Origin of the sequence: Hornefia butyriciproducens (genome assembly GCF_009695915.1) — a bacterium.
In the GTDB taxonomy this organism is placed as follows: Bacteria; Bacillota; Clostridia; order Peptostreptococcales; family Anaerovoracaceae; genus Aminicella; species Aminicella butyriciproducens.
The window spans coordinates 57,672-102,527 of sequence record NZ_VUMZ01000009.1 but is presented as its reverse complement, the minus strand read 5'-3'; the positions used below and the strand labels follow the sequence as shown (position 1 = coordinate 102,527).

General features: G+C 52.6%; 37 protein-coding genes (1 of these 37 cut by a window edge). 12 read left to right on the top strand and 25 right to left on the bottom strand.

The annotated features are described in order from the left end of the window. Positions 1-490: 490 nt before the first annotated feature. The 5 genes from FYJ64_RS09575 (at position 491) to FYJ64_RS09555 (ending at position 4,003) form a co-directional block, all read left to right on the top strand. On the top strand, positions 491-1,018 hold the full coding sequence (locus FYJ64_RS09575) for a replication initiator protein A (RefSeq protein ID WP_154574925.1): 528 nt from the start codon (positions 491-493) through the stop codon (positions 1,016-1,018). Continuing rightward, on the top strand, positions 1,018-1,833 hold the full coding sequence (locus tag FYJ64_RS09570) for an ATP-binding protein (RefSeq protein WP_154574924.1): 816 nt from the start codon (positions 1,018-1,020) through the stop codon (positions 1,831-1,833). The genes FYJ64_RS09575 and FYJ64_RS09570 overlap by 1 nt, the downstream gene beginning before the upstream one ends. Further along, positions 1,830-2,039, top strand: a complete 210-nt coding sequence (locus tag FYJ64_RS09565) for a MerR family transcriptional regulator (RefSeq protein WP_154574923.1) — start codon at positions 1,830-1,832, stop codon at positions 2,037-2,039. The genes FYJ64_RS09570 and FYJ64_RS09565 overlap by 4 nt, the downstream gene beginning before the upstream one ends. A gap of 135 nt (positions 2,040-2,174) precedes the next feature. Beyond that, positions 2,175-3,374 (top strand): site-specific integrase, encoded by a 1,200-nt coding sequence (locus FYJ64_RS09560; protein WP_154574922.1) that lies wholly within the window; start codon positions 2,175-2,177, stop codon positions 3,372-3,374. Positions 3,375-3,535: 161 nt separating this feature from the next. Further along, a complete protein-coding gene (locus tag FYJ64_RS09555; RefSeq protein ID WP_465250644.1) occupies positions 3,536-4,003 on the top strand; it encodes a low molecular weight protein-tyrosine-phosphatase in 468 nt (155 codons plus the stop codon). 200 nt (positions 4,004-4,203) lie between these two features. On the opposite strand, the gene FYJ64_RS09550 is transcribed toward FYJ64_RS09555, so the two are convergent. Further along, on the bottom strand, positions 4,204-4,758 hold the full coding sequence (locus FYJ64_RS09550) for an ECF transporter S component (protein ID WP_154574920.1): 555 nt from the start codon (positions 4,756-4,758) through the stop codon (positions 4,204-4,206). 268 nt (positions 4,759-5,026) lie between these two features. Between FYJ64_RS09550 and pdxR the strand changes: the two genes are divergently transcribed. Then, positions 5,027-6,412 (top strand): MocR-like pyridoxine biosynthesis transcription factor PdxR, encoded by a 1,386-nt coding sequence (gene pdxR / locus FYJ64_RS09545; RefSeq protein WP_154574919.1) that lies wholly within the window; start codon positions 5,027-5,029, stop codon positions 6,410-6,412. A gap of 189 nt (positions 6,413-6,601) precedes the next feature. Here pdxR and FYJ64_RS09540 read toward each other — a convergent pair whose 3' ends face one another. The 3 genes from FYJ64_RS09540 to FYJ64_RS09530 are packed head-to-tail and all read right to left on the bottom strand — an operon-like array spanning position 6,602 to position 12,392. After that, positions 6,602-9,073, bottom strand: coding sequence for an ABC transporter ATP-binding protein/permease (locus tag FYJ64_RS09540; protein WP_154574918.1), 2,472 nt, complete (start codon positions 9,071-9,073; stop codon positions 6,602-6,604). Positions 9,074-9,075: 2 nt separating this feature from the next. After that, a complete protein-coding gene (locus tag FYJ64_RS09535) occupies positions 9,076-11,370 on the bottom strand; it encodes an ABC transporter ATP-binding protein/permease (protein WP_154574917.1) in 2,295 nt (764 codons plus the stop codon). Positions 11,371-11,375: 5 nt separating this feature from the next. Then, positions 11,376-12,392 (bottom strand): FAD:protein FMN transferase, encoded by a 1,017-nt coding sequence (locus tag FYJ64_RS09530; protein ID WP_206045628.1) that lies wholly within the window; start codon positions 12,390-12,392, stop codon positions 11,376-11,378. A 32-nt stretch (positions 12,393-12,424) separates the two neighbouring features. On the opposite strand from FYJ64_RS09530, the gene FYJ64_RS09525 reads away from it, so the two are divergent. Genes FYJ64_RS09525 through FYJ64_RS09515 form a run of 3 tightly spaced genes read left to right on the top strand, consistent with a single transcriptional unit; the run spans position 12,425 to position 15,193 of the window. Further along, a complete protein-coding gene (locus FYJ64_RS09525; RefSeq protein ID WP_154574915.1) occupies positions 12,425-12,793 on the top strand; it encodes a NusG domain II-containing protein in 369 nt (122 codons plus the stop codon). After that, positions 12,777-13,301: a Gx transporter family protein gene (locus FYJ64_RS09520; RefSeq protein WP_154574914.1), complete on the top strand. Its 525-nt coding sequence runs from the start codon at positions 12,777-12,779 to the stop codon at positions 13,299-13,301. The genes FYJ64_RS09525 and FYJ64_RS09520 overlap by 17 nt, the downstream gene beginning before the upstream one ends. Beyond that, on the top strand, positions 13,298-15,193 hold the full coding sequence (locus tag FYJ64_RS09515; RefSeq protein ID WP_154574913.1) for an aminopeptidase P family protein: 1,896 nt from the start codon (positions 13,298-13,300) through the stop codon (positions 15,191-15,193). Before FYJ64_RS09520 ends, FYJ64_RS09515 begins: the two co-directional genes overlap by 4 nt. Positions 15,194-15,258: 65 nt before the next feature. On the opposite strand, the gene FYJ64_RS09510 is transcribed toward FYJ64_RS09515, so the two are convergent. The 15 genes from FYJ64_RS09510 to FYJ64_RS09440 all read right to left on the bottom strand — a co-directional run bounded on the left by FYJ64_RS09510 (position 15,259) and on the right by FYJ64_RS09440 (position 35,841). Then, positions 15,259-15,804 (bottom strand): DUF308 domain-containing protein, encoded by a 546-nt coding sequence (locus tag FYJ64_RS09510; protein WP_154574912.1) that lies wholly within the window; start codon positions 15,802-15,804, stop codon positions 15,259-15,261. Positions 15,805-16,055: 251 nt separating this feature from the next. Next, a complete protein-coding gene (locus FYJ64_RS09505) occupies positions 16,056-17,183 on the bottom strand; it encodes an RnfABCDGE type electron transport complex subunit B (RefSeq protein ID WP_154574911.1) in 1,128 nt (375 codons plus the stop codon). 18 nt (positions 17,184-17,201) lie between these two features. Next, complete coding sequence (locus FYJ64_RS09500; RefSeq protein ID WP_154574910.1) at positions 17,202-17,783, bottom strand: electron transport complex protein RnfA; 582 nt, start codon at positions 17,781-17,783, stop codon at positions 17,202-17,204. Beyond that, complete coding sequence (gene rsxE, locus FYJ64_RS09495; RefSeq protein WP_154574909.1) at positions 17,777-18,475, bottom strand: electron transport complex subunit RsxE; 699 nt, start codon at positions 18,473-18,475, stop codon at positions 17,777-17,779. Before rsxE ends, FYJ64_RS09500 begins: the two co-directional genes overlap by 7 nt. Beyond that, positions 18,475-19,047, bottom strand: coding sequence for an FMN-binding protein (locus tag FYJ64_RS09490; protein WP_154574908.1), 573 nt, complete (start codon positions 19,045-19,047; stop codon positions 18,475-18,477). Before FYJ64_RS09490 ends, rsxE begins: the two co-directional genes overlap by 1 nt. Beyond that, complete coding sequence (locus FYJ64_RS09485; protein ID WP_154574907.1) at positions 19,037-20,044, bottom strand: RnfABCDGE type electron transport complex subunit D; 1,008 nt, start codon at positions 20,042-20,044, stop codon at positions 19,037-19,039. The genes FYJ64_RS09490 and FYJ64_RS09485 overlap by 11 nt, the downstream gene beginning before the upstream one ends. After that, positions 20,044-21,360 carry an electron transport complex subunit RsxC gene (rsxC, locus tag FYJ64_RS09480; protein ID WP_154574906.1) on the bottom strand — a complete coding sequence of 439 codons (1,317 nt, stop codon included), beginning with the start codon at positions 21,358-21,360 and terminating at the stop codon, positions 20,044-20,046. The genes FYJ64_RS09485 and rsxC overlap by 1 nt, the downstream gene beginning before the upstream one ends. A 240-nt stretch (positions 21,361-21,600) precedes the next feature. After that, entirely contained in the window at positions 21,601-23,100 is a 1,500-nt protein-coding gene (locus FYJ64_RS09475) for an aminotransferase class I/II-fold pyridoxal phosphate-dependent enzyme (RefSeq protein ID WP_154574905.1), read from the bottom strand. A gap of 13 nt (positions 23,101-23,113) precedes the next feature. Continuing rightward, a complete protein-coding gene (gene cls / locus FYJ64_RS09470; protein ID WP_154574904.1) occupies positions 23,114-24,652 on the bottom strand; it encodes a cardiolipin synthase in 1,539 nt (512 codons plus the stop codon). Between the two features lie 35 nt (positions 24,653-24,687). Beyond that, positions 24,688-25,779 carry a putative NPN-dependent ornithine cyclodeaminase gene (locus tag FYJ64_RS09465; RefSeq protein ID WP_154574903.1) on the bottom strand — a complete coding sequence of 364 codons (1,092 nt, stop codon included), beginning with the start codon at positions 25,777-25,779 and terminating at the stop codon, positions 24,688-24,690. Next, on the bottom strand, positions 25,780-27,057 hold the full coding sequence (gene serS, locus FYJ64_RS09460) for a serine--tRNA ligase (protein WP_154574902.1): 1,278 nt from the start codon (positions 27,055-27,057) through the stop codon (positions 25,780-25,782). Positions 27,058-27,072: 15 nt separating this feature from the next. Then, a complete protein-coding gene (locus FYJ64_RS09455) occupies positions 27,073-28,992 on the bottom strand; it encodes a type I glutamate--ammonia ligase (RefSeq protein WP_154574901.1) in 1,920 nt (639 codons plus the stop codon). A 92-nt stretch (positions 28,993-29,084) separates the two neighbouring features. Next, positions 29,085-31,955: a UPF0182 family membrane protein gene (locus FYJ64_RS09450; protein WP_154574900.1), complete on the bottom strand. Its 2,871-nt coding sequence runs from the start codon at positions 31,953-31,955 to the stop codon at positions 29,085-29,087. Positions 31,956-31,998: 43 nt separating this feature from the next. After that, complete coding sequence (locus tag FYJ64_RS09445) at positions 31,999-34,209, bottom strand: zinc ribbon domain-containing protein (protein ID WP_206045627.1); 2,211 nt, start codon at positions 34,207-34,209, stop codon at positions 31,999-32,001. A gap of 33 nt (positions 34,210-34,242) precedes the next feature. After that, positions 34,243-35,841, bottom strand: coding sequence for a hypothetical protein (locus FYJ64_RS09440; RefSeq protein ID WP_154574898.1), 1,599 nt, complete (start codon positions 35,839-35,841; stop codon positions 34,243-34,245). A 386-nt stretch (positions 35,842-36,227) separates the two neighbouring features. On the opposite strand from FYJ64_RS09440, the gene FYJ64_RS09435 reads away from it, so the two are divergent. Next, positions 36,228-36,908: an ATP-binding protein gene (locus FYJ64_RS09435; protein WP_154574897.1), complete on the top strand. Its 681-nt coding sequence runs from the start codon at positions 36,228-36,230 to the stop codon at positions 36,906-36,908. A 104-nt stretch (positions 36,909-37,012) separates the two neighbouring features. Here FYJ64_RS09435 and FYJ64_RS09430 read toward each other — a convergent pair whose 3' ends face one another. From FYJ64_RS09430 to FYJ64_RS09410, 5 genes are all read right to left on the bottom strand, one after another. Further along, positions 37,013-37,519, bottom strand: coding sequence for an albumin-binding GA domain-containing protein (locus tag FYJ64_RS09430; protein WP_154574896.1), 507 nt, complete (start codon positions 37,517-37,519; stop codon positions 37,013-37,015). 96 nt (positions 37,520-37,615) lie between these two features. After that, the gene (locus FYJ64_RS09425) at positions 37,616-38,641 is read right to left on the bottom strand and encodes a polysaccharide deacetylase family protein (RefSeq protein ID WP_206045626.1); all 1,026 of its coding nucleotides are present in this window, start codon (positions 38,639-38,641) and stop codon (positions 37,616-37,618) included. Between the two features lie 202 nt (positions 38,642-38,843). Beyond that, positions 38,844-40,031: an acetyl-CoA C-acetyltransferase gene (locus FYJ64_RS09420; RefSeq protein WP_154574894.1), complete on the bottom strand. Its 1,188-nt coding sequence runs from the start codon at positions 40,029-40,031 to the stop codon at positions 38,844-38,846. Between the two features lie 227 nt (positions 40,032-40,258). Then, the gene (gene surE, locus FYJ64_RS09415) at positions 40,259-41,056 is read right to left on the bottom strand and encodes a 5'/3'-nucleotidase SurE (RefSeq protein ID WP_154574893.1); all 798 of its coding nucleotides are present in this window, start codon (positions 41,054-41,056) and stop codon (positions 40,259-40,261) included. After that, positions 41,053-41,775: an NAD-dependent protein deacylase gene (locus FYJ64_RS09410; protein ID WP_154574892.1), complete on the bottom strand. Its 723-nt coding sequence runs from the start codon at positions 41,773-41,775 to the stop codon at positions 41,053-41,055. Before FYJ64_RS09410 ends, surE begins: the two co-directional genes overlap by 4 nt. Positions 41,776-41,841: 66 nt before the next feature. Between FYJ64_RS09410 and FYJ64_RS09405 the strand changes: the two genes are divergently transcribed. Then, on the top strand, positions 41,842-42,996 hold the full coding sequence (locus FYJ64_RS09405) for a patatin-like phospholipase family protein (protein ID WP_154574891.1): 1,155 nt from the start codon (positions 41,842-41,844) through the stop codon (positions 42,994-42,996). Positions 42,997-43,042: 46 nt separating this feature from the next. Here the strand turns inward: FYJ64_RS09405 and FYJ64_RS09400 are convergent, their stop codons facing one another. Then, positions 43,043-43,933, bottom strand: coding sequence for a LysR family transcriptional regulator (locus FYJ64_RS09400; protein ID WP_154574890.1), 891 nt, complete (start codon positions 43,931-43,933; stop codon positions 43,043-43,045). 210 nt (positions 43,934-44,143) lie between these two features. Here FYJ64_RS09400 and FYJ64_RS09395 point away from each other — a divergent pair, with 210 nt between their 5' ends. Beyond that, positions 44,144-44,856, top strand: the 5' portion of a protein-coding gene (locus FYJ64_RS09395; RefSeq protein ID WP_154574889.1) for an AzlC family ABC transporter permease. The gene runs 31 nt beyond the window's last position; 713 of the gene's 744 nt are visible here — the first part of the coding sequence; the start codon lies at positions 44,144-44,146; its stop codon lies beyond the right edge, outside the window.

Here is a 44,856-nt window from a genome sequence, read left to right as displayed (position 1 = left end):
AAGGTGCATATCACTATTCTAAGAAAGGATATTGGTGATTTCCATCTCTGGAATGCTGATTTCCGTTTGACCGGAATGGTGATTTCCAATGGCCGGACAGGTGATGGATTTCACTCCGGAATACTCACCACGTGAAAATATAATTGCTGGCAATTATATTTTAGCAGATATGCAGGCATATCTGGATAAGCGTCACAGACAACAAAATAAGAAAAATTTGATAAGGCATTCACCAGGAATAGGTGAGTGTTTTTTGTTTTCAAATATTTAATTAATCGAAAAAATAAAAAAGTTTTCCTCAGGGGGCTGTAAAAATGCCTCTCAGCGTTTCGTATTGTGTAAGAGTGTTTTTGACAGAAAAAAATAAAAATTTTTTCATCAAGAGGCTGTATTTATGCCCTTCATCTTTTGTATAAGTGTAAGAACATTTTTTGGCCGGCATAAAAATGATTTTTACAACAGTTAGAAACAGAAATGAGGCGAGAAAAGAATGAAATATGAATACATGAAGGAGTCAGAGCAGATGCTTCAGTACTTCCAGTTTCCGAAGTTTTTGCTGAAGCTGCGCATTTCTCAAAATGCAAAATTTCTTTATATGATTTTGTATGACCGGGCACGGATATCGAGAAAGAATAGCTGGATAGACAAGTATGGAAATGTTTATCTGATATTTCCTATAGAGGAATTGTCTGTTCAAATCGACAAATGCAAATCTTCTGTAAAAACAGCATTGAAGGAATTAGATGATGTGGGGCTATTGGTTCGCAGATCCGGTGGATTTTCAAAACCCAATCATTTATATGTAAAAATTCCATCTGATGAGATAGCTTTACAGACGGTTGATGATAAGGCGGTTGAAAAGATGGCTGTAATAGAGTCGGAAAAGCATCCATCATCTGGTCGTAAAAATGGCTGTGCAGGAGTCGAAAATATGGCACCTAGTAAAGTAACTGAGAAATATAAAAGAAATAAATATCATGAAGTAAATTATTGCTATGGGGAAGGAGAGAGTTTGTGATGAGAGAAGAAGATACCGTATGTGTAGGTAGTGATGGTTTGCAATACTGCAAAGTCTGTGGGGAAGCGAAAGAAGCTTTTTTCCCTGAGGGTGGATTTATGGGGATGAAGAAACATTCCAGGCAATGTGCCTGTGACAGAAAAGCGTATGAAGAAGAACAAAAATATTTTAAAGACAAAGAACACCGGGAATTAGTCAGCAGAAATACGAGCATCTGTTTTGACGAGAGCAGAATGGAAGAGTGGATATTTGAGAATGCAGATATGTCAGATGCGGTAATGCATAAGGCAAAAAATTATGTTGATAACTGGGAGAAAATGCAAAGAAATCATATAGGCTGTTTGTTCTGGGGACCGGTTGGTACCGGGAAAAGTTATGCTGCCGGGTGCATAGCCAACGATCTTCTTAAACGAGAAGTAACGGTAAAGATGACCAACTTCAATACCATTATCGATGATATATTTCCACTGGCAGACAAAACGGAATATATCAATGCATTGGCTTCGTATCAGCTTTTGATTATTGATGATCTTGGAGTGGAACGAAATTCAGAATATGCGTTAGGAATTATTTTTAGCGTCATAGACCGCAGGATCCGTTCAGGACGACCTTTGATCATCACAACTAATCTTCCACTGAAAGAAATAAAAAGCGAGACCATGTTGGATAAAAGGCGTATCTATGACCGTATTTTGGAAATGTGTACACCAATGTATGTTGGAGGCGCAAGCAAACGAGAAGTGATTGCAAGTATGAAAATGGAGAAAGCGAAAACGCTGTTGAATACAAACAGAGGGGAGGAGGAATGCGAATGAATCATACAGAAAAAACAATACCTGTTTGGCAGAAATATTCTTTAAATGTTTCCGAAGCAGCAGAATATTACGGAATTGGAGAAAAGAGATTGAGACAAATCGCAGGTGAAAATGAAGGAGCAGATTTTATTTTGGAAGTTGGTTCGCATATCCGGTTCAAAAGAAAATTATTTGAAGATTATCTGGACACAGCCAATACAGTTTAAGTGACAGAATAGAAGAAATAGTAATTAAAATAATGTTTATTTTATCTTAGCGAAGGGAAGGGCTTGTGGTATAATGAAGAAACCGAGACGGTCTTCCAAGTTAAATGAACATTTGATGAAGGAGACTAAAAGATTATGAGTGAAAAAAGGAGAGATCATAGAGGACGTATATTACACAATGGAGAAATACAGTTATCTGATGGCAGATATCGATTTAAGTATGTCGATGAGATGGGAAAGGAGCGCTACGTATATAGCTGGCGCTTAGACCATAACGATGCAACTCCGAAAGGAAAGCGCCGTACTTTGTCGCTTCGGGAGATGGAGAAGAAAATCCAGGCGGACCATTTCGAGCAGATTGCAACAAATGGCGGAAATATGACGGTACTGGAACTGGTTGAAAAATATACATCAACAAAAACCGGTGTCAGACCTACTACAGTTGCAGGATACGGAACAGTTATCAATTTATTGAAGAAAGATCCATTTGGAAAAAGAAGGATTGATACGGTTCGGATTTCGGATGCAAAATGTTGGCTGATACATCTTCAGCAGGTAGAAAAGAAAAGCTATAGTTCCATCCATTCAATCCGAGGAGTTCTTCGTCCGGCATTTCAGCTGGCAGTGGATGATGACCTGATCAGGAAAAATCCATTTCAGTTTCAGCTAATGGAAGTGGTTGTGAATGACAGTGTGACAAGAGAAGCAATCAGCAGAGCGGAGGAACGTAAGTTTCTACGATTTGTGAAAGAGGATTCTCATTTTTGCAGGTATTATGAGGGGATTTACATATTATTTAAAACCGGCCTTCGCATCTCGGAATTTTGTGGTTTGACCATTTCTGACATTGATTTTAAGGAGCATACGATCAACATCGATCATCAATTGCAGAAAAAATCAAAAATCGGATATTATATTCAAGAGACTAAAACAACCAGCGGAACGAGAAAGATACCTATGACTGCAGATGTAGAGGAATGCTTTCGGAAAATAATAGAAAAACGAAACCCGCCCAAAGCAGAACCTATGGTAGATGGAAAAAGTGGATTCTTATACTTTGATAAAAATGAAAGTATCTGTTATTCCCTGCACTGGGAGCATTATTTCCAACACATCATTCAGAAGTATAATAATACTTACAAAGTACAGATGCCTGCCATTACACCGCATGTATGCCGGCACACCTATTGCTCAAATATGGCAAAATCCGGAATGAATCCAAAAGCATTGCAATATTTGATGGGCCACTCAGAGATCAGCGTAACGCTGAATACATATACGCATGTAAATCTTGAGGATGCCAGGGCAGAAGTTGCCCGGATTCAGGTTGTGTAATTACGATTTTTAATTAAAAATAGCAAGGTGTAAAATAGAAAAACATACACCTTATTTTACACCTTTTGCTGACGATATTATGCGAAAATAAACCAGGTTATGCCAGAAAGCAAAAAATTACAAAGGCTCACAAAGCCCGAAATACCAAGAAAAACTAAGAAATGCGAGGTTATGCAACAATGATAAAAGTGCTCTTTATTTGCCACGGAAATATCTGCAGATCCACCATGGCAGAATTCATGTTCAGAAATATGGTTCGCAAGGCGGGCAGAGAGAAAGACTTTCTCATCGAGTCTGCTGCCACCAGCCGTGAGGAAATCGGCAATGACATTCATCCGGGCACAAAAAAAAAGCTGCAGGAGAACGGCGTCCCCTATGAACGCCACTATGCCCGGCAGATGAGCCGGACCGACTACAACAAGTTCGATTATCTCATCGGTATGGACGATGCCAATGTTCGAAACATCATCCGCATCGCAGGCGGCGACCCGGAGAAAAAAGTCTTCAAGCTCCTGGACTTTGCGGGTGAAGACCGGAGCATTGCGGATCCCTGGTACACCGGAAACTTCGACGAAACCTACGATGATATTCTGACAGGACTGCAGGGACTTTTCCGGGAGTTATTATAATGCGTGCTCTGCCGTCGAATATTCGTAAAATATTGATAATGCAAAGAGCGCATCGACGACCTGCCGAAAAAAAACCGCTGCATCAGACAATTAATTCCGATGCGGCGGTCCCGTTCAAAATTCAGATTCTGTTTTGTCTCAGCCCGTTTGCGGGCATTGCGGCATCGCACGGTTCCGTGCTGCTGTGATGCGCAGATCGGTTATCTCGCTGCGAAGTATTTTTTTGCGGGGGTCTTGTACAAAGCCTGCGTAATCACAACGGCAACGATGATACCCACCACAAACTGTCCGATGTTCCATGGGATGGCGACAGCCGCGGTAACCCAGTTTCCGTAGATGACGCGCTCTGCCAGGAAGTATCCGGCACACATTTCCGCACCGCCAAACGCCATGCCAACGATGTCGACAGCCGTCACTCCTTTATCGGAGACCTTGCGGCCCCGGCGTTCCAGCAGATCAATGACCAATCCCATGATGAACGCCATCAGGAATTTGATCACAAAGGTCCATGGCGCCCAGAAGGCGTACCCGCCCAGGATATCTCCCAGCGCGGATCCCAGTCCGCCGGCCAGCGCTCCGGAATTTCTCCCGAGAAGCAATACCGACAGGAAGATCATGGCGTCGCCCAGGTGGACGTAGCCCTGCGTTCCCGGCACCGGGATTTTGAACAGGCTGGTTGCCACCAGAATGAGGCACATCATCAGCCCGGTCATTACGATTCTGTAGATTGTCTTGTCCGTGTCCAGTCTTTTCATGTCTTATCACCTGATTCTTTCTGTAAAGTTCTGACCTCGCCCTCATCTTCAATTCCCGCGGAGACATCGCTCGGCTGCTCAATTGCTTCATTGCCCGATCACTCGATTGCTTCGCTGCTTTATCGCAGCTCTCTCGCAGCTCTCTCGCTTTATCACTTATAGGGTATTGACCTTTTCTGAGGTCACATTTATAATATCACTAAAGTGTATTCTGTTAAACATTCAGTTTTAATTATTTTCAGATGTACAGTTTACAGAAAGGAACAAAATGAAGCCGTTTACAATCGAATTAGATAACAGTTCTTCTCGACCGCTGTATGTACAGTTATACGACTACCTGAAGCGGGAGATCACTAAAAGAAATATAGCGGCCGGAGAGAAGCTCCCTTCGCTGCGCCGTCTGGCCCGGGAACAGGGCATCAGCATCACTACGGCGGCGGGAGCCTACAACCAGCTCCTGGTGGAGGGATACATCATCAGCCGTCCGCAGTCGGGATACTATGTCGCCGAGGTCGGTTCGGGCTCCGGCGGCGAAGGAGAGTCGCCGGAAAACTTCGACTTCGATACATATCCCTTTGAGGAACCTGAATACAAATACGATCTCAGTTCCTTTGATTTTGTCAAATGGAAAAAATGTATGGCGAAAGTGCTCACCGAGCACCCGGACCTGCTTTTGTCCGAAAGTGATCCTCAGGGGGAACGCGTTCTGCGACATGAAATCTCCCGATATGTCTACACCTCCCGGGGCGTCCGGTGCACTCCGGAGCAGATCGTCATCAGTGCGGGGACTCAGCAGCTGACCAACCATCTGGCCAGGATCATGCGGCGGATGCACATCGACCACGTGGCGACAGAAGACCCGGGATACCTGCCGGTGCAGAGTATTTTTCGGGATCTGGGTTTCGGGATGACAAAGGTTCCTGTGAAGGAGGACGGCATTGTGATTGAAAAGCTTCCGGTAAATATCCCGTCGGCCGTATACGTGAGCCCTTCTAACCAGTTCCCGACAGGCTCTGTAATGCCCGTGGGGCGGCGCTACAGGCTGCTGGAATGGGCGAGAGAAAATAACAGCATCATCCTAGAGGACGATTACGACAGTGAGCTCCGGTACTTCGGAAAGCCGGTGCCGTCCCTGCAGGGGCTGGACAGCGGCGATCATGTTGTGTACTTCGGATCTTTCTCCTCGACCCTGTTCCCGGCGATTAAAATCAGCTACATGATACTGCCCCCGGGGATGGCGAGGATTTTCGGACAAATAAAAAAGGACTATGATCAGACCTGTTCCAAGGAGGAGCAGCTGACCCTGGCTATGTTCATGGAAAAAGGGTACTACTATACGAACATCCGCAAGCTGCGTAATCTCTATGCACAGAAACTGCACGCCGTACTCAGCGCTTTTGAGAAATATGCCGACGGATTCGTCCGGCCGCTGAACACACGGTCTGGAATCAATATCACACTGCAGGTTCATACGGCGCTGCCGCCGGAGGAGCTGAGCCGGCGGGCGGCACAGCTGGCGATCCACGTTTCCCCGGTGGCACGGCTGACACACCGGGAAACCGCGGCGCTGATCTTTTACTACAATCAGATCCCGCTGGAGGAAATCGATTCTCTGATACGGGAAATGGTACGGAGCTGGCGGACTGATGCCTGACGGCGCCGGCATCGGCAAGCTCCGGCAGTTGTCCGGCGCGGCGAGCGCGCGTCAGCAGTATACCATCGGCGATCTCCGGCAGTTGTCCGGCGCGGCGAGCGCGCGTCAGCAGTACGCCATCGTCGTCCCCGGCGCGTCCGGCGTTCGAGGTCGCCGGCGATCGCCAGCCGTCGTGAGCCGCCCGGCGCGCTATATGTCGCTTCTCGCCAGGATCTGCGCAGGCGTTTTGCGCATGACCGTCGCCACCGGCAGCAGACCAGCCAAAAGGTTAAACACCAGAATCAGCAGGAATGTGATTCCGGCAGTCAGGGGACTGACCGTATACAGGCTTTTATAATATGAACTGAAGCTCACGAGGTGGTACATCATATAATACATGATGCCGATGCCCACGGTGGCGGTAATCACTGTAATTGCGATAATCTCCCCGGCGAACTTCCGGTAAATGTCCCTCTTCTTCAGGCCGATGGCGCGCAGTATTCCAACCTCGCGGATCCTGGACAGGAAGGAGGACCGGAGCATCAGATAGATCTCGATCAGCGAAATCAGAAGTATGATTCCGGCCAGAATCAAAGACGTCTTAAGTGCGTCCCGAACCGATTTAACATACGCTTCCTTCTCCCGATTGAAATTCACCGTGCCGGTAAGCCCCTTCGCAGCCAGATTCTCCACCAGAGTCTCCGGATCCTCGGAGTACACCGACAGCTTTTTCTGTTTGTGGATATTATCCAGAGCCACTGTATGCTTTGTCACGTAATAGGTATCCTCGCCCTCTTTCGCAGAGGTGTAATACCCTACGATGGTCAGCTTCCTTCCATTCATCTTCGGCGTGATGGTCTTGCCGATCTTCATTTTGTCTTCCTCGGAATGTGAACTGTTGACGATCACCTCATAATTCTTCTCAGGCTTATGACCGGATTTGATTTTCAGGCTTCCCTTCGCCAGATCGTAATTCCGCACCTGCGTTCCGCCCTCAGCTGTGCCGGTTTCCGACAGATAGCCGGTGCCAAGGTCTCCGTCATAATTTTCCTGCGCCTCCTCCGATGGTGCAGCAGCCAGAATGTCGGTAAACTGGCTCTTCCGGACGAAAATTGAAGGAGATCCGCAGTCTGAAATTCCGACGACGGTGTAGGCCTTCAGACCCGGAAGCGTAACCCTGCGTCCCAGGAACTGCCTGTACTTCGTCAGTCCGATGGCAGATCCCGTCTTCTGGGCGAAGAAGGACTTCAGCACCATTTTATCCACCACAATCTGATGCGACTTCTCCGGCATTTCTCCGGCGTAAAGCCGGTCCTTATCCAGAAATTCCTGAGAGACCATGGACCCCTGAAGCTGTCCGCTGAGCGACGCCGTCTGGTAGTAATCGTTCATCGGCACCGTGAATGTCACCGTCGAATTCCCCGGAATCACGTACGCGGCATCCTTTGTAGCCGCAGCCTTTTTCGCAAGGGCAGCGCTCTTCCCCGGATTAGCCACCGTGACATAATGCTCGTCCGTCTTCATGAAATCACCCCGCTGAACGTCCAGGATTCCCACAATATGACTCACTGCGTAAAATGCGAAAATAGCCGCAATCACAAAACCGATCAGAAGGAGTTTCTTCAGCGTCCGGAATTTCCGGATAGAGGCGAAACCCTTTCCGATGCAGTTCAGCGGCGTGTAGACAGAGCGGTAGCGCGCTCTGAAATTCTCCGGAAGGCAGGCGCTGTAATCAAATGCGCTGCTCTCAAATACGCTCTGATCGATGGCGGAATAATGATCGTCGATAAGTTCCATATCGCTGGTCTCATCGATGACACTGAACTGACCTCCGGTGTCAATGAACAGATTCCCGCCCCGCACCGCCAGTTTGATGGCAGACTGCACAGGCCTGTCCGCATACACATCCACGGAAATCCCCTGAGAATTCATATGATTCTGCACCGGCATGTCCTTCAGATAAATGCGGTTTTCCAGCTGATAATCAAGCGTGGAGTTCCGTTCATTCTCCTCATCGCTGATCACCCGTCCGTCTCGGATGCGGATGATGCGGTCGGAATAGAATTCCGCGATATTCTCTTCGTGAGTGACCAGCAGCACCAGACGATCTCCGGACAGCTTCTTGATCAGATTCATGATTTCAAGCGTATTGCTGCTGTCCAGATTTCCGGTGGGCTCGTCGGCGATGATAATCTTCGGATTCTTGACGATGGCCCGGGCGATGGCTACTCTCTGGCGCTGTCCGCCGGACAGCGCGCCCGCGTTTTTGTTTCTCTGCGCATAGATCCCTACGGCTTCCAGGCAGTAATGCACCCTTTTCCGGATGATCTCCCTGTTCCGGATCCCCACCATCCGCAGAGCCACGGCGACATTGTCGAAAACTGTCTGGTCATCCATCAGATTGAAATTCTGGAAGATATATCCGATGTTCGCATTGCGTATTGTGTCGATCCTGCCGGAACGGCGGCGGGTAATCCTTTGTCCGTCAACAAAGATGCTCCCGCTGTTTACCCGGTCCAGCCCGCCGATGGCATTGAGCAGCGTGGTCTTGCCGCTGCCCGAGGCGCCCAGAAGGGTAACGATGCCACTCTCCGGCAGTTCCAGACTGGTGTTGTCGATCACATGGATCTGATTCGCCTTATGGCGGTTGAAATATTTGTTTACCTTCTCTAACCGGATCATATCTACGCCTCCCCTCTGTATACGTTCATCGCACTCTTCTTAAAGATCTTGCGGGAATACCGCTCCGAAATAAGCAGAGACATGACCAGCATGATGATGAACAAAGCGCTGTAATAGCGCGGTCTCATAAAGGAGACGAAGTTCTTTACCGCGGTCAGCGGCAGGATTCCCTGGTTGACCAGAGTCACAAAGCCCATAACCAGCGCCACGGCGATCAGCATCACCATCAGAAGCTCGATGCGCAGCAGATTCGCTGTGTTCCCGCGGCTCGCTCCCAGGATCCGGAGAGTTGAATAATACGTGTTTCTCGACCGCATGATCAGCCGTATCACCGCGTAAGCGATGAAGAACAGCGCAATGAACAGGATCCCGAGCAGCACTCTGCTGAAGATCTTGTTGATGAATGCGGTGCCCTGTGTGGTGTCCGAGAGGACGCTCTTCATGGACAAAGGCTGGTACCCGGCGCTTTTCAGCGCTTTCATGGTTGCGTCGGACTTCACTTCATTCTTCATATAGGCGGAAATCTGGTAGTTTCCCCGGTCGAACAGACGGTTGAAATCCCTGCTGTTCACAAAAATGCACTGCGCATATGTATCATAGTCGCTTTTCTGGTAGCCCAACAGCGACTGCATGTTATCTGCTTTGAACACGGCGCTAACCTTCAGCGTCCTGCGGGAGGTGAAGTAGCGGTTCGTAATCTTCACTTTCAAAGGATATCCCACAGCCTTGCCGTCTTTGTAATAGCTCTCTGCGTCATCTTCACAGATCCAGACATTTCCCGGGCTGACCCGGTCCGAGATGAACACTGCCTGTGCGTTGTTCCGCGAAACTATTTTCCCGTTCATTGTCAACGTAGTGCCGGAGGATGTGGCGACCGTGGACACGAGAATTCTGTTCGCCAGCTCATCCGTGACGTATATTCGGGAATAAGCGTACATCGCGGCTCGTGAATCCTCTTCATCGTTGAGAATGACGCCCACGACGCGGACCTTTTTGTCAGAGATTCTTCCTCCTGTACCCTCGTCCACGTTATAGGTGTCCAGATAGTAGCGCTTGCCGAGGATCTTCTCTCCCATCTCCTTCAGCGATTCGTAGGCTTCCGACATATCGTTCACGCCCACGACGATCTCGTTGGCTTTCTTCGGAAGGCGTCCGAAGGACAGTTTTCCGCTGCTGATGGTGGACACGCTGTACGCCGGTCCCTCCACATAAATTTTCTGGGATTCCAGAGAAACAACACGGTCCAGCGCCAGATCATTCTTGACGATATGATCGATGTTCGCCATTCCTTCGATTTTTTTATAATCGGCCGCAGTAAAGGCCTTCTGGTCCTGACGGTGCAGCACGATCCGTTCCGGAGAGGTATCATAGAAATACTGGTTGCTTCCCTGCAGGGAAACCTCGTGCTCCTGATTCATCAGAGCAGAATATCCCCCGAGCACTGCAGTGCTGACAAAAAGATAGATAAAGAGAAGCAGCAGGAATTTAGCGGGCAGGTTGAAGGTGTTCCGTATGCCCAGACGGAGTTCCGAAATCGCGGAAAGGCGCGTCCTTTTCTTTTTCGCTTCCTTTCCGGCGACGGCCTCGCTCTCCTGCTCCACATTCTGCACGGGCTTCAGTTTCTGGTCCTCGATGATTCTTCCGTCCCGCATCATGATGCGGCGCGTGGCGTAGGGCTCAGCCTGCTCATAGTTGTGGGTGACCACGATGACAAGCTTGTCACGGGAGATTTTGTACAGTGTCTCCATCACCAGCGCAGCAGACTCGCTGTCCAGGTTTCCTGTCGGTTCGTCCGCGACGATAATCGGCGCGTCCTTGGCGAAGGCTCTCGCGATGGCCACTCTCTGCTTCTGTCCTCCGGAAAGTCTGGACACTCTTGTTCTGGCATAGTCCCGAAGTCCCAGCCAGCGCAGAATTCCCATGATGCCGGATTTCAGTTCTCTTTTTTTTCGTCCGTTGAGCAGCATCGCCAGCTCCACGTTCTGATAGACAGTGTAACTGTTAATCAGGTTATAATCCTGAAAAATATTTCCGATATAGGTTTTGCGGTAGTTCTCGTAGTCTTCTGTCCGAAAGGCACTGGTATCCTGTCCGGCAACGAACATTTCCCCCTCCTCGTAGGTGTCCAGGCCGGAAATCACGTTCAGCAGTGTTGACTTTCCGCCTCCGCTTTCTCCGGTGATCACCACGAATTCGCCGATGTCCAGATTCAGATCCACCTTGGAAAAGCCGGTACTCACCGTGTCGTGGCCGGAATAGAACTTCGACACCTTTCGCATCTCAATCATATGCGGCATTTTTGTTACTCCTCCTTAAACTCAAATCCCTTTGTTTTAACGATTTTGTCATCCGAAAGGATGAACAGGGCCTCGTAGCCATCCATGCCTTCAATCAGCTTCTTCCCCTTTTCCTTCCCCAGAATCAGGCACGTTGTGGAAAGCGCATCGCAGTCCGCGGAATGTCCCTTTATCGATCGGATGCTCACCCCTGTAACATCCGTCTCTACGGGCATCCCTGTCTTGCTGTTGAGAATGTGATGGTATTTCTTCCCTTTATATTCAAAGTATCTTTCGTAGACACCTGAAGTCACAATCGTCCCGTCAGACAGCGGCGTTGCCCCGACGATCTCACTCTGGTCGGAATAGGGCTTTTCGATGCCGATATTGAAGTCGGACCCCGCCTTGTCCCCGACACACTCGATGTTCCCGCCGAGACTGATGATGGCGCTGGTCACGCCCAGTTTCCGCAGGTATTCACTGACCCGATCAGCGATATAGCCCTTGGCGATTCCTCCCAGATCGATCTCGCCTTTTGTGGTTCCCATGGTCACCGTATTGCCTCTGACGTGAATCTGTCTGTAATCCACGTATTTCATCGCCTCGGCAAGTTTCCCCGCATCGGGCGGTTTCTGGTTCGATCCGTGGAAATCCCAGAGATCCTCTGCTTTTCCGATGGTGATGTCGAACTTTCCGCCGGTCATTTTTCCGTAGCGGATTCCTTTTTTTATCACCTCGACGGTGATGGGGTCGCATTTGACGGTCTTGCCTCCGGCGTGATTGATTTTGTAGATGTCGCTGCCCTTCTTGGTCTTGCTCAGAAGGTTCTCATACCGCGCGCATTGCTTAAACGCCTTGTCTATGGCGACGTTCGCCTTTTTCTCGCTCATATCCTTCATGTCATAGATACTGATCTTGCAGGTGGTATCGAAATAGAAGCTCTCTTTCGATACCGGCTCAGTATTGGACCCGCACCCGGTCTGTGGTATAATCAAAAGGGCGGCGAGCACGACGACCGCCGCCATCGAAACGAATTTTTTCATAAACATTCCCCTCAGGAGTATTGACAGTATCTATGTTTAAAGTATTAACAAAAGCGGATTTCATTCTTCTGATCCTGCTGGTCGCCATCGGTCTGGCCCTGTCTTGGGTCAGTCTGTCCGGAAGCGTCCACGGGCAGACCGCTGTCGTAACCGTCAACGGGCACGAGTACGGGAGGTACAGCCTCAGCCGCAACCAGTCCGTAACGATCCGGCAGAACGGACACACAAACAAGTTTAGCATAAAAAACGGCCACGTGCAAATGACATACTCGGACTGTAAAAATCAGCTCTGCGTAGAGCACAGTTCCATCAGCCGGACGAACCAGAGCATCGTCTGTCTGCCCAATCGTGTCGTTATTGAAATCAAGGGAGGTGATGGCTACGATGCAGTCTCGAACTGAACGAACCCGCCGCCTGACGCTCAGCGCCATGTTCGCGACTCTGGCACTGATCTTCACCTACGTAGAGGTTCTGATTCCTTATAATCTGGGGATTCCCGGCGTTAAACTGGGACTTGCCAATCTGGTGATTCTCATCGCCCTGTACCGTATGGACGTCCGCTATGCGCTGATGATCGATCTGATCCGCATCCTGCTGGCCGGACTGATGTTCTCCGGTCTCTTCGCCATGCTTTATTCTCTGGCGGGAGGAATGATCAGTCTATTGGTCATGGCGCTCCTGCAGCGCACCGGAAAGTTCTCCATGATCGGCGTCAGCATGGCCGGCGGCGTTTCTCACAATTTCGGACAGCTGCTGGTGGCCGCTCTGGTTGTCACCAACGCCAGAATGTTCGTCTACTTCCCGGTTCTTGTGTTCTCCGGCATCGCCGCGGGCATCGGCATCGGCGTCATCGCATATATCATCAACCGCAAGCTCCCCTCACAGCTGTTTAAAGGAGGCATTTCATGAGAGAATCCATCACCGCCCTCCGGGCACAAATGAAAGCGCATTGTATAGACTGGTACATCGTCCCTTCCACAGACTTCCACGGCACTGAATACGTCAACGCCCATTTCCGCTGCCGTCAGTTCCTTTCCGGATTCACCGGCTCCGCCGGAACCCTTCTGGTAGGACTGCAGGAAGCCCTTCTTTGGACTGACGGCCGCTATTTTCTGCAGGCCGGGCGCCAGCTTGCGGGCTCCGGCATCACTCTGATGAAAGCGGGCGAACCCGGCGTTCCTACTCTTCTGGAATTCCTGGAGAACAAAAGAAAATCCGGACGCTTCGTTCTGGGCTTTGACGGCCGCGTCATCAGCCGTGCCGACGGTCTGCGCTATGAAGCGCTGGATGTGGATATCCGATGGGATCAGGATCTGACGGCCGCCGTCTGGTCTGACCGCCCGCCCGTAGTTCCGGCCGCCGTCTATGAGCTGCCCCTTTCCGTGACCGGCCGGACCAGGGCGGACAAAATCGGGGCGGTCCGCGCCGAGATGAAGCGGAAGGGCGCGGACCGCCTGCTGCTCACCAGCCTGGAAGAGATCGCCTGGCTGCTGAACCTGCGGGGAAGCGACATCGCCAACAACCCGGTTTTCTTCGCTTTCGCGCTGCTGGACGCCGAGACGGAGGGAACTATCGGCGAATCCGATGCAGAGCCTCCCGAAGAGTCGACAGACAAGGCGTCTGAGGAAGAGTCAGCGAACAAGGCGGCCGCAGGCGAGCCGGCGAGCGATGCGGAGGCTCCGGCAGGGTCGGCGAGCAATGCGGGCAGGCCGGCTACGGCCGGCGGGGTACAGCTCTTTGTTTACGACGGCGTCCTGCCCGACGGTTTCCATGACGCACATATACGCAGCTACGAAGCTATCTCTTCCACTCTCGCGCAGATTCCGCAGGGAACAACACTATGGATGAACGGGAAACAGGCCAATTACGCTTTGTTCCGCAGCCTGCACCGGAACATAAAAATCCTTGACGCTCCCTCACCCATCGACCTGATGAAGGCCATCAAAAACAATACGGAAATTGACTGTGAACGTGCGGCGCATCGGAAAGACGGTCTTGCGATGGTCCGCTTCCTCTACTGGCTGAAATCTACGGTCGGAAATAAGCCTCTGACGGAAATCGACGCCGCCGACCGCCTGGAGGCCCTCCGCCGGGAGCAGGGCGCCCGCGACCTGAGTTTTCCCACGATTGCAGGCTATAACGAAAACGGGGCTGTAATCCACTACGCCCCGACGCCGGAAACTAATGCGACTCTGTCACCCTCCGGATTTCTTCTGGTGGACAGCGGAGGCCAGTATCCTGACGGCACCACGGATATTACCCGGACAATTCCTCTGGGACCTCTAACAACAAAGATGAAGCGCTGCTACACCGCTGTCCTGCAGGCTCATATTGCTCTCGCCTCTGCGCGATTCGCGCCGGGAACAACCGGCCGGACGCTGGACGAAATCACTCGCCGTCCGATCCGGGCGCTGGGTCTGGATTACAATCACGGAACCGGGCACGGCGTAGGCCATCTGCTGAGCTGTCACGAAGGTCCGAACATCATCAGCAAACGCGGTTCCTCTCAGGCGATTCTGCCGGGAATGATTACGTCCGACGAACCCGGCGTATACCTCGAGGGGGAATTCGGCGTTCGCCTGGAGAACCTTCTTTTGTGCGAAGACATGGGAGACGGAACCTTTGGGTTCACGCCCCTGACGCTCTGTCCCTTCGACCGTGCCGCGATTCTGCCGGAAATGCTAACGACCGACGAGCGCACCTGGCTGAACCACTATCACGCCACGGTATACAAAGTCCTGTCCCCTCATCTTCCGCCCGCTCTTACCGACTGGCTGGCTGCGGAAACCGCTGAAATCTAACTTACTTATGCGGGGCTACGCGAGTGCACAGCGCAGCCGGGAAGGGGCATGCTCGCTTACGGCTGCTACTGCTCGTTACGCGCTTTGTTCAGCTGATGAGAGATCGTCATGTTCGCAAGAATATCCAGAATGCCGCTGACCAGAAGGCCTGCGCCGATTATGACGAAAAACAGCTTCACGGTATGGAAGGGGAACATCATCAGAATCAGGCCGAACAGCATAATTGCGATGGCGCCGAACAGACTTCCCTTGAAATTCTTTACATTGAAACGTTTCATATTGATGGCGTGCTGAATACCCAGAACCCCTTTGACGGTAATCAGCAATCCGAACAGAAACGGAACCAGCGAGATAACGAGCTCCTTTTTCGCTATGATGAAGATTGCCAGAATGATCATGACAATTCCGCCGGCCAGTCCGTTCGTGTTTTCGACAACCCGGCTTTCCACGGTTGTCATCATATAGCTGAGAATATAGATGATCCCCATGGCGCCGACCGCCAGCGCCAGCAGATAACACAAAGTATTACCGACGATGTCCGGTTTGACAATCAGGGTCAGACCCAGCAGAATGTAGATCGCAGATACAATATAACTCGATTTATTATACATCTCTTCCTCCTGTCGTTCTGGGACGCTCAGTGAACAAAGGAGCAGTCCGGCGCAGTGCGTTCAAGGCGTAAGGCTCCGACTGTCCTTTTGTGTTCATCATACCACAGATATCTGATAATGCAAGCCGCAGGGCGCACTAGTCTGTGTCAAGTGTGTGCCAGTTTGTGTCATGCCGCCCGACGCACCATTAAAAAAGGAGATGCGGCGGTTTTCGCATCCCCTTTTCTTTCGGTTATAAGGAAGGTTATCAATTAAACGTTTTCGTCGCCGATGTCTGCGGACTCGTCCACGACTTCTTTGACCGTTTCCGGAGCTTTCTCCTCAGCCTTCTCAACGGTTGTTTCAACCTTGATCTCCTTGACCGGAGTCTTTTCCTTCGCAGAATCCGCCTTCGTGTCGTCGGCTTTCACGTCGGCAGCCTTCGCCGTCGTATCGGCAGCCTTCTCTTTCGCGTCGTCGGCTTTCGCATCGGTACTGTCGGCTGGAGCATCTTCTTTCTTCGCAGCCGCGGCGGCTTTCTTTGCGGCTACGGCCTTCTTAAGAGCTTCGATTTCCTCAGGGCTCTTCTTCGGAGCGGCTTTCTTTTTACGCTCGTCGTGAATCGCGCCGGTGGGGCACTCTTTGGCGCACATGCCGCAGTTCTTGCACTTCTCCGGGTCGATGTAAGCCAGGTTGTTTTCCACTGTGATCGCGTCGAATTTGCAAACCTTCTGGCACTTCATGCATCCGATACAGGCGTTGGAACACTCTTTACGCGCCACGCCGCCCTTCTCTGTGTTGTGGCATTTGACCACGACCAGATTTTTGGCAGGGCTAATCCGGATCAGCGAGTTCGGGCAGGCCTTCGCACAGGCGCCGCAGGCAACGCAGGCATCTTTGTTCACGACAGCTACGCCGTCGCAGATGTGGATGGCGTCGAAGTCACAGGCTGCCTCGCAGTCACCCAGACCCAGACATCCAAAGGGGCATGCGTTCATGCCGCCGAACAGGTTCTTTGCGGCCTTGCAGGTCTTGATGTCATTATAGGCCAGGAGCGGCTTGACGGCGTCTCTGGTGCCGTTGCACATCACAACAGCCAGCTGCTTTTCGCCCGCTTCAGCAGATTTTCCGAGAATTTCGCCCAGCTTCGCGGCAACAGCCGCACCGCCAACAGGACATTTGTTGATGGACAGTTCCGGATCCTCAACAAGCGCGTTGGCATAGTCATCGCAGCCGGCGAACCCGCAGCCGCCGCAGTTTGCGCCAGGCAGCTCCGCACGCAGCTTGGATACACGCTCATCGACAGGCACATAGAATACCTTCGATGCGTAACTCAGGATGCAGGCGGCCACAAGACCGATCGCTACAACCACTACGATTGCAATTACTATCAAATCCATTCAGGTCTCCTCCAATCTTTAAGATACCATGCCCTGGAAGCCCATGAAGCTCAGGGACAGGATCGCAGCAGTAATTAACGTGATTGGAACGCCTCTGAACGATTCCGGCATTCTGCTCTGGTCAACCAGTTTGCTTCTCACGCCGGCAAAGATGATCATGGCAACCAGGAAGCCGATTCCCGCGCCGAACGCGCAGACCAGAGCCTCAATGTAGTTGTATCCATCATCGATGACGGAGATACAGACGCCCAGTACAGCGCAGTTCGTCGTGATCAGAGGAAGGAATACGCCGAGGGACTTGTACAGAGCCGGCATGCTCTTCTTCATGAACATCTCCACCAGCTGCACCAGTGCAGCGATGACCAGAATGAATACGATCGTCTGCAGATAGCCGATCTCAAATTTGTTCAGGAGCTGCATGATCGGCCAGGTAGCCGCGGTTGCCAGCACCATGACGAAGGTTACCGCGATTCCCATACCCTTTGCCGAATCCAGTTCCTTTGAAACACCCAGGAAAGGACAGATACCGAGGAACTGTGCCAGTGGGTAGTTGTTAACCAGCACCATGCTGAGAATGATTACGCCGATATTTGCTAGCATGCCACCTCTCCTTTCTCTCTATTTGCTTTTTTTTCATCCGAGCAGAGACCCTCCATTGCGCAGCCCGCGCAACCGAAGTCTTTTCTGATCTTGCTCTTGTCTTTTGCCAGGTAGGTCACCAGCGCCATGACGACCGCAAACGCGAAGAATCCGCCCGGTGCCAGGTTGAAAATTCCCATGCCCGGAATGAATTTGTCCAGTACATGGAATCCCAGCCATGTGCCGGAACCCAGAATCTCACGGAAGGAGCCCATCAGGAACAGCGCGAAGGTGAATCCGATGCCCATTCCGATTCCGTCAAGTGCGGAATCCAGAACAGAGTTTTTGTTGGCGAACATCTCGGCGCGGCCGAGGATGATGCAGTTTACTACGATCAGAGGTATGAACAGTCCCAGTGAGGAATACAGCGCCGGCACATAGGCCTGCAGCAGCAGCTGGACGACTGTTACGAATCCGGCGATAACTACGATGTAGCACGGGATTCTTACCTTGTCCGGAATGATGTTTCTCAGCATTGAGATTACGATGTTGGAGCAGATCAGAACCGCCATCGCGGAAACGCCCATTCCAACGCCGTTGCTTACAGATGTGGTAACGGCCAGTGTCGGACAGGTTCCGAGGACCAGCACGAGTACCGGGTTTTCTTTGATAATACCGTTGGTCAGGATGCCAAGTCTGCTTTTCTTTTCCATTACTTCACACCTCCCATGGTCTTATATTGCTCAAGCGCAGCGTATACACCGTAGTGAACCGCACTTCCGGATACGGAAGCTCCGCTGATGTATTTGATCTGACCGTCATCCTTGACAGATGTGGAATTCAGTTTCGTCAGACCCTTATACTGCTTCAGATAGGACGGTTCAAAGTCCTTGGTTCCCAGTCCCGGCGTATCTGAATGGTTTGTCACCTCAACGCCTGTGACCTCACCTTTGTTGTCAACGCCAACCATCATGGTCAGCGTGCCGCCGAAGGATTTGCTCTCAACAGTGCATACCATTCCGCTTTCGTTCTTCGCTGTGTAGCATTCTGTCACAGCCACGCCGTCTCCGCTGTGGCTGACCAGCTTGTCTTTGTATTCGACAAACTGCTTTTCTGCCGCGGGGAGCAACGCTCCTCTCGTCGCGTCTGCTTTTGCTCTGGAGTTCGTGTCGATGATCGGTTTGGTGATGCCGTAGACCACAGCCAGCGCCGCGGTGATAACGAGGCAGATACAAACCAGTACGACGATCGGTGCAATGTATTCTTTAAATGTGTTACTTTTCATCTTTCTTTGCACCTCCCTTGCAGTAGTAGTTCCGGATAACCTTGCTGTCGATCAGCGGTGTCAGCATGTTCATGAACAGAATCGCGAAGGAAACGCCCTCCGGATACGAACACCAGATACGGATGACCATAGTGACCACGCCGCAGCCGATACCGAAGATGAGCTTGCCCTTGGACATGATCGGGGACGTCACATAATCCGTTGCGCAGAAGAACGCTCCGAACATGACTCCGCCGGCACATACATGGAAAATCGCCATATTGAACGCATTGTAGTCTCCTCCGACAATCGCGTAGTAGATCAGCGAGAACACAAAGACGGTCGCGATGAAGGACACCGGAATAATCGGCGAGATGATCTTCTTCCAGATCAGGAACGCGCCTCCGATGAGAATCGCGATCGCACTGACCTCACCCATGGAGCCTCCGCAGGTTCCCAGGAACAGGGACAGATTGTCCGGAAGAGTGGACACATCCTGCTTGCCTTTGGCAACCTCACTGAGGATTCCCAGAGCCGTCGCACCTGTGGTGGCGTCGGTGTTGTCCATGCGGGTCACCGGCCAGGTGGTCATCTGAGTTGTGAAGGACAAAAGCAGAACGATACGGCCGACGATAGCCGGGTTCGCAATGTTTCTGCCCAGTCCGCCGAACATACACTTCACGATGACGATGGAGACAAAGGTTCCGATAATCGCCATCCAGAAGGGGAAGCTGGAGGGAAGGTTCATCGCCAGAATCACCCCTGTGACGCAGGCGCTCAGATCCTTCACTGTATCAGGCTTCTTCATTAATTTATTGTACGCCCACTCGAAGAATACGGCTGAGATCGCGCAGACCGCGGTCAGTGCGATCGAACGGGCGCCGAAGACGACGATACTCATGATGAAGGATGGCACCAGTGCGATGAGGACCATCAGCATCGTCTTCTGTGTATCCAGAGTTGTCACCAGATGCGGTGAGGAGGATACCGTCAGATTGTTATAATAGTTCTTATCCATTACTTGATTCCAGCCTCCTTTACAATACCTTTGCCCAGCTTGTTCATGAAGGCCAGCGGTCTTCTCGCGGGACATACGAAGGAACAGCTGCCGCATTCCATGCACTGCATTACCTGCAGATCGGAAAGCATCTGCGCGTCATGATTTTCATACGCTTCTGCCAGTCCGGTAGGAAGCAGATTGAACGGGCACGCCTGATGACATCTTCCGCAGTTGATGCACGCGGTTTCTTCCGGGATATAAGCCTGCTCCTCAGAGAAGGCAAGAATAGCGTTATTATTCTTGACGATCGGCATCTGGTCTGAGAAGATCGCTCTTCCCATCATCGGTCCGCCCATCAGAATCTTCTTCGGCGCAGTTTTATAGCCGCCGCAGAAACCGATGACGTCATGAATCAGTGTTCCAATAGGAGCGATGATGTTCTTCGGCGTTTTCACCGCATCTCCGTCCACCGTCATTCTCTTCTTGATGAGAGGAATGCCGTCCTTCAGATACTGTCCGAAGAAAGCGACGGAGGTAACGTTGGAAACGATTACGCCCAGATCTGCCGGCAGAACTCCTGCAGGACATTCCTTACCGGTGACCTCATAGATCAGAACACGCTCTGCACCCTTGGGGTAACGGGCCTGCAGCTTGAACGTCTTCAGGTTGGTAATCCCCTGTTCCGCGATCATCTTGTCGAACAGCGCGATAGCGTCCGGCTTGTTCTCCTCAATGGCGATGTAGCCCTGGCTTGTCTCCAGATACTTCATGATCTCCAGCGCGCCGTCGATAACGTTCTGAGTATCCTCCAGCATCGTCCTGTGGTCGGACGTGATGAACGGCTCGCACTCCGCGCCGTTGATGATGAAGGTATCCACTTCATCTTTGTTCTTGGGATTGAACTTGATGTGTGTCGGGAAGGACGCACCTCCCAGACCGACGAGACCGCTGGCTCTGACCGCAGCCACAAAACTGTCCATGTCCGTGATCTCCGGGACTTTAATCTCCTCGGACAGTTCCTGCTTCTTGTCCGGCTCGATCACCACCAGAGTATCCATTCCGCCCATGGCGTTGCGCTGTGTTTCAATGCCGGTAACCGTGCCTGAAACACTGGCATGAACAGGTACACTCACAAAAGCATCAGTGTCACCGATGACCTGCCCCACCTTGACCTCATCGCCTTTTTTCACGAGAGGCTTACATGGCGCACCGATGTTCTGGGACATCGAAATCTTGACGATATCCGGAATCGGCATCACTTCGGTTTCACAGCCGGCGGTGTTCTTGTAATGACCGGCATCGATGCTATGCAAATGCTTTGCATTAGAACTCATATTGAAACCTTCCTTTCTAAATAGTAATTTAATTATTCCTTATAATCATACGGGTATCATTATACACCTATGAGTGACAAAAAGCACTAAAAAAATACACATTTTCATCACAAAAAAATACAAAATACATCCCTATACAAAATTGGTTCACTTTCGCCACACCCCTTTGTTTGCAAGGACTGCGCGGCTGCCTCAGAACGCTTCCTTATCAGTTGCGGCGCAGAAGATAAGCCCGCCTTATCATATGCCCACCAGGACACAGCCGTCACCGTCTATTCCCATGACATTCTGGCCCAGCGCACGGAGTGTTTTCGCATATGTAACAATTTCTTCTGTAATTTCCTCTCCGGGACAGATCACGGGGATTCCCGGAGGATAAGGGATAATCGCCTGAGCGCAGACTCGTCCTATCGCATCGTCAATTGGCGTTCTGGCTCTTTTGTGAGGAACGGGGTGGAGAACAAAGGACTGATTCGGCCATGGTGGTGCTTCACCCTCCATCTCGTCCCGCCGTTCTGCTTCGTCTTCGTCGCGGGGGTGTGCGACGGCGTTTCCGGGTTCTGCCCTGCCGCTGGCGGAAGCGATGGCGTTCCCGGCTTCCGCGATTTCCCGCAGCGCATCATAGAGCCGTTCGTAATCGTTTCGCGTGTTTCCGATCCCGCTCATGCACATCACGAGGTTCCCTGTGATCAGCTCCGCCAGAATTCCCCTTTTCCGCAGTTCATGTTCAAGCTCATATCCGTTCAGCCCCCGCCGGCTCATATCGAGGTTGATTTTGGAGTCATCCAGCCGTGAATGAGTCATGACCTGCAGACCGTCAATGGAAGCTGCTCTGTCATAAAACAGCTCTAGTTCCTTCTTCCAGTCCTTTATCAATTCCGCGCCGTGCTTTTCCAGCAGATCCGCATTGATATCCAGCGACGCCATCAGCAGATAAGAGGGGCTGGTGCTTTCCATCTTCTGCAGGGCGTCTTCCAGTTCGTCAGAATCCACCCTGTCGCTCATCACATTGCAGAGCGCCGCTTCCGTGAAAGCCGCCAGTGTTTTGTGTATGCTGTTGATGACAATGTCTGCTCCCAGATTTTCCGCAGCCATGAGACAGCGTCCGGCGGCTCTGCCGTTTTCATCAAAGAACTTCAGATGCGCTCCGTGCGCCTGATCCACGATTAGAGTCATTCCTGCATCGTGAACGATCTCTGCAATGGAAGAAATGTCGCTGCATATCCCGTAATAATTCGGGCTGGGAATCAGCACAGCCGATGCGTCCGGCGCGGCTGCAATGCAGCGGCGGATTTCCTCAGGCCGGATCTCTCCGGTAATTCCGTATTCCGGCAGCATTTCGGGAAACGCATAGACCGGCTGCGCTCCGGCCAGCGACAGCGCATTGTATACCGCCTTATGACAGTTACGCGCCAGTATCAGCCTCCCGCCGGCCGGAACAGAGGCCATCACCGCAGCGACAAGGCCGCAGCTGGATCCGTTGACAAGCAGATAGGATTCCCGGCTGCCGTACAGGTTCCGGTACCGATCCATGGTGTTCCGGAGAACACCCTCCGGCTGAAACAGATTGTCCGCTCCCGGAATCTCTGTGATATCACAGTCCATCATCTGATCCAGAAATCCGTCGTAGCCGAAACGGCGGTACAGATTGCTTCCCTTGTGTCCGGGCATATGGAAGGACACGGTTCTCTGCGCCGCGTGGTCAAGCAGGAAACCGGTCAGTTGTTCTTTGTTCCTCATAAGTTTTCCTTCCTCACAGTACCGGGCTGATCACCCGCAGCAGCGCCGCCACGAGCATCCCGAAGAAATGCGTTTTCATATTGTCCGGCGTAATCTCGTGACTGCGGCCGAACGTGGTGATTGCATCGCTGCGGAGATCCATGATGGAACTGTTGTCAATGAGCAGTGTGCCGCACTCGAAATGCAGATACAGACTCCGATAGTCAATGTTAATCGTCCCAACACAGGCGATGCGGTCATCGCTAACAAAACTCTTGGCGTGAATGAACCCCGGCGTGTACTCGTAAATGCGGACTCCCGCCTCCAGAAGTGTTTTGTAATGCGATCGTGTCAGATCGTAGATCATCCTTTTGTCCGGAATCCCCGGCGTCACAAGACGCACGTCCACACCCCTCTTGGCCGCAAGCGTCAGCGCCGTGATCATCTCGTTATCCGGAACGAGGTACGGAGTGTAGATGAACACATAGTCTCTGGCCTGGTTCACGATCTCCAGGTAGACGTTCTCACCCAGATTTTCATCATCCAGCGGCGTATCGGAAAACGGCTGCACAATGCCGTCAGAGGAAAATTCCTCCGGGTGCCACACATGCGGTCTGAACAAATCATATTCCACATCCTCCGGCCGAAAGGCATTCCACATGTTGAGGAACATCACGGTGTAATTCCATACCGCTTCGCCGAAAAGACGCACTCCCGAGTCCTTCCAGTGTCCGAACCGGACGATGATGTTGGCGTATTCGTCCGCGATGTTCGCGCCGCCGTTGTATCCGATATATCCGTCGATGACGCAGATCTTGCGGTGGTCTCTGTTGTTGTAGACCAGAGATACAAAGGGCCGCATCGGATTGAACGCCTGCACCCTGATACCGCTGGCGGTCAGTTCACGGATGAAATGCCGCGGCAGCTTGTTGATGGAGCCGATGTCGTCATAAATCACCCGGACATCCAGACCCTCCGCCGCTTTTTCCTTCAGTATCGCGAAGATCTGGTCCCAGAGCCGTCCCCTCTCGATGATGAAATACTCCAGGAAAATATAGTGCTCCGCCTTCTTCAAATCCTCCAGCATATCGTCAAACAGCTTGTCGCCTACTTCATAGTAGCGGGTGGCGGTATGGAGCCACGCCGGATACGGGCCTTTCTCCGCCACGTACTCCACCGTCCGCTGCAGCCGCTCGTCGATGCCGGTCATCCGGATGTTCTCTTCCTGCTTCAGATCCTCACGATGCAGTTTTTCCAGTGGATACAGCCGCCTCTTGAGGCTGCGGGAGGGTCTTTTGTTCCCGAACAGAAGATAGAGCACCGCACCCATCGCCGGCAGAATCGCAATCAAAACGATCCAGCCTATTTTATAGGCCGGATTGTAATCTCTCCATATGATGTACACCGCGACAAAGACAGACAGCACGCGGAATCCGATTTCGATCCAGCTCGCGTACTGCGTCAGCTGAAAAAAGAGGATTGCCAGATAGACGCACTGCACGATGATGATCGCCACTGTAATGGTCAGCCGGTTGAATATTTTGTTAAAGCCTTTCGCGAAAGCCGTCCTCATAAACTTCCTTTCCGCTGCACGGCGTTCCGCCTGCTCTACAGTTCCAGAAGGCGGATCACGTTATGCATGAAATCCTGAACGTTGGTCACAATCCCTTTGGCGGCCAGGCTGCCCCGGTCCCCCAGCTTGTTCACGGCGAATTCCGACGTGTCGATCGTGTAGAAGTACACGGGTCGGATTGTACCGTCCGCAAGCACCCGATAGGTCGGCGTCATATTACCCACCGCTATGGTGTGGAGCACAGTGGCCATTCCGATAACCGTGGTGGCCTTCCGGACGTGGGAACGGATTGCGTCCTGCCCCACATAGGTATGCTCATAGACTTCCGGAAGCGGCCCGTCGTCACGGATAGAGCCGTTGAGCACAAAGGGGACTCCGTTGCTGACGCAGGCACGGATAATTCCGGAATCAATGTGCTCCTCCTGTATGAAGCGTTCAATGGAACCACAGGTGTTGATTCTGTTGATGGTGTCCAGATGGTTGTAATGGCCGTTCTCATGAGGAACCTGTGTACGGATATCCTGTCCCAGCGCCGTTCCCAGATACGCACCCTCCAGATCGTGAGTCGCCAGTGCATTTCCCGCCATCAGCGCCTGTACGTAGCCGTTTTCCACAAGCTTCGCAAAGGATTCACGTGCGACTGAATCGAAGGAGCAGGCCGGGCCCATGACCCAGACCACGTATCCGTTATGTTCCTTCTCATATCGCAGCAGCTCACAGAGCCGTTCATAATCATAGGAAAATGCGGTCTCTCTGCTCCGGGTCTGCCGGAAGGCGAAACTGCCGGCACTGGCCTTCACCGCCCAGTCAAAGCAGTTGACATGAACGTATATTCCTTCCTCGCAGTTTTCTGTGCGTCCGGTGACCACCATGTCGCCCTGCCGCAGATTGCGGAACTCCCGCACATGAATTCTGCCCTTTTCAAAGACCGGAACACAGTCCATCCGGCTCTCCTCCGCCAGATACCATTTCCCCTCGATTTTAAAGTATTCCGGAAAGATAGACATCGCATGGAAGTTCCGGGGCGCCGCCTTGTCCACCGGCGCCGCCTCCAGACGGGCGTTGGGCGCGGAGACAAAGCGTTCCTCGCTGAAATCCGGTTCAATATAATCCGGTAATTTAAACATTTATTTTTCGATCCTTTCCGCGCCGCCCATATATTTCCTCAGCACTTCCGGAATCACGACGCTTCCGTCTTCCTGCTGGAAATTCTCAAGAACGGCCGCTGTGGTTCTGCCCACTGCCAGTCCGGAACCGTTCAGTGTATGAACGAATTCCGGCTTGCCGCCTTCTTTTCTTCTGAAGCGGATATTGGCTCTTCTGGCCTGAAAATCCAGGAAATTGGAGCAGGAGGAAATTTCCACATATCTGCCGTAGCTCGGCATCCACACTTCAATGTCATAGGTCATCGCCGAGGAGAAACCCAGATCGCCGGAGCTCAGTTTCACCACATGATACGGAAGTCCCAGCTGCTTCAGCACCTCTTCCGCATCCGCAGTCAGCGATTCCAGCTCATCCCAGGAATCCTCAGGCTTCGACAGTTTGACAAGCTCGACTTTGTTGAACTGGTGCTGACGGATGATTCCCCGGGTATCCCTTCCGGCGGAGCCCGCCTCTGCCCGGAAGCAGGGGGTATATGCTGTATAATGCACAGGAAGCTCGTCTTCATCCAGAATTTCATTGCTTCTCAGATTGGTAACCGGAACCTCCGCGGTGGGAATCAGAAAGAAATCCTTCTGAGGAACGTAGAACATGTCCTCCTCGAATTTCGGCAGCTGTCCTGTGCCTGTCATGGCCGCCCGATTGACCATAAAGGGCGGCAGTATCTCCGTATAGTCCTGATCCAGTGTATGAAGATCCAGCATGAAACACGCGATCGCTCTCTCCAGTCTGGCGCCCAGTCCTTTGTACACCGTGAAACGCGCACCCGCAATTTTGGCCGCACGCTCGAAATCCAGGATATCCAGTTCCTCGCCGATATCCCAGTGAGCCTTAGGCTCAAAAGCGAAGGATGTTGGCTCGCCCCATTTGCGCATTTCCACGTTGTCCGCGTCGTCCTTGCCAAAGGGCACGCCTTCCGCCGGCGTATTCGGCACGCCCAACAGCGTGCTGCGCAACTCATCCTCGATCTGCGACAGTTCTCCGTTCATCTCCTTGATCCTGCCGGAGAGTTCCTTCATTTCCGCCATAATCGAAGTGGTATCCTCTCCCGCCTTTTTCAGTTTCGGTATCTCCCGGGACACTGTGTTCTGCCTGTGTTTCATGGTCTCGACCTCTGCGAGAAGTTTCCGCCGCTCCTCGTCCAGTCTCTTCACCTCAGCGATCCCGAAATCGCCCTTTCCGCGAAATTCCACGCGTTCCTTTACGCCTTCATAATCTTCTCTGATTTTTTTAATGTCCAGCATCGTTTTCTCCCCCGGTTATAACAAATTCTTTTTATATCTTGTGTAAAGCGCTGTAAGTTCCTCGACTCTGCGCTTGATCTCCAGCTGCAGAGCGGAGGCCCGGTCGTACTGCCTGGCGTCCAGCGCTTCCTTCGCCTGCGTCAGCAGGGATTTGTCAGTGATAGTATCCTTGGCGATCTCGTGGCGGATCTTGTCGATTTCCAGCCAGTTTTTGATATCATAATCTGAGAAATCCTCGTCTGTGTGCCTTTTTCTGCAGGATCGGATAAATCCCATGGTGTTTGGAATCAGACGGTCGTGCAGTTCCAGTTTCCACTGGGACAGGGTCTGCTCCCGATACGACTCAAACAGGATATTCGGAAGCACATTGCCCCGGTTGAACACCTCAATCTTCTCCGGATACCGGTCGAAGGCCTCCAGATTCTCCCAGACTGTGGCCGGCGCTCTGCCGAAGAGTTTTTCCCGTTCCTCCTCGGTGTAATATTCGAACACATCCTCCTCGCTGCGGTACTCTCTGTCCTTCTCCAGATAGAAGTCCTCCTCGCCGTATTTTTTCGATAAAGACGCTTCCAGTTCCTTCGGTGTCCTCTCCGCCTCCAGCACCGCCTTCACGCCGTCCATAACAGCCATATAGGAGGTGGCCAGCACCAGGTATGTGTTGCTCTTGGGGTTCGGCGCGCGAAGCTCGAATCTGGTTGCCATCGGATTGTGAACATCCCGGATCAGACCCACCAGAACGGTCCGGTTCCGGGACGGCTTGTCCACCGCTTTCCCGAGAGAAGTAACAATGCAGACCGGCGCTTCATATCCGGGTTTCAGCCGGTTCAGAGAATCGTTGGATGAACTGATGAAGGGATTGATGACCTCATAGTTTTTCAGGATTCCCATCAGGGCGCCGAAACCCACGGGACTCATGAAGTCCTCCTTCATGTTCCGCGGCGCAAACAGACTGATCAGTTTTCCGTCTTTACGTCTTGCCGCCAGTCCGATATGTGTGTGCTCTCCGCTTCCGGCAACGCCCTCAAAGGGCTTCGCCATGAAGGTGACGTCCAGTCCGTGCCGGGTAAAGATGTCCCGGACCACGTATTTCACCTGGTTCTCATTGTCCGCCGCCTGGATGGCGTCGGTATATTTCCAGTCGATTTCCAGCTGCTCCATGACGTGATTATAGTGCCCGCCGTTGTTCATTCTGGCCTTCACTCCGCCCACTTCTTTGTGCCCCATCTCAACGCCGAACCCGTATTTGTCCAGGATCAGCAGCGTCTCTTCGAGAGCAGTGCGAACTTCTCCGTAGGTGCGCTTCCAGTACTGTTCCTTCAGGGTCTGGGCGATGAAAAGCTGCTCCCGGTCGCCTTTGTCGTCCGGGGTTCTGACCCAGAACTCAAGTTCGGTGGCGCTTGTGACAACAAAGTCATCAATGTCATCCACGCTGTCTGCACCCTCGATGTACCGGAATACATAGGGGTGCTCGCGAAGTTCACGGCGAAGTTCTTCTTTCATATAGCGCAGCGCATTGCGCAGGATGGAACGAGAACCGCATTCAAACGTCTCGTTATGCACCAGGAAAGACGGAATACGGAGCGTTCCCACCGGAAGTCCGTACTTGGCGCAGACATTGCGATAGTTGTAGTCTACATACCAGTTTACGGTTTTGTCCGGAATGATGTCCACCTTGGCGTTTCCCAGGTCGGCAATCATCGGCAGCGCGACGCTGGAGCCGTCTGTCTGCACACCGTGCTCCAGCAGCTTCTCCATGTCCTCGAGAAAGGCCCTGACAGGAATTTTCTCATCGGTGTCGTGACCTCCCATATCGATTCCCACAAAGGACACAAACTCCACCTCGGGGTGCTCCTCCAGGATTCTTCTGACCTCGCGGCAGTCGTGACTTTCCGGCGGAATCGTAAACAGCATCTTATCAATGTCAAAATCCAGCATGTTCTACCTCTGTTTCATCTCTGTGAATCAAAAAGTCTTGGGACATCCAAACTGAATGTCCCAAAGCTCAACTTGTCTATTTTTCGTCTTCCTCAGGACAGCTTCTCCAGGTAATCGGACAGCTGATCCATATACTTGCCGTAGGCGCTCCAGTCGCCGTCCTTCAACGCATCCTGAGCATTGTCGTAGGCCTCCTGCGCCTTCTTGATGTAATCGCTCCTGGTGAGCTTGCTTCCGTCTGACGAAGAATCCTTCTTGACGTTATCCGACTTGTCCGCTCCGCCGCTGGAACCGAAGAGTTCAGACAGTGCGTCGCCCAGTGTGGCCTCATAGGAGATCTTGTCACCGTATACGACGATGACTCTCTTCACCTCCGGAATTGAAGAATCGGACGCTTCCAAATAGACAGGCTCGACATAGAGCAACGAATCCTTGATCGGAATGACGAACAGATTTCCGCGGCTGTACTTGGAGCCGGCAGAACTCCACAGAGAGAAGTCCTGCGAGATCTTCGTATTCTGGTCAATCATTGCCTCGACCTGTCTCGGTCCGTATATCGTCTTGCTCTTCGGGAACTGATACAGCACCAGTTTTCCATAATTGTCGCCGTCGTTCCGGGCGATCATCAGCGCCGTCATGTTCTGTTTCCCTTTCGGCGTAAACGGAATGGAACTGATGAACTCCGCATCCTTCTCTCCCGGGAGGTTGATGATGTAATAGTTCGGCGTCATCTGCTGAACCTTTGTTCCGTAAATCTCCTTGGCGATATCCCACTGGTCCTCGTTCTGGTAGAACACCTTCACATTGCTCATGTGATATCTGGAATAGATGTCCGACTGCACCTGGAACAGCGCGTTCGGATACCGGATATGCGACTGCAGCTCGGTCGGCATCTGATCGAAGTCCTTGAACAGCGCCGGATAAATCTTCTTATAGGTCTTTGCAATCGGATCCGACTTGTCCACGATGTAGTAATTCACATCGCCGTTGTATGCATCCACCACAACCTTGATGGAGTTGCGGATGTAGTTCGTCGTTCCCGTAGTGCCGCTGTACGGCTCTGAATACGGGTAATAGGAACTGGTTGTGTAAGCATCCACGATCCAGTAGATCCGGCCGTTTGCAGTCACCGCATAGGGGTCGTCCTCATAACTGAGGTACGGCATGATCTTCTGAACCCGTTCCTCCACGTTCCTGTAAATGATGATTCTGGAATCGCTGTTCAGGTTCGTGGAAACAAGCAGCTTGAGACTGTTCTCACGAATGGCGAACATCAGCCGTGCGAATGGATTCAGCTTGATTCCCGCGGTACCGGTATACTTAGTGTACTTGTTCTCGCTGCCGTCCGGATAATCGAATTCGTCCTCACTGGTGTCCACCAGTGAATAATCGTTTGTCAGCTCTCCGAAGTAAATTCTGGGCTGCTTGATATCGATTTCATTGATGGAGGACTCCGGCGGAATATTCTTCACCAGTACGTCCGGCTGTCCGCTGGCGGTCACGGTATTGACCTTGGACAAAGTAAGACCGTATCCGTGGGTGTACTTGATGTGCCGGTTCAGCCAGGTATCGCTGATCTTGCTCTCGTCGATTTCACGGGTCGACAGATAGGTCTGAGTCAGCGCACCGTTAATCTGATAGCGATCCACGTCCACGTCATTGAACGTATAGTACTGACGGATACTCTGCGTCTGGTTATAGAAAGTCTTGACCGGCGTGTAATCGTTGATTCTGATGTTGGAAATCGTCGCTTTGTTATCGCTGATATCCGCGCTGGTCAGATTCTCGTCCGCCGCGAAGTTCTTTGTCGTCACATCGTCAAGATCGTAGGCGTATTGTGTATATTCAATATTTCTGGACAGATATTTGCTTTCCTTGTTAAGCTCGTCCGGCGAAACCACCAGATTCTGGACGATCAGTGCCAGAACCACACCCAGCACTCCGACGCCGATCATGATAACCGGCACCGTGAAGATCTTCTTAATCTGCTTCTTGTGGATGAATACCGCCGTTGTAACCGCTCCGATCAGGGACAGTATAATCAGTGCCCGGTACATCCACAAAGTGATGTTCACGTCGGTAAATCCTGCTCCGTAGACAACTCCTGTGTGCGCATGCAGCAGGTCGAACTGCTTCAGGAAGAAGTCCAGCGCCAGCATCAGGAAGAAGATCACGCCGAGCGCGGTCAGCTGATGGGACGCGATGGTCAGGAACTGTTTGAAATTATTGTCGTCAAACCGTCTCTTCGGTCTGCGCGGTCTGGAATTGTTGATGTTGTCAAAGACTCTGCCAAACGGCGTGTCCCCTCCGAACGGATTGGAATTTCCGCTGTACCGGTCTTCATCCTGTGTGAAATCCGCAGTGTCATCCTCTTTCAGAATATCCGGCGAATGCATCGTAATGAGAATCGCATAGTACAGGATTGTCATCACGATAATCAGGAGAATGGCCGCGATCAGGAACTCGTTCATCTCCTTGAGGAAATCCAGTTTGAAGATGTAGAAGGAAATCTCCATTCCAAACAGCGGATCCTTCTTTCCGAACTTCGTGCTGTTGGCAAATTCCAGAACCTTGAACCACATTTTGTTGGCGGCATAAAACGCCATAAATGCAGCGAACAGAATCGCTACCAGGTTGGTGTAGCGTCCCAGCCGCTTCATGTCCGTGTGTTCATGGGAGTCAATGTGAGCGAAATAGCCTTTCCTCAGGCGGCGCAGATAGTAATCCAGCAGCACCGCAAGCACCACGAAGACCGGAACTCCGATCTTCAGTTGGGTGAACAGCTCCTTGAAAAACACGCTGACATATTTCATTTCTATGAACCACATCCAGTCCGTGATGAAATTGACCAGCAAAAGCAGCAGCGCAACGATAATAACGATAAGCAGTACGATTACGCTAAGCCGTCGGCGCGGCTTTTCTCTTGTTTCTACTTTGGCACCTTTCAATATATCTTCCTCCATATTTCAGCTTGTCAGCATCCGCTGATCTGTCCCGGATGCCGGTTTATCCGAATAGCGATGACAGTCTGCCGTATACGGCGTTGAACAGATCCTGCAGTGCGACGGACGCTGCGCTGTCCGGTGCAAAGGTCTTGATGCAGATCACGATGATCTCCAGCACGATCAGTACGCACAGGATAATCGCCAGGATTTTCAGACCGGTATGCTTCTTCGGTTTCTTTTTATTGTCTTCTTTCTCAGCCTGGATCTCGTCCTTGAACACATCCTGGAATGTGATCCGGTTGTCAGCCTGCTCTCTTCCATTAGCCTCATCTTCACGAATCATCTGTTCGATGCTCTGAGAGTTTGTCCCCTCATCTGCAGACGGCGCGCCCGGATATCCCTGCTGTGCAGTCGCCTCCGGAGATTTCATGCGCGTGCCGGCGGTCTCATGCTGCGGCGCATGCTGTACCGGCGGAACAAATCCTGCATTGCCGGTAATCGGTTCTGCTGCGGAATGCGCTTTCATTTCCGACGGTTCTGCGACAATGCCCTTTGGCGGATGTGCCAGCGCAACCCCCAGATACTGAACCTGCTGCTGTGTCGGCTGCGGCATCTCCTGCTGTGTCATATCCGGCTGCTGCTGATACTGCTGCGGCATCTCCTGCTGCGGCATACCCGACGGCTGCTGATACTGCTGCGACACATCCTGCTGCGGCATACCCGACGGCTGCTGATACTGCTGCGACACATCCTGCTGCGGCGGCTCATAATACCCTGCGGCCGGTTCAGTCGGCAGGTCCTCAATTACATTAAGGGGCTCTCCTGATCCCGAGTTTCTCATAAACGCGGGAATCTCGAATTCGTCCACACTCTGCTGTTCCTGCTCGGCCGTCGAACCGCTTCCCGTCGGTGCGTCATAGCCGAAGGCGGTCGGGCCTTCATATGCGGACTCTGCCGCGCTTTCCCGAACGGACTCCGTCTGCGTCCCGAAAAGCGGGGCAGCCGGCTCTTTATACTCAGGCTCCGCCGACGTTCCAAATGCGGATCCGGAAGGTTCAGACGAAGACTCCGCGGCTGGTGCGGCAGCAGCTGCCGGAGTTCTGTCCAGCAGTTCGTCCACCTTTTCCTCATTCGGTATCGAGAACAGCGAGTCTGACGGGATGTCCGCCATCACAGAGTCTGCCGGTTCCGTCCATGATTCTTCTTCCTGTCTGGTCTGCGCTTTCAGCAGTTCGGCCAGCGACAGATTCCCCGCATCCAAACTGTTGATATATTCCGGAATATCCGATTCGATTTCCTTCTCAAAACCCTCTCCGGAGGGAACATCACTGCGCAGAGTGACGGGCTCCGCTTCCTGTTCTTCCTTCGGAAATTCAGAGGACTCTTCTTCTGAGGATACCTCAGCTCCTTCTGGCTGTCCGCTGCCGCCGAACCATGCCGGCGTCTCGCTGATATCGCCGGAGGACTCTTTCGTGGTCTCCGTCTCTGAAGGCTCCGGAGAATCTGCCGGCTCTGCCTTTGTCGCTTCCGCATCGGTTGCCGCTGCGCCTTTCCCGTCCGCTTCAGTCTTTTCCGCCTCTGCCTCGTGATCTCTGGCGGCGTCTGCCTCGATCTGAGCTTTCAGACGGTTGTATTCCTTGTCAAGAAGTTCCTGAAACTCTTCGTTTTTCTTGTTGTACGTATAGAATTTGTCGATTCTGGTTGTCTTGCTCAGATCGTCCAGATCCTCAACCTCATCAAGCCGTGTCGTATCAGAGATATTTCCCTCCCGGTCCTTTGTCCCGAAAATCATCTCCTCAAGTTCCTGCTCATGTGCTTCCTCTGCTGTTTTCTCTTCGCCGGAGGACTGCTCCCGCTCATCTTTTCCGGAATTCTCTGATTTGATTTTATCCTTCAGTAATTCCTGATCGCTGTCAGTCTCTGCTGCCCGGGATTTTTCGCGTTCATCTACGACAGACTCCCAGTTGAAATCGATATCCTCGGTCCTTTTGGTGTCTTCGGTGGGATAACCGTCAAGATTCCAGTTGAATTCCTCGAACTGAAAGTGATGCCGGGGCTTTGTGTCTTCCTCCGAAGCAGCCTCTTCGACCTGCTGCGGTTTCTCTACCGGGCCCTCTCGCTTTTCCGTTGTCCGATTGAGACCGGATACGAGGGCGTCGAGAGTACTCGGCTTTTCCTTCGCATCTGGAACTTCCATCACGACCCTTGCGCCGCAATTTGGACAGAACCTGTCTCCATCGTTCAACAGATGTCCGCAATTCTTACAAATCATATCTGCCTCCTGCATAACAATAATTCTCTAAATCTATTTAATCTGCTCGTTTAATTGCTCAACAGAATAAACTCTTCCCTGTCTGTCAGTCCCGCTTTCCCTGTCCACATAATGATTTGCTGTGTCCCGGGCGGTCCGATGTGTCATATCCGGCGTTCTTTCTGCCGACGGTGTCCGGACTGCGCTCTGCGGCCGCTGTCCCATCAAATCTTTCCGCGCGGTTTCCATCTGCGGAACCGCATCTCTTGCCTGCTGTGCCATTTCCTGCATGCGCTGTGTCGCCTGCTGCAGCTGCTCGGCCAGCGAAGAAGATCTCTGACTGTCCTGCGTCTGCGCAACCTGTCCCCCATATTGCGGAGCCTGCTGCGGCTGTCTCTGTGAATCTCCGTACGGCTGCCCCTGCTGCATCGTCTGTCCGCCGTATTGCGGCATCTGGGGCTGCGGCTGTCTCTGTGAATCTCCGTATTGCTGTCCGTACTGAGACGACTGCTGCTGCATCGCCTGTCCGCCGTATTGCGGAGCCTGCGGCTGCGACTGTCTCTGCGAACCGCCGTACTGCTGTTCCTGCTGTATCGTCTGTCCGCCGTATTGCGGAGCCTGCGGCTGTGGCTGTCTCTGTAAACCGCCGTACTGCTGTCCGTACTGCTGTTCCTGCTGTATCGTCTGTCCGCCGTATTGCGGAGCCTGCGACTGCGGCTGTCTCTGTGAACCGCCGTACTGCTGCTGTCCGTACTGCTGTTCCTGCTGTATCGTCTGTCCACCGTATTGCGGAGCCTGCGACTGCGGCTGTCTCTGTGAACCGCCGTACTGCTGTCCGTACTGCTGTTCCTGCTGTATCGTCTGTCCACCGTATTGCGGAGCCTGCGACTGTCTCTGTGAATCCTCGTATTGCCGTGCGCTCTGCCGCGGTTCTGTTTCCTCTGTCCACTGCTCCTCCGGACGATGTTCGATTACAATCGTATCATCTTTCCGGCTTCCAAATCCGAAGGAGTTCAGCAGTCCGCCGCTCTGTGCGGCATGCGCGCCGCGGCGGGACTCCATCTGACGGTCCAAAGGGCTCTGTCCGGAGCCGGAGCGTTCCTCTGTGCCATGTCTGCCTGCAGACATACCAAAATCCACGTCCGGGTTTCTTCCTGCCGGCGCCGCCGGAGAGTACCCTTCCATGGTCTGCCTTTCCATATTCTTTGATTGCGACCTCGAATCAGAACGTTCAAACTGCGACCAGAAATCATCTGTATCGGTTTCTGTATCCGCTTCCCTGCGGGACCGTTCCGGCCTCCCTGTCATATCCGGGTTCCGTTTCGCACGGTTTTCCGGCTTCAGCTGTCTCGACTGTTCCGCATATTCCGGCTGTGTCTCCCGTCCCTTCGGCGGCTCCTCCGCAGAAGACCGGGAATAGTTCACCCAGTCACCCGTGTCAGAAGCCTCTTCCACGGTGTCCCGGGGAGAAACAACCTCGATCACGGCGGACCGGTCACCCTCCACAGTGTTCATTCTATTCTGAAGTTCCGAGATCGAGTCATTAAGATCTCCGAGTATCTGATCATTCCGAGCCTCTGATTTCTTCATATTAAACATGAAGGCAATCACCAGAATCACAAGAATCACGACACCCAGTAATATCAGTAACATCAATGCTGTGCTTGAATCTAGCATGTATTGTCCCTTCCTTCTGACTATATTTCACATTATTATACAATAAATCTCATGATATGGCAAATCCAAACCCTCTAAAGATACAAAAAAACGGAAGACCCCGACGTTTCAGAGCATTTTTCAGCGTGTTCCTCTCACTGAAAAAAAACATAAAAAAATTTTTTTGTAACATTTGCAACGCTGTTTCGTCTCTTTTTTTGTTATAGTAGTGTCGACTCCTTAAGTCCCCGTCGGACTTAAGGAGCGCTGAAAGCGGTCAATCGGATATGAGCTCTGTGCTTCCGTACTATTGATATTTCAGGCATATTCGGTGGCTGAGCACGCATTACAGCAGAGTTATTAAAGTGAAAGGAGTCGGGAGAATGAAACGAACAATTATCCGTATCGACGAGCACAAATGTAACGGGTGCGGGATCTGTGCCGAAGCGTGTCATGAAGGAGCCATCGGCATTGTGGACGGAAAGGCGAAACTACTCCGGGACGATTACTGCGACGGTCTGGGAGATTGTCTTCCCGCCTGCCCCGAAGGCGCGATCACTTTTGTGAAACGGGAAGCGGCTGCCTATGATGCGGAAGCGGTCGCAATGAACAAAAAGAATTCCTCAGAAGCCGGGTCTCCGGGCACCGGCACTCCCCCGGCTTCCGGTTCCGGTGCGCCGATCAGACTCTCCAACTGGCCGGTGCAGATTCGTCTGGCCCCGTCCCGGGCTCCATACTTCGACGGGGCAGAGCTCCTCGTCGCTGCAGACTGCACCGCCTACGCGTATTCCGGATTCCACACGCATTTTCTTCAGAACCGCGTCGCTTTAATCGGCTGCCCGAAACTGGACGGCACAGACTACTCCTGGAAGCTGGCGGAAATCCTGCGCTCCAGCGACATCCGGAGCATGACGGTCCTCCGCATGGAGGTCCCGTGCTGCGGCGGACTGGAAGTCGCGGTGAACAAGGCTCTTCAGGACAGCGGTAAATCCGTCCCCCTCCGCGTAATCACGATTTCCATTGACGGCGAAATTCTGGCAGAAGAAGACGTACCGGCAGTATAGTTGCGGGTCTGCGGAGCACAGCAGCGCGACTCGGTTCGTGTTTCCCTCCGAATCCGTCTAGAAAAAAGCCGGGGATCCGAAGATCCGCGGCTTTTTTCATTTTCTCAGTCTTTTTTCAGTGCACGCCCTGCCCTTGACAGGAATTCATCCCTGAGTTCCCTGACGTTTTCTCTGGTAGCAGCATCCCTGATTTTGTCCACGTATTTTCCGGCGGTGTTCTTCACCTTCTCGCCTCCGGGATAGGCATACTTGTCCATCGCATATCCGTATACGTCGCCCAGAGCCTCCAGTTTTTCATCCGCCAGTTTCCTCGCAGATGTCCCGATCTCCGCAACGGCTTCATCAAACGCCTTCTTGGCCGCCATCGCACCTTCTTTTGTTCTCGCCTTATCAATTCTGCGGATGTATTTGCGCACCAGTTTGCGGATCCTGCCCTGATCCGACTGCTCAAAGGCGTTCAGATTCGTCGCCTCAATGGCTCTCTTCAACCGGTACTTGACACGGTCCAATGCGCGTGTCCGATACGCCGCCGCAACTGCGACAGCCCCCAGCGCAATCGCGCCCGCAAGCAGCGCGCCGCCGCTGATTTCAGTTCTGTTGTTTTCCTCCATGACTTTCGCCTCCTAATCGAATACCGTACTTTGTTCTCCTGCAATTTTATCGCAGTTCATTCCTTTGGCTATCATATCGCTAAAATCACAGTCACCTTATATCATTTTTCTGAATGTCTCCAGAGAAATATTTCCGTTCACCCTGACCCGGCTCAGCAGATACGGATCATCGCCGGGATGGATTTTTCCGTAGGCAGTCGTAAATGCAACCTTGAAGCCCGCCTTCTTCACCGACTTTCTGCAACCGTCGTTATAGTCTCCAAAGGGATAGGCGAATGCGTTCCGGCTGCCCAGGATCTCCTGAGACCGCTTCAGATCTGCTAACCGTTCCTGATCGCTCAATGCGGTCATAACGCCTCCGTGACCGATTTTTCCACCCGGCCGGTGCATGTTGTAGGAATGAGATTCCAGATCGATATGGCGGTAGTTTTTCTTCGCCATAGCCTCGCCATTTTTGGAGCATATCACAAAGGATGTCGCCCGCACGCTGTAGCGTTCCAGCAGAGGGGCCGCATGATGAATGAAGCCCTTCGTTCCATCGTCAAAGGTCAGCACCACGCTCTTCGCCGGCAGGTCGATTTTTCCATCCAGATATTCCCGAACCTCGTTCCAGGAGGGAAAGTAGTACCCCGACGCCACGAGATACTTCAGTTCACCCTCCAATGTCGTGGTTGAAATCATATTCGCATTCAGGCCTGCCGGCGGACGCTTCGGATCATATACATCATGATACATCAGCACCGCAAGCCCCCGTTTCCGTCCGGCCTTCGTCTGGGCGGGCCACGTAACCGTGACCTGCCGTACAGTCGAAACCTCATGCCCTGCACTGTCTGTCACACTGTAACGGACAGTATATTTTCCGACGTGCGTCATATCCGGCACCTGCGTTTTCACTCTGCCGGTGATATCCCTTCCGTCACCTGCTCTGGCGGTATATCCCGGTTCTCTGTAACGGTCGCCGTACCGCAGATGAACAGCACCGGCATCCGCGTTTCCCGGCGCGAGGGTAATCACAGGCTCCCTCCGGCTGTCCTGCCAGAACCGATATCCCCCCAGCGTTCCGACCGCGATCGTCAGAGCGAACAGCAACACAATAATCAACGTCAGCTTTTTCCCAGTCATATTCTTCTCCTCACCTTTTGCTCCCTGCCTCATTTTACCACAGTTTACGGTGAATGTCGATGAACGGCCGCATAAAAAAGCCCCGCGTCAGCAGGGCTGTGTCCCGCCCGGCAGCGCGGGCAGGGATTTTAAGTTCTTTGTGACAACAAAGGTTTACGGATACAACTGTGCGGACGCCGCCGCGCGATCAGTATGATCCGGGTCAGCACTTCTCGACAACGACTGCGGTTCCCATGCCGCCGCCGATGCAGAGCGTCGCCAGTCCTTTGTTCGCATCGTCTCTTCTCAGCATCTCATAGATCAGAGTGATCAGAATTCTGCAGCCGGAAGCTCCGATCGGGTGGCCGAGCGCGATTGCGCCGCCGTTTACATTCAGTTTCTCAGGATCGAATCCCAGTTCCTTGCCAACCGCTACAGACTGCGCCGCAAACGCTTCGTTTGCCTCGTACAGATCCATATCCGCGATGGACAGGCCTGCCTTCTCCAGAGCCTTCTTGGAAGCCGGAACCGGTCCGACACCCATGATCTTCGGATCGACGCCTGCGGAAGCATAGCTTACGATCTTGACCAGCGGCTTCAGGCCCAGCTCCTTGGCTTTGTCCGCGGACATAACGACGACTGCAGCGCCGGAATCGTTGATTCCGGAAGCGTTGGCCGCTGTAACGATTCCGCCGTCCTTCTTAAACGCCGGCTTCAGTTTGGCCATCTTCTCAATTGTGGAACCGAACTTGGGATGCTCGTCAGTGTCGAAGACGATCGGATCGCCCTTTCTCTGCGGAACCTCAACCGGAACGATCTCGTCCTTGAACTTGCCGCCCTTAATCGCGGCCTCTGCCTTCTGCTGGGATTTCAGTGAGAACTCGTCCAGCTCTTCTCTGGTCAGTCCCCACTGCTCCGCAACGTTCTCGGCGGTCATACCCATGTGATAGTTGTTGAACGCATCCCACAGACCGTCGTTGACCATCATGTCGACCATCTTTCCGTCGAACATTCTGGCTCCCCATCTTGCCTTCGGAAGTGCATAAGCAGTCGCGGACATATTCTCCGCTCCGCCGGCAACGATGATGTCAGCATCGCCGGCCTTGATGATCTGAGCCGCCAGTTCAACTGCTCTCAGTCCGGATCCGCAGACCTTATTGATTGTCATCGCAGGTACTTCCTTGGGAACTCCCGCATCCAACGACATCTGTCTCGCAACGTTCTGGCCGAGGCCGCCCTGAAGCACGTCGCCCATGATGACTTCTTCCACCTGATCCGCCTCGATGCCTGCTCTTTTAATTGCTTCTTTAATTACAACGGCACCAAGAGTTCTTGCGGGAACGTCCTTCAGAGTTCCGCCAAAGGTTCCGATCGCTGTTCTCGCAGCGCCTACGATTACTACATCTTTCATATTAAGTGTACCTCCTTGTTATTTAAAAAGCCATTTGGCAATTCAATCAGGATTTTGTTAAATCTTTGTCACTTTCATTCTACAACAGTGCTGAACAAAAAGCAACCATATTCTCTCGATGTCTGCCCCCGTTTCTGCAGCGGCTCTCTCCGCGTTTTTTCCACTCCTTGCGCCGGCTTTTCCGCGGATCCTGCAGGTTATTCTGCGGCGGATCCGGCTGACACCTCCTAAGAACTTTTCAAAGTCCGTCCGGAAGACATCTCTGCTCTGCGCCGGATCCCGAAGCCCGCCTCTGCGAGAGGCGTCATCATATCCAGCCGAGTATTGTCCACTGCAAGAGGGGTAATAGATGCATAACCCTCGGCCAATGCAGTCACATCCAGCAGTTTTCTGTCATCTGCCACAGCGTCCGGAGTTCCCTCCATTTTATATCCTCCGCCTTCAGTCGGTACAAAGATGTCGCGGTAATATCTTCCGCCCAGCCGGGTAAAGCGCACTCCTTTTATCTTTTCCCTGGGCTGATCCGGAACATTGATGTTCAGAACCGTAGCCGGGCTTGTCTTTGTACGCACAAAGGACATCACATCCAGCGCCAGATCGCAGGCTGCGTCAAAATGCCTTGCCTCGTGACTGTCCACCGACACGGCCACGGAATGCACCCCCGTCAGTGCACCCTCCATCGCCGCTCCCACAGTACCGGAGTAAAGAGTATCCATGCCGAGATTACTGCCGAAGTTGATTCCGGAGTAGACCATGTCCATCGCGATCCCCTGTTCGCCAAAAAACTGAAGTCCGATTTTGGTACAGTCCGCCGGAGTTCCGGCGACCTCATATGCGGCCTCTGCGCAGGGGAACTCAACGGGTCGGACAAATATCTCTTCACTTATGGTGATGGCCTGGCTGGCTCCGCTCCTCTGCCCCTCAGGTGCAGCGACATATACGTCCGCCCGTTCCGACAGCGCCCTCACCAGATGCGCAATCCCCGGAGACCGGATTCCGTCGTCGTTTACCACAAGGATATTCACAGCTTCATCACCTTTCCGATCGCGTCATGAATGACGAGATCCGCTTTGTCATCATACGGCGTACTGTCTTTGTTAATCAGAACCAGGGTACTGCCGCGGAAATAGTGGATCAGCCCCGCCGCCGGGTAGACCACCAGAGAGGTTCCGCCGATAATCAGCGTATCCGCCGCTGCGATCGCGTTAACTGCGCCGTTAATCACATCCTCGTTCAGCGCCTCCTCGTACAGAACCACATCCGGCTTGACCGTGCCGCCGCAGCTGCACTTCGGAACTCCGCCGGTGCAGTTGCTCTCATCCAGAATGTAATCCAGCGAATATGGTTTACCGCATTTTTCACAGTAATTGCGCTGTACACTGCCGTGAAGTTCATAGACGTTCCGACTCCCCGCCTTCTGATGCAGTCCGTCGATATTCTGCGTCACGACGGCTTTCACCTTACCGTCCGCCTCCAGCTTGGCCAGAGCCTTGTGAGCGTCGTTGGGCTCTGCCGACGTGTGGATCAGGTTTTCCTTATAGTACCTGAAAAAAAGTTCCGGATTCTGCCGGTAAAATGTATGCGACAGCATCGTCTCCGGCGAATGGCCATAGACCTTCTGTGCGTGATAAAGTCCGGTTTCCGAACGAAAATCCGGGATTCCGCTTTCCGTGGAAACTCCCGCGCCGCCGAAAAAAACGATATTGCTGCTCGCGTCAATAATCTTTTTTAGTCTTTCATCCATTGTCTGTCCTCCCTTCATCGGGTATACTTGCATTATCAGTATATCACGGATAGAGGAGAAACATCAATGAAAAAGGATAAAACAGCGCTTGTTCTCGGCGGAGGCGGTTCCCGGGGCGCATACGAGGCCGGAGTATGGCAGGCTCTGACGGAGCTGGATATGCATTTTGATATGGTAGTCGGCGTTTCCGTCGGCGCGCTGAACGCGGCGATGATCGCCCAGGGAGATGCGGACAGCATGTACGGGCTGTGGAAAAGTCTGGGAACAGACATGATCTTCGATGTGGACCCGCATGCTACGACAAAGGACTTCGCAAAGGAATTTGTAAAGCAGGGCGGTGCGGGAATCTCCGGACTCCGGAAACTTCTCCGGGAATTTCTGGACGAAGAGGCAGTGCGCCGTTCGTCTATAGAGATGGGACTTCTGACGACTGAAATTCCTTCCATGAAAGGCTGCCCCTTCTGGATCGGCGACATTCCGAGGGGCCGGCTGGCAGACTACATCATAGCATCCGCTTCCGCCTTCCCTGCCGTTCAGTACCATGAGATCGACGGGCACAAATACATCGACGGCGGATACACCAATAATCTACCGGTTCCCATGGCACAGGAGCACGGCGCTGCCTCATGCGTCGCCGTCTACATGAACGCCCCCGGACGGTATTTTCCGAAACAGGCGGAAGGTGTACCCGGCGTCCGCCTGATCCGGAGCAAATGGGATCTTGGGGATTTTCTGGTCTTCGACCCTGAAAACTCCAGGCGAACGGTACGTCTGGGATATCAGCACGCCATGAAGGAATTCGGCGTGTACGACGGAGAATTCTTCACATTTATCAAAGGCTCCTTCGACAAAAAAACGCTCCGTAATGCGGACGCCTGCGCCCAGATTTTCGAACTGGATCCTCTGGTGCTGTACGGCAGGGAGCATTTTCTGGATCGCCTGGCGGACGCTGTCGCCGCAGCGCGGGCCGATGTGGATATCGCAGTCCGGACAGATCATATTTTGTCTCTGAATACCCTGCGAAACCTTGATCCCGCCGGAGCTAAGGACATTCTTCGGGATGTCGCTGATGCCGCCAACCGCAAGACCCTGACCCTGACCATCGCCGATTATCTGAAAAACCATCAGGGCGACAGCCTGCTCCGGCACCGCCATATCGCCCGTCTCCTGCACAGGGAACTGGCCGGTGCAAAGTTCCTGATTCAGGCGGGGCTTGCATGATCTGCGGCCTACAGACCGTCCGCGGCGCCGGAGCCGCGGACGCCGGTTAACCGTTATAATCTTGGATGTGACGAATAATGAAATCCGCAAAGCGCCGCGACGCCAGCGGCATGGTATTCCAGTCCCGCCATACCAGCGCAACCGTGCGGCTCAACGGCTCATCGATCTCCCGGATCTCTACATTTTTCTCAAATCCCTGGATGACCTTCCGAAACAGGATAGACACTCCGAAGCCCTGCCGGATCATCGCCAGAATCGTATAATCATCATACACATCGTACTCGATGCGAGGTTTAAGGCCGTACCGGGCAAATCCTGTTTCCACCGTATTATAATCCTCGCCTTCATTCAGCAGTATAAAGGGCTCCTTTGCCAGCTCCGTCAAAGACACGCTCTTCCGGGCGGTCAGCGGATGCCCTGCAGGCAGCACCGCAACCATTCCGTCTTCATAGAGCACATGAGTTCTGACGTCTGTATAACTGGCGTCTCCGGTGCTCATAAATCCGAAATCCGCCTCGCCGTTCACAATATCTCTGCGTATGGAGGTATAATCTCCCTGCTTAAGCTGAAAATCAACTCCGGGATATTCCTGTCTGAATTTTTTCATCATCGGCGGAAGTATGTTGCGGCTGACACTCGTAAATGTAAGAATGCGTATCATGCTGTTTTCCAGTCCCTGCATTTCTCTCCGCTTTCGCTCCAGCGCATCCTCCGCCCCGCAGATCGCCTGCAGATACGGAAAATACTGAACGCCATCCGGCGTCAGACGAATCCCTTCCCTGCGCCGCTCAATCAGCTGTGTCCCCAGTTCCTTCTCAAGGCCTCTTATTATCTGGCTGACCGCACTCTGAGAGTAGCCGATCTCCTCCGCAACTCCGGTAAAACTGCCCTTCTCCATCACGCGGCAGAAAATCCGGCTTTTCGACAGTGCATTCATCGTCTTGCCTCCTCACTCCCGGGCATCTCTCCACAAGTACCGCACCCGCAGCACTTCTTAGTGTATCATACCGCACTCACAGTGCTCATGAGTACATATAATCACAATAACATAAGTTTTACTTATGTAAATATAATATAAATGAATTTTACTTATGTCAATGCCGGTGTTATAGTTGTAGGCAGAATTACTGTTAAGGAGTTGATCTGAATGGAATCCAACCGGGCTGTTTTCCTGCAGGGCATGCGTCACGGCATCCCCATCGCGCTGGGATACTTCGCCGTTTCTTTTTCTCTCGGCATCACCGCCAGAGACTGCGGTTTCAACGCATTCCAGGGCTTTCTGGCAAGCTATACGACCTACGCCTCCGCAGGACAATACATAGGTTTTACTTTGTACGCGGCAAACGCCACCCTGTTTCAGCTGGCAGTCATGACTCTGATTACCAACCTGCGCTATCTTCTGATGGGATTCGCGCTGAACCAGCGACTCCCGGAAAACACCTCGCCGATGAAGCGGCTGATTACCGGGCTGTGCATTACCGATGAGATCTTCGGCATCACCATCGCCCGTCCGGGCAGTGTCAATCCCTTCTATATGCTGGGGGCGTGGACGGTCGCAGCGCCTATGTGGTCGGTGGGAACCGCACTCGGAATCGTCATGGGCAATCTTCTCCCTATGCGGCTTGTCAGTGCTCTGAGTGTCGCGCTCTACGGAATGTTCCTGTCGGTTATCATCCCGCCCGCACGCAGAGACAAAATCGTCTGCGCTTTTGTTGCCGTCAGCTTCGCGAGCAGTTACGCCGCATCGCAGCTTCCGATGGTGAAAGAGCTGTCCGCGGGAAACAGAACAATCATTCTGACCGTGGTGATCTCTGCTATCGCAGCCATCGCCTTCCCGGTGAAAAAAAAAACTGCGGCCGT

Coding starts and splice junctions, on each gene's coding strand:
- FYJ64_RS09535 (WP_154574917.1), bottom strand. CDS start 11,370: ATGCCGCATATGATTGAGATGCGAAAGGTGTCGAAGTTCTATTCCGGC.
- rsxE (WP_154574909.1), bottom strand. CDS start 18,475: ATGGAAAAGAAAAGCAGACTTGGCATCCTGACCAACGGTATTATCAAA.
- FYJ64_RS09430 (WP_154574896.1), bottom strand. CDS start 37,519: ATGGAGGAAAACAACAGAACTGAAATCAGCGGCGGCGCGCTGCTTGCG.
- FYJ64_RS09555 (WP_465250644.1), top strand. CDS start 3,536: ATGCGAGGTTATGCAACAATGATAAAAGTGCTCTTTATTTGCCACGGA.
- FYJ64_RS09450 (WP_154574900.1), bottom strand. CDS start 31,955: ATGGAGGAAGATATATTGAAAGGTGCCAAAGTAGAAACAAGAGAAAAG.
- FYJ64_RS09575 (WP_154574925.1), top strand. CDS start 491: ATGAAATATGAATACATGAAGGAGTCAGAGCAGATGCTTCAGTACTTC.
- FYJ64_RS09435 (WP_154574897.1), top strand. CDS start 36,228: ATGAAACGAACAATTATCCGTATCGACGAGCACAAATGTAACGGGTGC.
- FYJ64_RS09505 (WP_154574911.1), bottom strand. CDS start 17,183: ATGGATTTGATAGTAATTGCAATCGTAGTGGTTGTAGCGATCGGTCTT.
- FYJ64_RS09405 (WP_154574891.1), top strand. CDS start 41,842: ATGAAAAAGGATAAAACAGCGCTTGTTCTCGGCGGAGGCGGTTCCCGG.
- FYJ64_RS09445 (WP_206045627.1), bottom strand. CDS start 34,209: ATGATTTGTAAGAATTGCGGACATCTGTTGAACGATGGAGACAGGTTC.
- FYJ64_RS09550 (WP_154574920.1), bottom strand. CDS start 4,758: ATGAAAAGACTGGACACGGACAAGACAATCTACAGAATCGTAATGACC.
- FYJ64_RS09500 (WP_154574910.1), bottom strand. CDS start 17,783: ATGCTAGCAAATATCGGCGTAATCATTCTCAGCATGGTGCTGGTTAAC.
- serS (WP_154574902.1), bottom strand. CDS start 27,057: ATGCTGGACATTAAAAAAATCAGAGAAGATTATGAAGGCGTAAAGGAA.
- pdxR (WP_154574919.1), top strand. CDS start 5,027: ATGAAGCCGTTTACAATCGAATTAGATAACAGTTCTTCTCGACCGCTG.
- FYJ64_RS09425 (WP_206045626.1), bottom strand. CDS start 38,641: ATGACTGGGAAAAAGCTGACGTTGATTATTGTGTTGCTGTTCGCTCTG.
- cls (WP_154574904.1), bottom strand. CDS start 24,652: ATGAGGACGGCTTTCGCGAAAGGCTTTAACAAAATATTCAACCGGCTG.
- FYJ64_RS09560 (WP_154574922.1), top strand. CDS start 2,175: ATGAGTGAAAAAAGGAGAGATCATAGAGGACGTATATTACACAATGGA.
- FYJ64_RS09485 (WP_154574907.1), bottom strand. CDS start 20,044: ATGGATAAGAACTATTATAACAATCTGACGGTATCCTCCTCACCGCAT.
- FYJ64_RS09440 (WP_154574898.1), bottom strand. CDS start 35,841: ATGTTACTGATATTACTGGGTGTCGTGATTCTTGTGATTCTGGTGATT.
- FYJ64_RS09410 (WP_154574892.1), bottom strand. CDS start 41,775: ATGGATGAAAGACTAAAAAAGATTATTGACGCGAGCAGCAATATCGTT.
- FYJ64_RS09525 (WP_154574915.1), top strand. CDS start 12,425: ATGTTTAAAGTATTAACAAAAGCGGATTTCATTCTTCTGATCCTGCTG.
- rsxC (WP_154574906.1), bottom strand. CDS start 21,360: ATGAGTTCTAATGCAAAGCATTTGCATAGCATCGATGCCGGTCATTAC.
- FYJ64_RS09400 (WP_154574890.1), bottom strand. CDS start 43,933: ATGAATGCACTGTCGAAAAGCCGGATTTTCTGCCGCGTGATGGAGAAG.
- FYJ64_RS09565 (WP_154574923.1), top strand. CDS start 1,830: ATGAATCATACAGAAAAAACAATACCTGTTTGGCAGAAATATTCTTTA.
- FYJ64_RS09520 (WP_154574914.1), top strand. CDS start 12,777: ATGCAGTCTCGAACTGAACGAACCCGCCGCCTGACGCTCAGCGCCATG.
- FYJ64_RS09465 (WP_154574903.1), bottom strand. CDS start 25,779: ATGTTTAAATTACCGGATTATATTGAACCGGATTTCAGCGAGGAACGC.
- FYJ64_RS09455 (WP_154574901.1), bottom strand. CDS start 28,992: ATGCTGGATTTTGACATTGATAAGATGCTGTTTACGATTCCGCCGGAA.
- FYJ64_RS09510 (WP_154574912.1), bottom strand. CDS start 15,804: ATGTATAATAAATCGAGTTATATTGTATCTGCGATCTACATTCTGCTG.
- FYJ64_RS09540 (WP_154574918.1), bottom strand. CDS start 9,073: ATGATCCGGTTAGAGAAGGTAAACAAATATTTCAACCGCCATAAGGCG.
- FYJ64_RS09570 (WP_154574924.1), top strand. CDS start 1,018: ATGAGAGAAGAAGATACCGTATGTGTAGGTAGTGATGGTTTGCAATAC.
- FYJ64_RS09530 (WP_206045628.1), bottom strand. CDS start 12,392: ATGAAAAAATTCGTTTCGATGGCGGCGGTCGTCGTGCTCGCCGCCCTT.
- FYJ64_RS09490 (WP_154574908.1), bottom strand. CDS start 19,047: ATGAAAAGTAACACATTTAAAGAATACATTGCACCGATCGTCGTACTG.
- FYJ64_RS09420 (WP_154574894.1), bottom strand. CDS start 40,031: ATGAAAGATGTAGTAATCGTAGGCGCTGCGAGAACAGCGATCGGAACC.
- FYJ64_RS09515 (WP_154574913.1), top strand. CDS start 13,298: ATGAGAGAATCCATCACCGCCCTCCGGGCACAAATGAAAGCGCATTGT.
- FYJ64_RS09475 (WP_154574905.1), bottom strand. CDS start 23,100: ATGAGGAACAAAGAACAACTGACCGGTTTCCTGCTTGACCACGCGGCG.